Origin of the sequence: Pseudomonas sp. FSL R10-0399, assembly GCF_009600165.1 — a bacterium.
Taxonomy (GTDB): Bacteria; Pseudomonadota; Gammaproteobacteria; order Pseudomonadales; family Pseudomonadaceae; genus Aquipseudomonas; species Aquipseudomonas helleri.
On the sequence record NZ_WIWK01000026.1, the window covers coordinates 1 to 57,671 of the forward strand.

The 57,671-nt window shown below is 59.2% G+C and carries 49 protein-coding genes (1 of these 49 running past the window's edge); 22 read left to right on the forward strand and 27 right to left on the reverse strand.

The genetic code is table 11. From position 1 onward, the window contains the following. The 7 genes from GHO41_RS10040 to GHO41_RS10070 form a co-directional block, all read left to right on the forward strand. The coding region (locus GHO41_RS10040) for an urease accessory protein UreD (protein ID WP_153433470.1) at positions 1-609 on the forward strand (609 nt) is incomplete at its 5' end. 112 nt (positions 610-721) lie between these two features. Continuing rightward, a complete protein-coding gene (ureA, locus tag GHO41_RS10045) occupies positions 722-1,024 on the forward strand; it encodes an urease subunit gamma (protein WP_048366542.1) in 303 nt (100 codons plus the stop codon). Positions 1,025-1,033: 9 nt separating this feature from the next. Then, on the forward strand, positions 1,034-1,567 hold the full coding sequence (locus tag GHO41_RS10050) for a GNAT family N-acetyltransferase (RefSeq protein ID WP_153433471.1): 534 nt from the start codon (positions 1,034-1,036) through the stop codon (positions 1,565-1,567). Beyond that, positions 1,564-2,097 (forward strand): N-acetyltransferase, encoded by a 534-nt coding sequence (locus GHO41_RS10055; protein WP_153433472.1) that lies wholly within the window; start codon positions 1,564-1,566, stop codon positions 2,095-2,097. The genes GHO41_RS10050 and GHO41_RS10055 overlap by 4 nt, the downstream gene beginning before the upstream one ends. Beyond that, the gene (locus tag GHO41_RS10060; protein ID WP_048366545.1) at positions 2,094-2,402 is read left to right on the forward strand and encodes an urease subunit beta; all 309 of its coding nucleotides are present in this window, start codon (positions 2,094-2,096) and stop codon (positions 2,400-2,402) included. The genes GHO41_RS10055 and GHO41_RS10060 overlap by 4 nt, the downstream gene beginning before the upstream one ends. 112 nt (positions 2,403-2,514) lie before the next feature. Then, positions 2,515-4,215: an urease subunit alpha gene (ureC, locus tag GHO41_RS10065; RefSeq protein ID WP_153433473.1), complete on the forward strand. Its 1,701-nt coding sequence runs from the start codon at positions 2,515-2,517 to the stop codon at positions 4,213-4,215. Positions 4,216-4,393: 178 nt separating this feature from the next. Further along, the gene (locus GHO41_RS10070) at positions 4,394-5,524 is read left to right on the forward strand and encodes a sensor histidine kinase (protein WP_048366547.1); all 1,131 of its coding nucleotides are present in this window, start codon (positions 4,394-4,396) and stop codon (positions 5,522-5,524) included. Between the two features lie 19 nt (positions 5,525-5,543). Here GHO41_RS10070 and GHO41_RS10075 read toward each other — a convergent pair whose 3' ends face one another. The 4 genes from GHO41_RS10075 to cbpA form a co-directional block, all read right to left on the reverse strand. Continuing rightward, positions 5,544-10,844: a dermonecrotic toxin domain-containing protein gene (locus GHO41_RS10075; protein WP_153433474.1), complete on the reverse strand. Its 5,301-nt coding sequence runs from the start codon at positions 10,842-10,844 to the stop codon at positions 5,544-5,546. A gap of 143 nt (positions 10,845-10,987) precedes the next feature. Continuing rightward, positions 10,988-15,820 carry an NEL-type E3 ubiquitin ligase domain-containing protein gene (locus GHO41_RS10080; RefSeq protein ID WP_153433475.1) on the reverse strand — a complete coding sequence of 1,611 codons (4,833 nt, stop codon included), beginning with the start codon at positions 15,818-15,820 and terminating at the stop codon, positions 10,988-10,990. Positions 15,821-15,925: 105 nt separating this feature from the next. Beyond that, positions 15,926-16,231 (reverse strand): chaperone modulator CbpM, encoded by a 306-nt coding sequence (locus GHO41_RS10085; RefSeq protein ID WP_153328457.1) that lies wholly within the window; start codon positions 16,229-16,231, stop codon positions 15,926-15,928. A gap of 2 nt (positions 16,232-16,233) precedes the next feature. Further along, a complete protein-coding gene (gene cbpA / locus GHO41_RS10090; protein WP_153433476.1) occupies positions 16,234-17,145 on the reverse strand; it encodes a curved DNA-binding protein in 912 nt (303 codons plus the stop codon). Positions 17,146-17,424: 279 nt separating this feature from the next. Between cbpA and GHO41_RS10095 the strand changes: the two genes are divergently transcribed. Next, positions 17,425-18,690, forward strand: a complete 1,266-nt coding sequence (locus GHO41_RS10095) for an Hsp70 family protein (protein WP_153433477.1) — start codon at positions 17,425-17,427, stop codon at positions 18,688-18,690. Between the two features lie 88 nt (positions 18,691-18,778). Here GHO41_RS10095 and GHO41_RS10100 read toward each other — a convergent pair whose 3' ends face one another. The 3 genes from GHO41_RS10100 to GHO41_RS10110 form a co-directional block, all read right to left on the reverse strand. After that, entirely contained in the window at positions 18,779-19,789 is a 1,011-nt protein-coding gene (locus GHO41_RS10100) for an AI-2E family transporter (protein WP_048366553.1), read from the reverse strand. 195 nt (positions 19,790-19,984) lie between these two features. Beyond that, on the reverse strand, positions 19,985-20,272 hold the full coding sequence (locus tag GHO41_RS10105; protein WP_048366554.1) for a PsiF family protein: 288 nt from the start codon (positions 20,270-20,272) through the stop codon (positions 19,985-19,987). An 85-nt stretch (positions 20,273-20,357) separates the two neighbouring features. Continuing rightward, positions 20,358-21,143, reverse strand: a complete 786-nt coding sequence (locus tag GHO41_RS10110) for a helix-turn-helix domain-containing protein (RefSeq protein ID WP_048366555.1) — start codon at positions 21,141-21,143, stop codon at positions 20,358-20,360. Positions 21,144-21,240: 97 nt separating this feature from the next. Between GHO41_RS10110 and GHO41_RS10115 the strand changes: the two genes are divergently transcribed. Together GHO41_RS10115 and GHO41_RS10120 are read left to right on the forward strand one after the other, a co-directional pair. Beyond that, positions 21,241-22,134 (forward strand): DMT family transporter, encoded by an 894-nt coding sequence (locus GHO41_RS10115; protein ID WP_153433478.1) that lies wholly within the window; start codon positions 21,241-21,243, stop codon positions 22,132-22,134. A gap of 86 nt (positions 22,135-22,220) precedes the next feature. Continuing rightward, positions 22,221-22,751: a bacterioferritin gene (locus GHO41_RS10120; protein WP_048366557.1), complete on the forward strand. Its 531-nt coding sequence runs from the start codon at positions 22,221-22,223 to the stop codon at positions 22,749-22,751. A gap of 118 nt (positions 22,752-22,869) precedes the next feature. Here GHO41_RS10120 and GHO41_RS10125 read toward each other — a convergent pair whose 3' ends face one another. Further along, positions 22,870-24,936: an AsmA family protein gene (locus GHO41_RS10125; protein WP_048366558.1), complete on the reverse strand. Its 2,067-nt coding sequence runs from the start codon at positions 24,934-24,936 to the stop codon at positions 22,870-22,872. 293 nt (positions 24,937-25,229) lie between these two features. Here GHO41_RS10125 and GHO41_RS10130 point away from each other — a divergent pair, with 293 nt between their 5' ends. The 6 genes from GHO41_RS10130 (at position 25,230) to GHO41_RS10155 (ending at position 29,533) form a co-directional block, all read left to right on the forward strand. Then, the gene (locus tag GHO41_RS10130; protein WP_048385314.1) at positions 25,230-25,502 is read left to right on the forward strand and encodes a hypothetical protein; all 273 of its coding nucleotides are present in this window, start codon (positions 25,230-25,232) and stop codon (positions 25,500-25,502) included. 178 nt (positions 25,503-25,680) lie between these two features. Then, positions 25,681-26,313 carry a TetR family transcriptional regulator gene (locus GHO41_RS10135; protein WP_048366560.1) on the forward strand — a complete coding sequence of 211 codons (633 nt, stop codon included), beginning with the start codon at positions 25,681-25,683 and terminating at the stop codon, positions 26,311-26,313. Between the two features lie 159 nt (positions 26,314-26,472). Next, positions 26,473-26,973, forward strand: a complete 501-nt coding sequence (gene ureE / locus GHO41_RS10140; RefSeq protein WP_048366561.1) for an urease accessory protein UreE — start codon at positions 26,473-26,475, stop codon at positions 26,971-26,973. Further along, the gene (locus tag GHO41_RS10145; RefSeq protein ID WP_048366562.1) at positions 26,970-27,644 is read left to right on the forward strand and encodes an urease accessory protein UreF; all 675 of its coding nucleotides are present in this window, start codon (positions 26,970-26,972) and stop codon (positions 27,642-27,644) included. Before ureE ends, GHO41_RS10145 begins: the two co-directional genes overlap by 4 nt. Before the next feature lie 9 nt (positions 27,645-27,653). Continuing rightward, positions 27,654-28,265, forward strand: coding sequence for an urease accessory protein UreG (gene ureG / locus GHO41_RS10150; RefSeq protein ID WP_153328463.1), 612 nt, complete (start codon positions 27,654-27,656; stop codon positions 28,263-28,265). A 134-nt stretch (positions 28,266-28,399) separates the two neighbouring features. Beyond that, on the forward strand, positions 28,400-29,533 hold the full coding sequence (locus GHO41_RS10155; protein ID WP_153433479.1) for an AGE family epimerase/isomerase: 1,134 nt from the start codon (positions 28,400-28,402) through the stop codon (positions 29,531-29,533). A 119-nt stretch (positions 29,534-29,652) separates the two neighbouring features. On the opposite strand, the gene GHO41_RS10160 is transcribed toward GHO41_RS10155, so the two are convergent. The 9 genes from GHO41_RS10160 to GHO41_RS10200 all read right to left on the reverse strand — a co-directional run bounded on the left by GHO41_RS10160 (position 29,653) and on the right by GHO41_RS10200 (position 40,687). Next, positions 29,653-30,558 (reverse strand): cation diffusion facilitator family transporter, encoded by a 906-nt coding sequence (locus tag GHO41_RS10160; RefSeq protein WP_048366565.1) that lies wholly within the window; start codon positions 30,556-30,558, stop codon positions 29,653-29,655. 69 nt (positions 30,559-30,627) lie between these two features. Next, a complete protein-coding gene (locus GHO41_RS10165; protein WP_153331846.1) occupies positions 30,628-31,395 on the reverse strand; it encodes an SDR family oxidoreductase in 768 nt (255 codons plus the stop codon). A 756-nt stretch (positions 31,396-32,151) separates the two neighbouring features. Next, positions 32,152-32,868, reverse strand: a complete 717-nt coding sequence (locus tag GHO41_RS10170; RefSeq protein WP_048366567.1) for an ABC transporter ATP-binding protein — start codon at positions 32,866-32,868, stop codon at positions 32,152-32,154. Next, the gene (locus GHO41_RS10175; RefSeq protein WP_048385402.1) at positions 32,865-33,740 is read right to left on the reverse strand and encodes an ATP-binding cassette domain-containing protein; all 876 of its coding nucleotides are present in this window, start codon (positions 33,738-33,740) and stop codon (positions 32,865-32,867) included. Before GHO41_RS10175 ends, GHO41_RS10170 begins: the two co-directional genes overlap by 4 nt. 11 nt (positions 33,741-33,751) lie before the next feature. Beyond that, the gene (gene livM, locus GHO41_RS10180) at positions 33,752-35,035 is read right to left on the reverse strand and encodes a high-affinity branched-chain amino acid ABC transporter permease LivM (protein ID WP_153335000.1); all 1,284 of its coding nucleotides are present in this window, start codon (positions 35,033-35,035) and stop codon (positions 33,752-33,754) included. Between the two features lie 2 nt (positions 35,036-35,037). Then, positions 35,038-35,952: a branched-chain amino acid ABC transporter permease gene (locus tag GHO41_RS10185; RefSeq protein WP_048366569.1), complete on the reverse strand. Its 915-nt coding sequence runs from the start codon at positions 35,950-35,952 to the stop codon at positions 35,038-35,040. Positions 35,953-36,291: 339 nt separating this feature from the next. Further along, the gene (locus GHO41_RS10190; protein WP_048366570.1) at positions 36,292-37,428 is read right to left on the reverse strand and encodes a branched-chain amino acid ABC transporter substrate-binding protein; all 1,137 of its coding nucleotides are present in this window, start codon (positions 37,426-37,428) and stop codon (positions 36,292-36,294) included. A 362-nt stretch (positions 37,429-37,790) separates the two neighbouring features. Then, a complete protein-coding gene (locus tag GHO41_RS10195; RefSeq protein ID WP_153433480.1) occupies positions 37,791-39,074 on the reverse strand; it encodes an FAD-binding oxidoreductase in 1,284 nt (427 codons plus the stop codon). A gap of 122 nt (positions 39,075-39,196) precedes the next feature. Continuing rightward, entirely contained in the window at positions 39,197-40,687 is a 1,491-nt protein-coding gene (locus GHO41_RS10200; protein ID WP_048366572.1) for an aldehyde dehydrogenase family protein, read from the reverse strand. Between the two features lie 152 nt (positions 40,688-40,839). On the opposite strand from GHO41_RS10200, the gene GHO41_RS10205 reads away from it, so the two are divergent. From GHO41_RS10205 to GHO41_RS10220, 4 genes are all read left to right on the forward strand, one after another. Further along, positions 40,840-41,736, forward strand: coding sequence for a LysR family transcriptional regulator (locus GHO41_RS10205; protein WP_123751172.1), 897 nt, complete (start codon positions 40,840-40,842; stop codon positions 41,734-41,736). A gap of 177 nt (positions 41,737-41,913) precedes the next feature. Further along, the gene (pncB, locus tag GHO41_RS10210) at positions 41,914-43,128 is read left to right on the forward strand and encodes a nicotinate phosphoribosyltransferase (RefSeq protein ID WP_153328482.1); all 1,215 of its coding nucleotides are present in this window, start codon (positions 41,914-41,916) and stop codon (positions 43,126-43,128) included. A 3-nt stretch (positions 43,129-43,131) separates the two neighbouring features. Then, complete coding sequence (gene nadE / locus GHO41_RS10215; protein ID WP_048366575.1) at positions 43,132-43,959, forward strand: ammonia-dependent NAD(+) synthetase; 828 nt, start codon at positions 43,132-43,134, stop codon at positions 43,957-43,959. 141 nt (positions 43,960-44,100) lie between these two features. After that, the gene (locus GHO41_RS10220; protein ID WP_048366576.1) at positions 44,101-44,538 is read left to right on the forward strand and encodes a DUF4440 domain-containing protein; all 438 of its coding nucleotides are present in this window, start codon (positions 44,101-44,103) and stop codon (positions 44,536-44,538) included. Between the two features lie 13 nt (positions 44,539-44,551). On the opposite strand, the gene GHO41_RS10225 is transcribed toward GHO41_RS10220, so the two are convergent. Further along, positions 44,552-45,751 (reverse strand): N-acetylmuramoyl-L-alanine amidase, encoded by a 1,200-nt coding sequence (locus GHO41_RS10225; protein WP_153392558.1) that lies wholly within the window; start codon positions 45,749-45,751, stop codon positions 44,552-44,554. A gap of 223 nt (positions 45,752-45,974) precedes the next feature. Between GHO41_RS10225 and GHO41_RS10230 the strand changes: the two genes are divergently transcribed. Continuing rightward, positions 45,975-46,997 carry a DUF1338 domain-containing protein gene (locus GHO41_RS10230; protein WP_153433481.1) on the forward strand — a complete coding sequence of 341 codons (1,023 nt, stop codon included), beginning with the start codon at positions 45,975-45,977 and terminating at the stop codon, positions 46,995-46,997. A gap of 61 nt (positions 46,998-47,058) precedes the next feature. Here the strand turns inward: GHO41_RS10230 and azu are convergent, their stop codons facing one another. After that, positions 47,059-47,505 (reverse strand): azurin, encoded by a 447-nt coding sequence (gene azu / locus GHO41_RS10235; RefSeq protein ID WP_048366579.1) that lies wholly within the window; start codon positions 47,503-47,505, stop codon positions 47,059-47,061. A gap of 308 nt (positions 47,506-47,813) precedes the next feature. Here azu and GHO41_RS10240 point away from each other — a divergent pair, with 308 nt between their 5' ends. Further along, the gene (locus tag GHO41_RS10240) at positions 47,814-48,008 is read left to right on the forward strand and encodes a hypothetical protein (protein ID WP_048366580.1); all 195 of its coding nucleotides are present in this window, start codon (positions 47,814-47,816) and stop codon (positions 48,006-48,008) included. 139 nt (positions 48,009-48,147) lie between these two features. Here the strand turns inward: GHO41_RS10240 and GHO41_RS10245 are convergent, their stop codons facing one another. From GHO41_RS10245 to rnr, 8 genes are all read right to left on the reverse strand, one after another. Further along, entirely contained in the window at positions 48,148-50,454 is a 2,307-nt protein-coding gene (locus GHO41_RS10245; protein ID WP_153433482.1) for a YgiQ family radical SAM protein, read from the reverse strand. A 173-nt stretch (positions 50,455-50,627) separates the two neighbouring features. Continuing rightward, positions 50,628-52,022, reverse strand: coding sequence for a replicative DNA helicase (gene dnaB / locus GHO41_RS10250; RefSeq protein ID WP_048366583.1), 1,395 nt, complete (start codon positions 52,020-52,022; stop codon positions 50,628-50,630). Between the two features lie 122 nt (positions 52,023-52,144). Then, positions 52,145-52,591 carry a 50S ribosomal protein L9 gene (rplI, locus tag GHO41_RS10255; RefSeq protein ID WP_048366584.1) on the reverse strand — a complete coding sequence of 149 codons (447 nt, stop codon included), beginning with the start codon at positions 52,589-52,591 and terminating at the stop codon, positions 52,145-52,147. 19 nt (positions 52,592-52,610) lie between these two features. Continuing rightward, the gene (locus GHO41_RS10260; RefSeq protein WP_048366585.1) at positions 52,611-53,507 is read right to left on the reverse strand and encodes a hypothetical protein; all 897 of its coding nucleotides are present in this window, start codon (positions 53,505-53,507) and stop codon (positions 52,611-52,613) included. A gap of 36 nt (positions 53,508-53,543) precedes the next feature. Beyond that, positions 53,544-53,774 (reverse strand): 30S ribosomal protein S18, encoded by a 231-nt coding sequence (gene rpsR / locus GHO41_RS10265; RefSeq protein WP_003171373.1) that lies wholly within the window; start codon positions 53,772-53,774, stop codon positions 53,544-53,546. Between the two features lie 28 nt (positions 53,775-53,802). Continuing rightward, positions 53,803-54,228 (reverse strand): 30S ribosomal protein S6, encoded by a 426-nt coding sequence (rpsF, locus tag GHO41_RS10270; protein ID WP_003439045.1) that lies wholly within the window; start codon positions 54,226-54,228, stop codon positions 53,803-53,805. 278 nt (positions 54,229-54,506) lie between these two features. After that, positions 54,507-55,274, reverse strand: a complete 768-nt coding sequence (gene rlmB, locus GHO41_RS10275; protein ID WP_048366586.1) for a 23S rRNA (guanosine(2251)-2'-O)-methyltransferase RlmB — start codon at positions 55,272-55,274, stop codon at positions 54,507-54,509. Next, positions 55,271-57,671, reverse strand: partial view of a ribonuclease R gene (gene rnr / locus GHO41_RS10280; protein WP_048385283.1) — the 3' portion only. The gene runs 263 nt beyond the window's last position; the window shows 2,401 of its 2,664 coding nt (coding positions 264-2,664); its start codon lies beyond the right edge, outside the window — the gene reads right to left on this strand; its stop codon occupies positions 55,271-55,273. Before rnr ends, rlmB begins: the two co-directional genes overlap by 4 nt.

The window sequence follows — 57,671 nt, forward strand, 5'->3', positions numbered from 1 at the left end:
GGGCCCGATGCCTGGACGCAACTCACCAGCCCCGGCGCAGCCAAGTGGTACCGCGCGGCGGGCCCGGCCTTCCAGAGCGTCGAACTCAACGTGGCCGCAGGCGCGACCCTCGAATGGCTGCCACAAGAAACCATCGTGTTCAGCGCGGCCCAAGCCGAAATCAGCACACGCATTGAGCTTGAGGGCGATGCCCGGCTGTTTTACTGGGACATGGTGGCGTTGGGCCGCATGGCCAGTGGCGAACGGTTTGAGCGCGGGCATTTTCAATCGCACCTGGATATCCGTCGCGACGGCCAATTGCTCTGGCATGAGCGCCAGCGCATCGTCGGCGATGACGGGCTGCTGGACTCCCCCATCGGCCTGGACGGCAACCCGGTATTTGCCACGTTATTGGTGACGGGTGAAATCAGCGCTGAACTGCTGGAAACTTGTCGCAGCCTGCCGAACCCGGTACGTGGGGATTTGACCCAGTTACCGGGTTTGCTGGTGGCCCGCTGCCTGGCCACCGAAGCCTTGCAGGCGCGGGGCTGGCTAATTGAATTATGGCGCTTGCTGCGCCCGGCACTGCTGGGCCGCGAGGCGCTTGCACCACGAATTTGGAGCACTTGATGCACTCTCTGTAGGAGCGAGCTTGCCTCGCGATCTTTTGAGCGTTTAAAAGATCGCGAGGCAAGCTCGCTCCTACAGTCCCTATTTTTCTGTTTTAAACACGGACTCCACCATGGACCTGACCCCACGCGAAAAAGACAAGATGCTGATCTTCACCGCCGGCCTGTTGGCTGAGCGTCGACTGGCCCGGGGGGTGAAACTCAATTACCCGGAAACCATCGCCTATATCTCTGCCGCCCTGCTCGAAGGCGCCCGCGATGGCCGCACCGTGGCCGAACTGATGCACTACGGCACCACCCTGCTGTCGCGTGAGCAGGTGATGGAAGGCATCCCGGAAATGATCCCGGACATTCAGGTTGAAGCCACCTTCCCTGACGGCACCAAGCTGGTCACCGTCCACCAACCCATCGCCTGAGGCTGCGCCATGTCTTACGTTATTCGTGATGCCGTCCCGGCCGACCTGCCGGCGATTCGCGAGATTTACAACGATGCGGTGCTCAACACCCTGGCGATCTGGAACGAGCAAACCGTCGACCTCGACAACCGCCAGCAGTGGTTCGACGCCCGTCAGGCTCAGGGGTATCCGATTCTGGTGATCGTCGACGATGCCGATGTTGCCTTGGGCTATGCCTCGTTTGGTGACTGGCGGCCCTTTGAAGGCTTTCGCCACACCGTCGAGCATTCGGTGTACGTACACCCCGACCAGCGCGGCAAAAAACTGGGGCCCAAGCTGCTCGCCGCACTGATTGAACGCGCCAGAGGCTGCGGCAAGCACGTGATGGTGGCAGCCATCGAAGGCGGCAATGCGGCCTCGATTCATGTGCATAAACAACTGGGTTTCGTCACCAGCGGGCGCATGCCGCAGGTCGGGATCAAATTCGGCAACTGGCTCGACCTGACCTTTATGCAACTGATGCTCAACCCCGGCGCACTACCACCACAGGAGCGTGGGCAATGACCACCGAACAACCGATTCAAGTCACCGCGTCCACGTTCGCGCAGTACCGCGAAGGCTTGATCGAGCTGCTGGTCGACGCCGTAAAGCACGGGGCTTCGGTCGGCTTTATGGGCGACTTTGACCTGGTCCAGGCCAATCGCTACTTCGACGATGTGCACACGCAACTGGCACAGGGCAACCTGCTGCTATGGGTGCTGGTCGAGGATCTGCGCGTGCTGGCCAGCGTGCAATTGGCGCTGTGCCAACGGGCCAATGGCCTCAACCGCGCCGAAGTGCAAAAGCTGCTGGTGCTCAACGAAGCGCGCCGCCGTGGTCTGGGCCAAGTGCTGATCCATGCGCTGGAGCAAGGCGCACGCGGGCAAAAACGCGGCCTGCTGCACCTGGATACCGAGGCCGGTTCACCCGCCGAAAACTTCTACAGCGCGCTGGGCTACACCCGTGTGGGCGAGCTGCCCAACTATTGCCAAAACCCTAACGGCACCTACGCGCCGACAGCCATCTACTACAAAACCTTGAGTGAACCGCAATGATTCCAGGCGAATACCGGATTGAAGCGGGCGAGATCGAACTCAACGTCGGTCGCCGCACCCACACCCTCAGCGTGTCCAACCGTGGCGACCGGCCGATTCAGGTGGGCTCGCACTATCATTTTTTCGAGACCAACGACGCGCTGATGTTTGATCGCGGCGACAGCCGTGGCATGCGCCTCAATATTCCGGCGGGCACAGCGGTGCGCTTTGAGCCCGGGCAAACCCGCGAAGTGGAACTGGTGGAACTGGCCGGGCTGCGTCGCGTGTTCGGCTTTGCCGGGCGTGTGATGGGAAATCTGGATTAACCGCTCTTCCCCTGTGTAGGAGCGAGCTTGCCTCGCGATCTTTTGATCTTCCAAAAGATCGCGAGGCAAGCTCGCTCCTACAGGTTCGGTCTAACTGTCTTAGGAACGTGCAATGAAAATATCCCGCCAGGCTTATGCCGACATGTTCGGTCCTACTGTGGGTGACAAGGTTCGCTTGGCCGATACCGAGTTGTGGATCGAGGTCGAGCAGGATTTCACCACCTACGGTGAAGAAGTAAAGTTCGGCGGCGGCAAGGTGATTCGCGACGGCATGGGCCAGAGCCAGTTGCTCGCCGCCGAGGTAGTCGACACGCTGATCACCAACGCGCTGATCATCGATCACTGGGGCATCGTCAAAGCCGATGTGGGCCTTAAAGACGGCCGCATCCACAGCATCGGCAAAGCCGGTAACCCGGACATCCAGCCCAACGTGACCATCGCTATCGGCGCCAGCACCGAGGTCATTGCCGGTGAGGGCATGATCCTCACCGCAGGCGGCATCGACACGCACATCCACTTCATCTGCCCCCAGCAAATCGATGAAGCGCTCAACAGCGGCGTGACCACCATGATCGGCGGCGGCACCGGTCCCGCTACCGGTTCCAACGCCACCACCTGCACCTCCGGGCCGTGGCACATGGCGCGCATGCTGCAAGCCGCCGACGCGTTCCCGATCAATATGGGTTTTACCGGCAAGGGCAACGCCAGCCTGCCGCAGCCGTTGATCGAGCAGGTCGAGGCCGGCGCCATCGGCCTCAAGCTGCACGAAGACTGGGGCACCACGCCCGCCTCCATCGACAACTGCCTGAGCGTGGCCGACCTGTACGACGTGCAGGTGGCGATTCACAGCGACACGCTGAACGAGTCCGGTTTTGTTGAAACCACTCTGGCCGCGTTCAAGGGCCGCACCATTCACACCTATCACACCGAAGGTGCAGGCGGCGGGCATGCTCCCGACATCATCAAGGCCTGCGGTTTCACCAACGTGCTGCCCAGTTCGACCAACCCGACCCGGCCGTTTACCCGCAACACCATCGACGAACACCTCGACATGCTCATGGTCTGCCATCACCTGGACCCGAGCATTGCCGAAGACGTGGCCTTCGCTGAAAGCCGTATCCGCCGCGAAACCATTGCCGCCGAAGACATCCTCCACGACCTGGGCGCGTTTTCGATGATCAGCTCTGACAGCCAGGCCATGGGCCGGGTGGGCGAGGTGATTACGCGCACCTGGCAAACCGCCGACAAAATGAAGAAGCAACGCGGCCCATTGCCGGAAGACACGCCCGGCAACGACAACTTCCGCGCCAAACGCTACATCGCCAAATACACCATCAACCCGGCGATCACCCACGGCATCAGCCATGAGGTGGGCTCGATTGAAGTGGGCAAATGGGCCGATCTGGTGCTGTGGCGCCCTGCGTTTTTCGGGGTCAAACCGACCTTGATCCTCAAAGGCGGAGCCATTGCCTCAAGCCTGATGGGCGACGCCAATGCCTCGATTCCAACGCCTCAGCCGGTTCACTACCGCCCCATGTTCGCCAGCTACGGCGGCTCGCGACATGCCACCAGCCTGACCTTTATCAGTCAGGCGGCGGCCGACGCCGGGGTCCCGGAAAAGCTCGGGCTGAAAAAGCAGATTGGCGTGGTTAAAGGCTGTCGCGATGTGCAAAAAACCGACCTGATCCACAACGGCTACCTACCACACATCGACGTTGACCCGCAGACCTATCAGGTCAAGGCTGACGGCGTGTTGTTGTGGTGCGAGCCCGCCGACGTGCTACCGATGGCGCAGCGGTACTTTTTGTTCTGACAACCAGCTGCACTGAACAAAGCTGCCCGCGACGGGATCATCGCGGGCAGCTCTCAGTGATGCCGTCGGGGGCTTGATTTTTTGCCGCTCGGGACCAAGCTGGATGAAGGACGTTGTATGAAGGCGTACTATGCGTCACCTTTTTATGACTACCGCTCTTGCAGCAAGGTGTACGGCCATGCGCCTATCCCAGTTCATCGTGGAAAATGTTGATCGTATCGTCGATGAATGGGAGCAGTTCGCCGCCACCATCACCCCGGCCGCCGAAACGATGGACAGCGCAGCCCTGCGCGACCACGCCAAAGCCATTTTGCTGGCGGCCTCACGCGACATGGTCACGGCACAAACCGCCAGCGAACAACAGGCCAAGGCTGAGGGCGAAGGCCCGGAAAAAACCCCAAGCCTGGACCGCGCGTCTGCCAGCCACGGTGAATTGCGCCACGCCGTAGGGTTTGACCTGGTGCAGATGACCTCAGAGTTTCGCCACCTGCGTGCTTGTGTCATTCGTCTGTGGGTAAAAAACGTCGAAAGCCCGGATCAGAACCACCTTCACGACATGATTCGCTTTAACGAGGCGATTGATGAAGCGCTGGCTGAATCCACGGCGGCCTATGCAGAACAAGTCAATCGCTCGCGGGACATCTTCCTGGCCATTTTGGGCCACGATCTGCGCGCCCCCTTGCAGGCAGTCAGCTTTTCCGCCGAAATGCTCCAACGCAAAGCCAAACTTGATGACCAGGCGCTGACTTACGTGGCTGCGATCAAAAATGGTACCCACTACATGGGGGCGATGATCAGTGATTTGTTGCAGTTTGTGCGCAGCCGGCTGGGCAGCGGAATGCCCATTGAAAGGCGCTTGATGAATTTGGCTGACGCTTGCCAGAGAGCCCTAGAAGAAGCCTGCGCAGGGCAGCCCAATTGCACACCGACCCTGCACATAGAGGGCGACGTTGAAGGCTTGTGGGACCCGAGCCGCATCGGGCAGCTGTTACAAAATCTGATTGGTAACGCCCTGCAACATGGTGCCAGGCAGGGCGAAATCAACTTGAGTGTCGTGGGGAGCAGTGACGCCGTCAGGCTGTGCGTACACAACCTGGGCATTCCGATTGCTAAAGATGCACTGGTCTCTTTATTTGACCCGCTGGTGCGCAGCCCAAGCGAAGACGCCACATTGCCCGGCGCGACCACCAGCCTGGGGCTGGGTTTGTTTATCGTCAAAGAAGTGGTCGACGCGCACCACGGCGAAATTACCGTGACCTCGACGCTAGACCAGGGCACGACATTTACCGTGGTGCTGCCGAAGGCCTGAACTCCCCCGGCTGCAAGGCTCAGGTGGCTTTACGGCCTGCGACCTGATCGGTCAGTGACTTCATTAAGGCGTCTTTCTGGTCCAGAAATGACTGGGTCATGGCGTCGTATTCAAGGTCGGTCATGGCGCGACCATAGACAACATCCGCGGGTGCAATGCCCAAATGACGGGCCGCAGCATCGATGGATTTTCGCAACGCACGTTGTGCCAGCGCCGGCAATGGATCCGTGAGCCCCAGGGTCTTTTGATCACTCTGGTATTCAAATAGAGCCAAAGCCTTTTCATCCAGCGCCGCGAATCGAGCGCTGTTGGTACGCTCGATAAACTCGCGCCAGAACGGGATTTTAATTATCTGATTACGCAGCCCCTCCCCCTCTTCCAGCGCCAGCACTTGGCTGTACGCAGCGTCAAGCATGGCGGGGGTCACGTCGGGCTCGGCGAAGAACATTTCCAACTGCCAAGGCAGGTCCAGACGCTTGGCCAGCAAGGTGGTGTAGGCGAGATGGATCTCCACCTCGTCGATCGTTTTCAACCGATTGCCTTGAGCATCAAACTGGGGAATAACAAGGTCCTGCGCATCGTATTTTGGAAATGGGCGACCTTGCGCCACTAACTCACGCACTCGCGCCCGGGCAATCCGGCTCAGTTGATCCAGACGAGCCCGACCACGCGCCAGATTAAACAGTTCGAGCTTGCTCAGGGCCAGATCGATGGGTTCCAGGCGCAATGCCTCATACAGCAACACTTCGACCCCCATGGCGTTAAACACCTGCAGCCCGGCGTCCGTACAGGTAATAGGCGCATTGGCCATGGTGAACAGCTTTTCGCGCACGGCCACGCTTTCATCCATGACTTCGAGCATTTGCCAGACCCGGGTTTGCATGTTGAGCTTAAAGTCATCAGGCCTGTTGCGCAGGTCATCCCCTTGCCGGGCCAGCTCATTGAAAAACGGTTCCGAGCCGTGAGCCTGTTCTAAACGGTCCCAAAGCGCCTGCTTCTCAGCCTTGTCTTTGACACCCGGCCCGCGGGTCCATTGGCGTCGCCCCTGCACGCCTGAAGGTGGGTTGATGCGTTCGGGGTCTATGCCGACAGAGGTTTTGTAGGCGTTGTATTTCTCCAGTACGGCATCTGAAACTCGATGGCGGCTCAACCGGGTTCTGGCCAATGTTCTGGCCTGATCAGAACCCGGCTCAACATCGGGAATATCAGTCAGCTCGTTGGCGGTAAGGTTCAAGCTGAATGTCTCGGGCCGTGGCTGATCAAACAACCCGGTCGGCCAGTTGCGCTGCTCGCATTGAGAAAGCTCGAGAACCTCCAGGGCAGGCATGCGGCTGATGTCCGGAGCTAACCCTAACGGATTAAGCGAAAGCCCCAAACGTTCCAGCAGGGTCAATTCCTTCAAGGCGGCGATGCCGCTCTCTGTCAGGTGTACAGTGCCTTCAGTCAGGACCAGAAACGCCAGGTTACGCATGGAGCCCAACGCCTCAGGTAGACGCGTCAGTCGATTTTTATCAGCTTGCAACGAGCGTATGCGCTCAAAATTTGACAGAAAACCATCGATCGAATCGGTCACACCGGTCCCATTGAGATTGATATCCCGGACATGATCAAAGTTGGCCTCCAGCGGTGGCAGCGTGCCGAGTACCTCACCCAGTCCTGGCACGTCTTCAAAATTGATGCTGAACCCCAACTCGCGGCCCGCTTCACGTACCGCCAGATGACTGGCCTTCTGCCAGACAGCAGTGAGTGTCTTGTGGATGTGCTGACGGAGACGAATCACCTGACCCTGTTCCCGTGTCAACCGTGGTGGTAGTGGCTGATCGTTGATCGGCGAACGGATCCATTGATTCAGGCTGGCATCCATCTGCTGGAACTCCTGCTCAAGCAGGCTGAGTTTCTCTTCGACGGCCTCCCCATGCACACGCTGGAACTCCAGGAAGTCGGTGTAAATGTCAGGGCTGGCCGGGTCCCAGCGGTGCTGCACGGTCTTCTCCGGGTACAGCGCCCTGAAGCGCTCTTTAAGCGCCTGAAGCTTGAGGTGGGCCGCTGCCTCGCCAACACCCCGACCACTCAACGGGTAGCCTGAACGCTTGGGCGACAGACGAACCGGCGACTTGAAAAACGGTAATTCGTCGGGCGGTATTTTCAGCAATTGACGTAAGCGTGAACGTGCAATGGCATGCTCGCGTATCAATACTTTTAGTGCCTCGCCCTGACCGGTATGCGGCAAACCAATTGAGGTGCGGTGCGCATCCGGCAACGCGTACTGCAAGCTGGCAATAAAATCATCCTGCCCGTGCAAAGACTGCCCCTGTGAGTCGAATGTCTCGTAACGGCCATCGGCATCCCTGACCAACACTTTTCGCTGGCTGGCGTTTTCGGCGCCGTACTGGCTTCGCAACGTGCCGTCGCGGTTGCCATCACGCACCTCAAGGCGCAAGTCATCCTTCCAGCCGGGCAGTGCCTCCAAAGAGTTCATCACCAAAATCTCAGTATCGGCGCTGACCATCTCATCCAGGTAAAGCCCCAGATACGCCTGCTCAATGCGCATCGCGCGCTGAACATGCAAGGCATTGAGTCCGAGCTTCATCGGGATTTTGCCTTGCTGTAACACCGCTTTTTCAGCCGGTGACGCGTCAGCCAGCAAGCCGCGAATGCGCGTCGTGGTTAACCGCGGATAAGCCCGCTGAATCAACCCCAGCGCTGCGGCATCGGGGTCATTCTCAGGGATGACATCATTGAAGATGCTCTCAAACAAACGCCCGGCGTTATCTGAGGCGTGCGTGGCCAGTTTTTCCCTGAGCATCTGAACACGCTCCTGCTCCTCAAAAGGCACCGATTCGCCCAGCAACTGCTCAAGTTCGGAGCGCGAGAAGCGGTCGACCACGCGTTCGGGCAACTTTCCGCTCATCAGCTCAACGTCGCTGATTTTTATGACGTCTGCCCCGGTGGCCTGAGCATTGCCAAACCGTTTGGCGGTCGTGAGCGGGCTCGCGGCCTCATACACCTCAAACGCGACGTTCTGTGGCCAGCGTGGTAATTCGAGGGTAAAGGTCACGGCAAAGGTGCACGTCTCGCGCGGCATTCGCCCGGCCAGGATGTGCGGGCCGACACCGCGAGCCTTGGAGTTGGCGGCATAGCGTTTGAGCGTGTCTTTGAGCGCGGCGGGAATGGGCTCGTTGTCGACGTACATACGCCGCAGATCATCAAAGGACACATCGCTAATGCGCAGCGCCTGCCTGAATTCAGCGTCGCTGAACCCCTCTGTCACAGTGCCCAGGCGCTGCCTGAGGGTCTCGTCACTCCAGGTCAGGGGCTGCTCGGTTTCATGTACCCAGACACCCTCGCCGTTGTGCCGGAACACCGGTTGATACGCGTCGCTGCGCGTGGGGTGCTGAGTCCGGTACTCACCGGTGACGGGGTCCGCGTTGAGTTCATAGTGTTTGCCTTCGTGGGGCAGGACCTCTTGCTCCCCGACCACGTGCAGACCTGCTTCATTGGCCCGCGAACTCGACGGGACACCTTGTGAGCGCTCATAGGGTGCAAGCTCGGGTTTCCACAGGCGCGTCTTGCCGTTGAGCAACGTGATGGTTTTGAGTTTCTGAATGACCGGGCTCACCGTGAAATGGGCAACCACAGCTCCCGCAGCAGCAATAGCGAGATTTTCAATGACATCTGAGAAGTGCGCCCAGGCGGACCGTACATCCCCCGCAGACCAATCAACGATGCCCTCTATGGTTTCGTGCAACAGTTGAACGGCCATGGCCGACAGCATGACCAGCCCCAGCTCCGGCACGACGAATGACACCGTATTGAGCACCAGCGTAAACAAGTTGAAGTAGTGCGACGTGCGCCGAATCAGGTAGGCGGTATCCGCATCTTCAGTGGAAATCGCCAGGCATCGCCCATCCGCGAGGCTTTTCTTGATCATGACCTCCAATAAGTGTTGCCACAGATCCGGCTGGTACCACTCATCGCGAGGGTTCAGCGGTACCACGCCGACGTAAACCGGGGGCGCAGCCAACAGTACCCGTGCCGTGTAGTCAGGCAGGTCCACTGGCGACTTGTCCCTGATACTCGACCCCGTCCCCGCGCCGCCTGGCGGCATGTGCGACGTGTATGTATGCAGGTCCACTGGCGAGTTGGCCCAATGGGGCCAGCGACCGTCCTCCGTCACCCTGCCGCCAGGCAGCGCCAAGGGCTGCACGGGTGCGTGGGTCAACGGCCCGGTCAGGCGGTTGTAATACTCCGGATGCTTGTTCTGGTCGATGAACTGGCTCAGAAACCGCTGATAAGCCGTGAGTTCAGAGCTTCTGGGTACTGTCAGGCGTTCGGGCGTCAGTTTTTTCGTCAAGTCGGCCTGAAAGGCATCATGTGAGGAGTAGTACTTGAGCGGATGATACGGGTCACCAGGGATCCAGACGATGATCCACGACGCGGGAAAGAATTTGATCCGCGGCTCAAACACCACACAGCCCCTGAGGGTCATATCCCACAAACGGACAGATCGGTACCAGACCTGCTTCCCTTCGATCCTCGCCGGCTGAGGTCCCGATATGACCACCAACAGCATCTTGAAATGCTCAACGGTGATATCGCCCTTGAGCATGGCCACATAGGCATCTGCCATGAGCGCCGATTTATGGTGATCAATAAAGTGCGATTGCAGCAGGGACTGATAAATCTCGCTTTTTGAATCAAGAAAAGTCTTCAAGTAGGTCTGGTACAACGTGCCCAGATCCAGGGATCGGCACAGTTGGACAAACGCCTGAATCGAGAGGAGCGTGACATACGGTTTGAAATGCCCTTGCTCATCGGGTCGCGAGATGAAGCCGGAGTCATCGGTGAAATGCCCGTCGCCGGTTTCGATCTCTTCGAAGTTGTGCAGCGCGGCCTGCAGCAATGACAGCGTGCGAACGCTAAAGGCCTCGGAAACGCCAAAATCGTCATTCTCAACAGTGCTGTAAAGCCGTAGATACACCTCGTTAACGTCCATCGTATGACCGATGTCTTTCAACGCGGCCTCAAGCAGCGGCCTGGCAAAATCTGTGAGGGGCAGGATCTTGCCCATGGTTTTGTCGAGCTTGCCCTGCGCCTTGATCCGGGCCACGACCAGTTTTTGCAGCTCGACTCGCTGTTCGGCAGTCACCTTGGAGTACCACTGCACCGCCTCGGGATTGGCACCTTTGAGCGCCTTGCGTCGAGCGGGTGAGAGGGTAATCAGGTGGTCTGGAATAGATTTTTTGATGAATTCATCGTGCTTGCCTTTGACAGCGACAGGCGGATTACCAGAAGGCTGGGGTGTTGGAGAATCGGGCATCGGGATTACCTGGATGACTGGAATGAGTCATCAGGTTATCCAGTGGCAGCGGCGCTCAAGGGCTATCTATATATGGACTGGCGAGTAAAAAAACCAAAAGCGCGGGTCAGTGCGCGCCTTGGGTTCGAGACACGTGTTACGCGTTAAAACGGGTGGTCTGCCATTTCCTGGCGGGTCAGTTCTTTGAGCAACTCTCTTTGTGCCGCGTTATGGGCTGACCTGATCACTTCCTGGCTGCTTTGGAAGAGCTCATCGGAGAGTGCGCGCTCGCCAAATTCCAATTGATCGCACTGGCTGATGTACGTATTGCGCACTTGGGTAAACCGGTCGCGGTATTTGCTTTTCAAGAACGTCACCCAGAAGTCCCGACTGGCGATGAAGTCCAGTAATTCGCTACCCGAGGCTTCGTCGCGCAACACTGCCCGGCGTATGCTCTCCAGCCCCGATGCCGGGACAGAAGGCAAGCTCTCAAACGCCTCGGCACTGGGTTGCGCCGGTAATTGCAGGAGCTTGGCCAGCGCGATGCGCAATACCAGACGCAGGTCTTGCAATTGCACGACATCTTGGGCCCCCATGCCGTCCAAAAAGCGGTAAGCCAACCGTTCATTTTGCAAATGCTGGGCCCAGCCTTCCACCTGATCCAGGCGGAACACACTGCGCGCCAAGCGCAACAGCGCATGCTCATTGCCCGACTGACCGGCCGCAGCCTTCGCCTGCGCAACCGACGTCAATAGCTCAAAGTCACTGAAGGTCAATGCACTCGACTCCGCACTGGTTGACCCTATGCGGATACGCGCGATCAGCGTCTCTCGCAACTCGTTGCTCTCCCCCAGTGCTTGCAAGACAGCACAGGCGCGTTTGGCAAATGCCGCGCGCGTACGCTCATTGACGTATTCGGGACTGTCGCGCAGCTCGCCCAAAAACCCGCGCAAGTCTTCAGCGAACGGGTCCTGCTCAAGGTTCTTCCAGATCGCTGTACGCCTGGCAGCGCTGTCATCAACACCGCTTAATAACCAGGCATGACGGGGTTGGTCGGTCACGCTATGGGGGACGTGCGCCGAGGTGTCGCCCATGCTGATACCGGTGCGTCTGACATACAGATCCAGTCGCTCTTGCGATACGGGGACCAGCGGGTTGCCATGCAGGTAGGTCACCTCGCCCAGGTGTGACGGGCTGCTGAGCGCCGCATCGGGGATCACGCCGATGGCGTTATCGCGTAAATCCAGGCTCCTGAGGGTGAGCACTGTCTCAACCCCCACCGGCCACTCTGTCGCGTGTGTACGGCGCAGGTTGAGGTATCGCAACTGCTCCAGGCCGCTGACATCCAACGGCAAGCCCAACGGGTTGTCGGACAGGTCCAACTCCTTGATGCTCACCCGTTCAGCCAATGTCTTGACCCCCTCGGCGGTCAACTCGATGGCGTTATGGCTCAGGTCGAGCTTTTGCAGGCGTTTCATTTCAGTGAGCGCCAACGGCACGCTTTTAAGCTGGTTGTGTTGCATCGACAGCCAGCGCACCTGAGGGAAACTCTGCAAAAATTGCTCAGGCACGCGGGTCAAGGCCATGTCATCCATGACCAGCACCGAGATATGGCTGAAGTCACCGACAAGCTTGGGCAAGTCACCGGCAGGCATACCGCTCAGGTCAAGCATGTAGCCGCGCATGTCAGGTAAATCTGCAGGCGACAGTCGCCCGGCCTCAAGGTAGCCCGGCATGCCGCCCGAACCTTCCTGCACGTAGCTTTCCCGGCGCCAGGCACGTCGAATTGCATGGCTGACGGCGCGCTTGATGGTGCCCGGCAAGACATCCCGCCGCGCGGCAACAGAATGCTCGGGCAGCGGCACGCTGCACCATGTGCGCAAAACATCATCCAGGGCTTCCCGCTCCAGTTGAAGCCGCGCCAGTTCGGCCTCTGGCCACACCTTGCGGGTTTCCAGGGCGCTGACCAGTTCCAGACATTGCTCACGGGTGTAGGTCGGATAAAGGTCTTGTACGCGACGAACCAGTAGCCCCGTGCGCGCTGTGCCGCGCTCCCCGCTCAACGGATAACCCAGCCGCCCATTGGCAAGGCGCATGGGTGACTTGAACCAGGATTTGATCGGCTGTAAGCCCAGCGCAGTGCGCGTTTGCTCAGGGTGGTTGTGTACATACTGCGCGAAATCATTGCGCAAGCCCCGGTCCTCCTTCATCAAACCCAAGGCATGCTGTGCCTGCAACGCAGTCAACGTCGGGTCGGTTCGCCGCCGATACAGTACGGGGTCTTTGTCCAGATAGTGTCTGCCCCGCTCCGTCTGCGCAAAAAACGCCGTGATCAGCTTAAGACTGAGTGTCGGGTCTGCTACGTCCAGAAAACAGCCTTCCAGCGCCCGGGCGGTTTTCACCTCATGGGCATACAAACGCAGCTCTTCGGCCAGGCGCAGGGGCACTTTTCGCAGAGCCTCAAAGCTCTTGATTTCGCTAACGCTCGCCCGCTCAATCACTTCACTGACCACACGGGTGGGCAAGCTCGGGTATTGCTGGTGAATAGTGGCCATCAAGCCATCAGAAAAATGTTCGCTGCGCGCATAACGCAGGTTGAACAAGGCTTGTTTCTGCGTTTTCGCGAAGGATGCGACGCGCTCGGTCAACGCAGTGGTGCGCTGTTCGGGCGTGACCGCTGCGGCCCCGAGCAACGCCGTGGCATCGGCCTGGGGGATCAGGGAGGCGATGGTTTTGAACAGGCCGTCACGCGCAAGGTCTGCGCTGACGATGCGCAAGTCCTGGGCACTACGCCCGTTCAGCGATACATAGGACAGCACCTTGCCCTCGGCGTCCAGTAGTTGAACGCCGCGCCCTGCTGGCCAGCCGGGCAGTTTAAGCATCAGGTGCAGAATGTCCGGGCTGTCTTCCCAGCGCACTGTTTGCGGGGCTTGCAGCCGGGCGATCAATTGCTCGGTTTCCTCTGCCATCTTGAAGCGCTTGAGGGTATCGAGTACCAGACCTGGCGGGCGTTCTCGCTGGACGTGGCTCCAGCGAAGCGCACGCTCATGGGGACTAACGATGCGGCTGACCTGCTCGATTTTTGCTTCGCTTAGCGGGTATTTATAAGGCCATGCCCTGTGCAACGCCTGCGCAGTGTTCCACTCGGCCGGTCGCTCCAGCGCCAACTGCCAGGCTCCGTGTTCGTTATGTTCGAGGGTCGGGGTGTAAGTGTCGGCGCGAAAGGGGTGCTGCACCTGCCAGCGCTGCTTGCCAACGTCGAAACGAACTTCATACGCATGCCCCTGGATGTACACGTACTGACGCTCATCAACGCGGTAAATGCCTCGGGCATCAGGCTCCAGATGCGGGTCAATCATGACCTTGCTGCGGTAGGGCGTGAGGTCGACCTTGAACAGCTTTTTATCTCCGTTCGCCTCGAGAACTGGCGCCATCTTGTTCAACAGCGCGGGATGGTTCAGTGGCGGCTTGAGCGAAGCCCATGCCGAACTGGCACGTGCCCCAACGCCCATCACCAACAGGTTTTGCGCCACGGAACCAAAGTGCGCAATCGCCTCTTTGATCTCACCATGGCTCCAGTCCTCCACCCCGGTATAGAGCTCGGACAGTAATTGCACCGCCGTGGCCAGCATCAGCATTTCACCCAGCCCCGGCACAAAAAAAGCCGCCAGGTTGAACACGGGTTGACCGCTTTCAAACAAAGAGGCGACGCGCTGGGCAAAGGACTCTGCAGCTTCATGATCGGTGGGCACAACCAGAGCGCGGGCGTTGTTCAGGGTCAAGGTCGAATACTGGCGGTACAAGGCAAACCAGGGCGGCTCACCGGTATCGCGCAGGGCAATGTTCAATTGAGGCGCACGATGCCATTCATTAACCGGCACGCCGGATGTCGTGAGCCCTTTGAAACGCAACGCACGCTGCAACTGCGTCATCAATGCCGACTGATAACGCAACTCCACCGTCTTTTTTAGCGCCATGCGCGGGCCTGTTTCACGCAGGCGAAGGGCCAACTGCTTATTGAAGTGCTCCAGTGAAGGGTATTCAAACAGTGGCCGCTCTTTGTCGTGGGGCATGTACACCATGCAGGGCAGCGCGGTTTCGCCCGCCCTGGCCTTGCCGATAAACAGCAAGGCACCGTACAACGGGCACGGGCCGTAGCTGCCACTGTCGAGTTTGATCGACAACAGGCTGAGGCTGCACACCCGCACCTCCCTCGCGCCCCAACGCAATTGGGCCTCGCCCCCCAGCCACTGCTGCAACAAGGTGTGACCCGCCCGACTGATAGCGTTGCCCAGGAACGCCTTGTAGCTCAGCCATGCGAGGCGGCTTTTTTCATGAGCAATAAACTCGGTGGCAATACTGCCGGGGAGCAAATCAGCCCCCGTGGTTTCCACAGCAGGGAACACGGTTTTCAGATAACGCTGGTACTGCTCGCCCAGGTTCAGGGACCGGCACAGGTTGGCAAATTGCAACGGGTCCAATGGCGAGCGCGCCTGGCTGTCGCTGCGTTCCAGAATAAACGCCTCACCGCCCAGCTCAGCACTCAGTTCGGCGCTCGACACGTTCTGCAACGCCGCTTCAAGCAACGTCATGTGAGTTGTGTTGACGATCGGAATCAATGACCTGGGCAACAAGAACTGCACAGGGTCTTTAATCGCATCGCCCAAGGGGTTAAGCGACAGGCGCTTGATGCGCACCAGAACGTTGCGATCGACATCAAACCCGGTAAGCCGCACAGCTGTGAGTGCCTTGATCAGCAGAGGCCGGGCAAACACCACAGGGGACGTGATGGCCTTGATCCGCGTGGCCAGCGCTGCTTCATCGCGGTGATGATTGAGCAGGGCCTGAATGACCTTGGGCTTGAGCTCGTTGTCGGCTGACAACAACCAGCCCGGCATGCGCTCTTTGGCCAGCGCCGAAAACTCATCAACAGCCGTCAGCGCCTGATCGTGGTCGGGCAGCGTGCCGCCGGCAGGCGGCGTGGAGGGAACTATCATCGTGATGACCTGAAAGAGGGGGACAGGTCATCACGTTAACGAGCCGCTTACCGGTGCTAGCGGTACTTATGTATTCCCGGCGACAGAGCGTGGAACCCTGTGCGATCAATCCACCGCAAAACGCGCCAGCCGATGCTTGAGCCGCTGGTTCTCGACGCGCAACTGCTTGACCTCATCAATGAGTTCCAGCGCCAGCGCCACCCCTTCCCACTCAATCTCCAGGTCCTGGTGCAGCTTGGCCGCACGCCTTGCAATAGACAGCTCATAGTCGGCAAAACGCCACACGTCTGGCGTGTGGCCCTGAGGTTCGATAATTCCGTGTTCGACAATCTCTATCACGTAAGTGGCCGGGATATTGGCCTCTTCGCAGAACCTTTCCATGTCCAGCTGAACGATCAGGGTGCTGCTCATGATCAATTACTCCATTGGGCTCTCGGGTCGAATGCTGCTTTGTCGGCGAGTTCTTGCCACAGGGCTTTGGCCGCCTCATCACTTTCTTTAGGCATGACCACTTTCAATTGGGCGTACAAATCGCCGCGCTGGCCTTTTTTGTCTGCCAGGCCGTGGCCCTTGATGCGCAAACGTTGACCGCACTGGCTGTCCGGACGAACGGTCAGGTTCAGCTTGCTGGTCAAGGTCGGCACTTGCACCTTGGTGCCCAACGCGGCTTCCCACGGTGCCACCGGCACGGTGATGACCAGGTCGTGGCCTTCTACGTCGAACTTGGGGTGCGGCGCAAAACGAATGATCAGGTATAGATCACCATTGGCCCCGCCGCCCACACCCGGGCCGCCTTGGCCTTTAAGGCGAATGCGCTCGCCGTCGGTCACACCGGCCGGGATTTTGACGTTGAGGGTCTTGTTCACGCCGCCGATCTGGAAGCTGATGGGCTTCGATTCGCCGGACAGGGTTTCTTCAAGGAAAATCGGCAATTCCATTTCAACATCCTGCCCACGACGGCCCGCACTGCGGCCAGATTGCCCACCAAAGCCGCCGCCGCGCGATCCGAAGATCGAGCTGAAGAAGTCTGAAAAATCGCCTTGATCCTCGAAGCCACCGCCCGCGTGGCCTTGCCAGCCCGGTGGCCCCTGGAAGGGCTGACCATGCTGGCCGTATTTACGCATTTCATCGTATTCGGCGCGTTTATCGGCGCTTTTCAGCGCTTCATACGCCTCATTGACGTCCTTGAATTTCTCCTCGGCGTCTTTTTCCTTGCTCACATCCGGGTGATATTTGCGCGCCAGCTTGCGATAGGCGGTCTTGATCGCCTTGTCGTCAGCCGTGGGCTCGACACCCAGGATCTTGTAATAGTCTTTGAAGTCCATGTAAGGCTCACCATCCGTTATCAAAATCGCGCCGCACAATGCCCCAGAATGCTCTGGTCGACCGGTCTGTCTATTGACCGGTCTCAATCTTGTGACTGGACAGCGCAGCAAAAGTTTATCGGCAGCCCAATGGCTACCACGCCAATGTCTGAGAGTTTGGGGGTGAAGGATAGTCTTTCAAGTGGATTAAAACCTGCGAATTAACGATTCGTCGCGCTTCGATTCTTTGAGCGACTGGCATACACTGCGCGGCCGTTTTTTAACCGGAACTTGAAAGACATGAAAAGCGCCTCTCCAGCCCGTGCCTGCGGCATCGACTTCGGCACCTCCAACTCCACTGTCGGCTGGCTGCGCCCCGGCGTGGAAACCCTCATTGCGCTGGAGGACGACAAGATCACCCTGCCCTCAGTGGTGTTCTTCAATATTGAAGAACGCCGCCCGGTGTATGGCCGTCTGGCGCTGCATGAGTACCTGGAAGGCTACGAAGGCCGCCTGATGCGCTCGCTCAAAAGCCTGCTGGGTTCCAAGCTGATCAAGCACGACACCAGCGTGTTGGGCACGGCCATGCCGTTCAAGGACCTGCTGGGGCTGTTTATCGGCCAGCTTAAAAAACGCGCCGAAACTGCCGCCGGTCGGGAGTTTGAAGAGGTGGTGCTGGGCCGCCCGGTGTACTTCGTCGATGAAGACCCGCTGGCCGACCAGGAAGCCGAAAACACCTTGGCCGACGTCGCCCGCGCCATTGGTTTCAAGGAAGTCTCGTTCCAGTACGAACCGATTGCGGCCGCTTTCGACTACGAGTCGACCATCGAGCGCGAAGAGCTGGTGCTTATCGTCGACATCGGCGGCGGTACTTCTGACTTCTCGCTGGTGCGTTTGTCGCCCGAGCGTCGCGGCCTGGACAACCGCCAGGACGACATTCTGGCCACCGGCGGTGTGCACGTGGGCGGTACAGACTTTGATAAACAGCTGAGCCTGCAAGGCGTGATGCCGTTGTTCGGCTACGGCAGCCGCATGAAAAGCGGCGCCTACATGCCCACCAGTCACCACATGAACCTGGCGACCTGGCACACCATCAACTCGGTGTACTCGCAAAAATCCCAGCTGGCGCTGGGCAGCATGCGCTACGACATCGAAGACACCGGCGGCATCGACCGCCTGTTCAAGTTGATCGAACAACGCGCGGGCCACTGGTTAGCGATGGAAATCGAAGAAACCAAAATCGAACTGACCCACAGCGACAGCCGCCATGTGCCGCTGGACCGAGTTGAAGCCGGCCTGAGCGTAGACCTGAGCCGGGCGCTGTTCGAAGCCGCCATCGACAACCAGCTAGAACGCATCCGCAACAGCGTGACGCAATTGCTGAGCAATGCCGGTGTGAGTGTTGAGCAAGTCAACACCGTGTTCTTCACCGGCGGTTCGAGCGGCATTCCGGCCTTGCGCCAGAGCGTCTCGGCCATGCTGCCCAATGCACGCCATGTAGAAGGCAACATCTTCGGCAGCATCGGCAGCGGTTTGGCGATTGAGGCTAAAAAGCGTTACGGCTAATTGAGCCTTCAAAACTGTAGGAGCGAGCTTGCCTCGCGATCTGTTCTAAGATCAAAAGATCGCGAGACAAGCTCGCTCCTACACAGATTCAGACAAGCTCCATCTGCTTGAGCTCGCTCTTCAGATACGCGTAGTAGATCGGCCCGGCCACCACGCCGGGCAGGCCGAAGGCGGCTTCAAACACCAGCATCGCCAGCAACAGCTCCCACGATTTGGCACTGATCTGCCCGCCGACGATTTTGGCGTTCAAAAAGTATTCCAGCTTGTGGATAACAATCAGGTACGCCAACGCGCCCACCGCCACCCAGATCGACAGCGACAAGCCGACGATGGTGATCAGGGTGTTGGAGATCAGGTTGCCGATCACAGGCAACAACCCCAGCAAAAAGGTCAGCACGATCAGGGTTTTGGTCAGCGGCAGGTGAACGCCAAACATCGGCAATACCAGCGCCAGAAAAATCCCGGTAAACACCGTGTTGAGCAGGGCGATTTTGATCTGTGCAAAAACGATGTTGCGAAACGCTTGCACCAGCAGGTGCAGACGGTCGAACAGTGCGGCTGCCAGCGGCTTGCGGCGGCTGACGTCGGGGATGCGCTGCAAGGCCATGATCGCCCCCAGCACCATGCCGATCAGCAAGGTCACGAACATGTGCGCCGCGTCTTTGCCCACCAGTTGCAGTTCGCTCAGGTGTTTGTTCATCCAGTCGCCAATGGCGACCCGAAACTCAGCCGCGCTGGCAGGCAGATAACCGTCCAGAAACGGCGGCAATTGCCCGCGTGCCCGGTCGACCACCACCATGAACTTGTTCAGCGAGGCGCCGGGGTTTTCCGCTTCATGCAGCAAAAAGCTGATGGCACCGGCAAAGATCAACGCCAAAAAGCTGACCACCAGCGTGCCCAGCAAGGCCACCGCCAGCCAGCGCGCACGGCGCCCGGCAATCAGGCGTTGCAGTTGCGGGGTAAGCATGTTGACCAGTTCGAACACCAGCAAACCCGCGAGCAGGCTGGGCAACAGGCGCAACGGAAAGACCAGTAACAGACTGCCAGCGATGATGATGTAACTGGCGAACAAAATGTGACGCTGAGAAAACGATGGCATACAGCCTCAAAACAAGCAGCGCAAAAAGGATGGGCAGTCTGCCAGCCTTCAGCGGGGATCACTACAAAATGTGACTGACGGAAACTTGCTGTTGTTCCCTGTGGGAGCGGGCTTGCTCGCGATACAAACGCTACGTTCTTTCAGTAACACTGCGCCGTCCCAATCGCGAGCAAGCCCGCTCCCACAAGATGCCAATTATTTTTTCTTCAGGCAGTCACTCATAAAGGCTTTGCGCGCATCGCCCTTGAGGGCTTGGGTGGTGGCGGTGGCGTTGCAGTTTTTCATGCGCTCTTGCGGGGTCGTGGCCGCAGGGGTGGCCTTGAGGCAGTTGCTCATAAACGCTTTGCGCTCATCGCCCTTGAGGGCTTTGGCGCTGGCGTCAGCGTTGCAGGTGGTCATTTTGTTTTGTTGAGCGGTGTCAGCAAAACTGTGCGAACACAGCAGTAAACCCATCAGCAGCAGAGGAACACGCAGCATCTTCATGGAGTTTTCTCCTTATGGCCGCACCGGGTGGCAGCGACGTTCATCACAGTGTAGACAAACTCTGTTACAGCTACCGACGACGTGCTTAACGCGGTCGTAACTGCCGTCGATACTGCTCTGGCGAGCACCCGGCCTGGCGCTGAAACATCGCGATAAACGCCGAGGAGGTGCTGTAACCCAGGTCAAATCCGACGTCTTGCACGCTGCGGGTGGACTCCAGCGCCTCAATCGCGGCCAGAAAGCGCAGGCGCTGACGCCACTCCCCAAAGCTCATGGCCAGTTCACGCACAAACAAGCGCGCCAGGGTGCGTTCGCTGACATGCGCCTGCTCTGCCCATTCGCCCAGCGGCCGGTTATCGCCGGGCTGGGCCTGCAAGGCTTCGAGCACCCGTTGTAACCCCGGATGGCTGGCATAGGGCAAATAACACTGGTGCACCGGGGCTTGTTGCAGTTGGTCCACCAGCACTTGGGCCAGACGGATATCCGCTTCGGTCTGCGGGATGTGAATGTCGCGGCGGGCAAAGTCGCTGAGGATGCTTTTGAGAATATCGCTGATGGCCAGCGTCACCGGCTCGCGCGGCAATTGTTCGCACAGCACGGCATCCAGATACACCGAGCGGTAAACAATCGCATGGGAGTTGTAGGAACTATGCTCGGTATTGGGCGGCACCCACAGTGCGTACTGCGGCGGCGACATAAAGCGCCGCCCGCCGACCTCGTAGCGCATGACGCCGTTGGACACATAACCCAGCGACCCCCAACTGTGCAGGTGGGGCGTGGAATGGCTGTCGGCATCAAACTCGGCATACCGAAAGTACACCGGCGCAGGCAGTTGCTCGAACTCGGGAACACAAATCAATTTTTTGCGCATGCTGTCTGGATTCAAGCGGAGGTTGGCTGGATCGCAGTATAGGCGTGCAGACAGACAAGCGGATAATTGCCGCTTACTCACCCTGTGGTTGTTTCTGATGCAATACGCTTTCCCGCTGCTGGCCATTTTGATCTGGGCTGGCAATACCGTCGTCAACAAATTGGCCGTCGGGGCGATCTTCCCGTCCGAGATCGGCTTTTACCGCTGGTTGCTGGCCGGACTGCTGTTTACCCCGTTCATGCTCAAGCCAGTAATCGCCAACTGGTCGGTGATCCGCCCCAACCTGGGCAAGATTTTTATCCTCGGCGTGCTCGGCATGGCGGTTTACCAGAGCCTGGCGTACTTCGCCGCTGCGCTCACTTCGGCCACCAACATGGGCATCATCCTCTCGTTAATGCCGCTGATGGTGCTGACCATGTCGATCATCAGCCTGGGCCAGCGCCTGACCCGTGGCGCGCTGGTGGGCGCCGTCCTGTCGTTTGTCGGGGTGTTGGTGGTGGTGTCGAGCGGCAGTTTGAGCGTGCTGCTTGCCCACGGCCTGAACCTGGGCGACGCGATGATGCTGGTCGCCACTTTGGCGTATGCGATTTACAGCACCCTGCTGAAAAAATGGCAGTTGCGCCTGCCGCCGTTGCAGATGCTCTACCTGCAAGTGCTGGTGGCCATTGTGGTGTTGTTTCCGATGTACCTGCTGTCGCCCAAAATGGGCCCCAGCGTGCACAACATCGGCCTGGTGATGTACGCCTGCATCCTCGCCTCGATGCTCGCGCCGCTGGCCTGGATGAAGGCCGTGGCTACCCTCGGCCCGAGCCGCACGTCGCTGTTTTTCAACTTGCTGCCTCTGATTACGGCGCTGATTGCGGCGGTCGTGCTCAAGGAGCAACTGCATATCTTCCACCTGATCGGCGGCGCGTTGACCCTGGCCGGGGTGATTTTGTCTGAGCGCTGGACGACACCGCTGGGTAAATCCAGACCGGTTGAAAATAGATAAAACTTTCTCGGCGCGCTGAACTCACAACTAACGAACCGACCTCGCCAACAGAGCGAAGCGGCCACCGGATTAGTGAGGAGATAGAAATGACCGAGATCCATCTGACCGATAAAAACACCCTGCGCGACCGCGCTCGCAAAAATGTCGAAGACGGTGCCGTCACCGAGGGCTACCACGCCAACCGCGAAGAAATCCTGCGGCTGCTCAACGAATCCCTGGCCACTGAACTGGTGTGCGTGCTGCGTTACAAACGCCACTACTTCATGGCCAACGGGTTGAAGGCCAGCGTGGCTGCCGACGAGTTTCTGGAGCACGCCAACCAGGAAATGGAACACGCCGACAAACTGGCCGAGCGCATTGTGCAACTGGGCGGCGAGCCTGAGTTCAACCCGGACCTGCTGTCCAAAAACGCACATGCGCAGTACGTGGCGGGCAAGACCCTGAAAGAAATGGTCTACGAAGACTTGGTCGCTGAACGGATTGCGGTCGACAGCTACCGTGAAATCATCCAGTACATCGGCGACAAAGACCCGACCACACGCCGGATCTTTGAAGACATCCTGGCGCAAGAGGAAGAACACGCCGACGACATGGCGGATATTCTGCAAGACCTGTAAGCATCACCCAACTGGTGGGAGCGGGCTTGCTCGCGATGGCATCGACACGGTGATTAAGTGACACCGCATCGACCCCATCGCGAGCAAGCCCGCTCCCACAGTGCTGTCTGAGGGTCGCTTACTTCACCGTTTTCGGCACTTTGCCCTGCTGCATTTGTTGCAGCAGCGGCGCGCATTGGTTAGGTACGTCACCGCTCGGGGCGACCAGCGCCAGCAGCCCCGCCGCCGGGCCGGCAATCACGCCCAACGCCACCATCCCCGCACCGCGCAACAGCAAAGGCACCGCCTCGACCCCGGCATCCGGATGCGCAAAGGTGCCGCGCACGTACAACGGTGAGCGCAGCGAGAACACACGGAAGCCCTTGGATTCCGGGGTGATCTTGAGGTCCAGCCGTTCGGTGGCGAAGTTGGCCGTGCCGTCGATGTAGATGATTGCGTTCTGGGTGTCGAACACGAACAACCGGGACGTGGCCAGGCCATCCTTGATCCCGAAATCAGCCGCCGCGCAATTGATCTTCACGTCCTTGTCGCCAAAGATTTTGCCCACCACATAATTACCGACGTTCAATCCGGCGATTTCCATGAGGCTGCGACTGATGGCGCCGTCATTGATCAGCATTTTCAAATTGCCATTGGCCGTACCCAGCAAGCGAGCGACCGAGTTGCCGGTGCCGGAAATCGAGGCATCGCCGTTCAGTTCACCAAAACTGGTTTTCATCGGCTCAAAGGTCGGGAACAGCTGTTTGAGCTTGAAGTTGCGCGCCGTCAGCTTGGCCCGGCCTTGCAACGGGGTGTCGCGGCCGTTGAGGTTGATTTGCGCATCCAGCTTGCCGCCGGCCACGCCGAAACGCAGCGGCTCCAGCTTCAGCACACCGTCAGTGAGCACCACGTGGGTGTACAGGTCGGTGAACGGCAGGTCGGCACTCTGGACAATCCGCTTGCCGGTGAATTCGACATCGGCGTCCATGTCGCGCCAGCGCTCGGTGCGGAACTCTTCGACCGGCAGCACTTTGTCCGCAGGCTGCTTGCTCTCGCCGCCGCGGGCCTTTTGTTTGTCGTTGGAGTCCGCACCGATCAGCGGCGCCAGGTCGACCATCAGCAGTTGGTTTGAGACCAGTTTGCCGGTGAGTTTGGGCCGTGGCTTGCTCGCCACAAAGCTCAGGTCACCATGAATGTCGCTGCTGCCGATCTTGCCGTTGAAGTTGTCGTACGCGAACGTCGCGCCATTGGCCTCACGCAGCTTGGCGGTGAGATGGCCGTCGGTGGAGTACGGCGGCGAGTCGGGCAAGGTCACGCCGGTAAGCGGGTACAAGTTGCTCAGGCTGCTGCCTGCCAGCTTCAGGCGCAGGTCCAGCGCCCCCAGATCCAGCGGGTCGGTCAGGGTGCCGGCCAGCGCAACTTTGGTGTCGGCAATGCTCACTTGCGCTTGCAGCGGGAACGGCTGGTTGGTGTCACGCAACGCCAACAGGCCACCGATTTTGCCGGTGCCGTGGAGTTTCTGGCCGTGGTACTCGCCGTTGACCTTCAGGGCAAAGGCGTAGTCCTGGGGCACAGCGCCCTTGTCTTGGCTCTTTTTCGCTTCTTTTTCGCCGACGATCTCGCTAAACGGGATCGGTTTGCCCAGCGAGTCGATCAGCACGTCGAGCCGGGTTTTCAGGGTTTGGTCGTTCAGCGACACCTGGCCTTTATCAAAGCCGATTGCGCCAATGTCCACTTTCCAGTTGGAGGGCTCGGCGTCGGGGTCGGCGGCGTCGAACGTGAAGGTCCAGTTTGCCCGGCCATCGGCCAGGCGTTCGAGTTTGGCTTTGGGCTCCTTCAGGTCAATACGCGGGATGGCCACGGTCTGGCTCAACAGTGCCAGCGGTGACAGGCGCAGTTCAACCCGCTTGAGGCTGGCCATTTCGGGGGTTTTTGACCAGTCGGGGTTGCCCAGGGTCAGGTCTTCGGCAATCACATGCGGCCACGGCACCCAGGCACGCCAGCCGCCCTGGCCGTCTTCGCGCAGCCAGCGCACGGCCAGGTTGCCGTTAATGGCAAACGGGCGATGCAGCACCTCGGACACTTTGGCGTTAATGGTCGGCTTGAGGCGGTTCCAGTCGAAGGTAGAAATGATCACCACCAATACGACCACCAGCAGGACAACAATACCGCCTATCCAGGCAAGGGTTTTACGGGTGCGCGTCATGGTGCGGCTCCTTTATGACGACTCAACGTCCTGGTGACTATGAAGGTACGACTGGCAAAGACGGCCCAAGGTTTAATCCAAGGGGTATTTTCGCGGAAAAAAACCCCGACATCGCCTGCACAGGCAGTGTGAGCGTGCATCTGTGTGCCCTCAACTGCGCAGGCTAGAGGCCTTCTCGCGGGAATATCAATTGTGTCGATTATCACCATTGGCCGTATGAACTTTGATATCGAGCCTGCAAGCGTAGCATTGCCTCCATCAACCCTGAGTTGCACTGCTACGGAGCACACACCATGAAACGCCCTGTCTTGTTTAGCCTTTCTCTTTCACTGCTGGCCTTTAACGCGTTCGCCATGCCCGCTGACGAAGAGCCAACCCCAATGGCCCAACCGGCCTCCAGCAGCGTCAGCCAGCCGCTCAATCAGCTCGCTGAAGACGGCGCACAACGCACCCTGGACCAACACAAACGCGTGGCCGAAGATGGCTACGATCGCACCAAAGGCAGCACCTTTGTCGCTGAAGGCGGCGCGGACCGTCTGGCCGAGCGCAATCAGCGTGCAAGCTGAGCATGACCGTGTGGGAGCGGGCTTGCTCGCGATAGCTTCAACGTCGATGCCCCGATAAACCGCAACGCCGCCATCGCGAGCAAGCCCGCTCCCACTGGGTTTGTGCATGTCATCACTACTGCCTTCAAAGCCGATTTGCTAGAGTGCCCGGCTGTACTTGTCTGGAACATCCGCCCCAATGCTGCCTCGCGCCGAACAGAAGCAACAAACCCGCCTCGCGCTGATGGATGCTGCCCGCCACTTGATGGAATCGGGTCGCGGCTTTGGTAGCTTGAGCCTGCGCGAAGTCGCTAAAACCGCGGGCATCGTGCCTACCGGCTTTTATCGCCACTTCAGCGACATGGACCAACTGGGCCTGGCGCTGGTCAGTGAAGTGGGCCAGACCTTTCGCGAAACCATTCGCCTGGTGCGCCATAACGAGCTGTTTATGGGCGGCGTGATCAACGCTTCGGTGCGCATCTTTCTGGATGTCGTAGAGGCCAACCGCTCACAGTTTTTGTTTCTGGCCCGCGAGCAGTATGGCGGCTCACAGCCGGTTCGCCAGGCCATTGGCGCGCTGCGTGAAGACATCACGTCGGACCTGGCGACCGACCTCGGTTCCAAGCCCAAGCTGCAGCACTTGAACCACGCGGCGCTGACGGTGATTGCCGATCTGGTGGTGAAAAGCGTGTTCGCCGCCTTGCCAGACATCATCGACCCTCCGGCCGAGGCGCTGCCCGATTACTTGCAGCCGCAAGCCAAAATCAGCCAGCAACTGCGCTTTATCTTTATCGGGCTCAAGCATTGGCAAGGGCTGGGCAGCACCGAATAACCGCGCGCACTCAATTGGTGCGCACCGCCTGCTTATCCGCACTTTTTTAGAACATCTTCATCTTTCTGCACTGTGTTTGGGCCTACAGTTTGCCGCCTGCCCCAGGTTGGCAAGCACCTTGCTGTGCCTGTTCTATTGTTAATTGCAGGAAGCCTTCCAATGTTGGTGATTCATCGCAAAGTCGAAACCCACCCCGTGTGGAGCGCCGAGCTTCATTTGAATTTCGAAGCCCGCAGCAAAAGTCGCCTGCGCTGCTTTAGCCATGAAGGCGAAGACGTTGGCCTGTTCCTTGAGCGCGGCCAGCCGCCGCTGCGTGACGGTGATTTTCTGCAAGCGCAGGACGGGCGCATCGTGCGCGTGTGCGCCAGCCCCGAAAAACTGCTGCACGTCACCTGCCCCAACGCCTTTGAACTGACCCGCGCCGCTTATCACCTGGGCAACCGCCACGTGGCCTTGCAAGTCGGTGATGGCTGGCTGCGCCTGCTCGACGATTACGTCCTCAAGGCCATGCTCGATCAACTGGGCGCGACCACCGAATCTATTGAAGCACCGTTCCAGCCAGAACATGGCGCCTACGGCGGCGGGCATCACCATTCACGGGCGGGCGAAGAAGACTTCAACTACGCGCCGCGCCTGCATCAGTTTGGTGTGCGTTTGTGAATCCGGCATGGGCGCTATTGCGCCTGGCCAGCCCGCAGTTGCCGATTGGCGGCTACAGCTATTCCCAAGGGCTGGAAATGGCCGTGGACGATGGCCGCGTCAACGACCCGATCACGGCGGCACGGTGGATCCGCGACCAGTTGCTGCTCAACCTTGCGCGCTTTGAAGCCCCGCTGTTGCTGGCCCATTGTCAGGCCGCTGCCGACCAGGACTGGAGCGCCTTGCAGCGTTTTTGCGACGAGCACCGCGCCAGCCGTGAAACCCGCGAGCTGCACCAGGAAAGCCGGCAAATGGGCTACTCGTTGCAGCAATTGCTCAACGGCCTGCCCGAGCTGGACGACCCAGCCCGGCTGTTTCTCGCACAACAACACGAGCCGCATCTGGCCCTTGGCTGGGCATTGGCCGCACGCGCCTGGGGCATCAGCCCGCAAGACGCCCTCGCCGCCTGGCTGTGGAGCTGGCTGGAAAACCAATTGGCGGTGCTGATGAAAACCTTGCCGCTGGGCCAGCAAGCGGCTCAGCGCATGACCAGCGAGTTGTCGCCGACATTGCAGCAAGCCCAGCAGCACGCCAGCTCTCTCGATTTATCCCACTTGGGCAGCGCCGCTTTCGGCCTGTCTTTGGCAAGCATGGCCCACGAGCGCCAGTACAGCCGCCTGTTTCGTTCCTAGGAGAATGTAATGAACACACACCCTTTGCGTGTCGGCATCGGTGGCCCGGTGGGCTCCGGCAAAACGGCGCTGACCCTGGCCCTGTGCCTGGCGCTGCGCGACAAATACAACCTGGCAGTGGTCACCAACGACATTTACACCCGCGAAGACGCTGATTTTCTGGTGCGCAACGAGGCGTTGGCGCCTGAGCGCATCATTGGTGTCGAAACCGGCGGTTGCCCGCACACGGCCATCCGCGAAGACGCCTCGATCAACCTCGAAGCGGTAGACCAGTTGAACCGGCGCTTTCCGGGGCTGGATCTGATTCTGGTGGAATCGGGTGGGGATAACTTGTCCGCCACCTTCAGCCCGGAGCTGTCGGACCTGACCATCTACGTGATCGACGTGTCGGCCGGAGATAAGTTACCGCGCAAGGGCGGGCCGGGGATCTGCAAGTCTGACTTGCTGGTGATCAACAAAATTGACCTCGCGCCGTTGGTAGGTGCGTCGCTGGAGCTGATGAACAGCGACACTACGCGCATGCGCAACGGCAAGCCGTTTGTATTCAGCAACCAGAAGACCGGGCACGGCCTGGACACCATCGTGGCGTTTATCGAGAAACAGGGCCTGCTGGTGTCTTAAACCCTGTGTAGGAGCGAGCTTGCCTCGCGATCTTTTAAACGTTCAAAAGATCGCGAGGCAAGCTCGCTCCTACAGAGTTCAGGCTCACGGTGTATCATGTCGCGCAAACGCCCCAGCCGTGACGACGTCCGCCGATGCCTGATGTAGCCAACTCCGCCTTTTCGCCAGAACTGACCGCAACCTTTGCGGCCGTGCAAGCACATTTCCGTCAGGTCATCGTGCCGCTGTGGCAAGGCCCCGGCTGGAACGCCGAACTGGCACTGCCTTACGAGGCGCTCAGCCCCGCCCATCAACCGCTGCCGCCCCAGCGCTATCGCGCCATGGCCTGTGCACGCCAGTTGTATGTGTTTGCCAGCCTGATCGACGACCCGGCGTTCCCGGACGCCGCCGAGCGTGCTGCGGCGCTGTTCCGTTCGTTGCAGAGCCACTTTCACGATGCCGAACACGGCGGCTGGTTCTACAGCATCGACCCCCACGGCGCGCCGCTGGATCAACGCAAAGACCTGTACACCCACGCCTTCATCATCTTCGCCTGCGCCCATTACTGGGCCAAAGTGCGTGAGCCGCTGGTGGAGTCGGTGCTCAATGCCGCCCTGCAAGTGGTACTGGAGCAGTTCAGCACGGGCAACGGCTTGTACGAAGCCAGCCTTGAGCAAGACTGGTCGTCACTGGGCAGCGGGCCGTTGCAGAACCCGTTGATGCACCTGGCCGAAGCCTTTTTGGCGACGCTGTCGGTGCGCGAAGACCCAACGGTACTGAGCGCCCTGCTGGCACTGACCGACGGCATGCAACAGCACTTTATCGAGCCTGTGCATAACGTGATGCTGGAGAAGCCACGCGGTGCTGTGGATAACTGGTTTGAGCCGGGGCATCAGTTTGAATGGTTGTTCTTGCTGGCCTCGTCGCCGCTGCTGCGCGGCACCGCCCTGCATGGCTCGCTGGACCGCGCGTTTGGCTTTGCCGAGCAAGTCGGTGTAGACCCGCAGACCGGCGCGGTGTGCGGCATGCTGGCACCGGACGGAACCCTGCGTGATGGCACCCAGCGCATCTGGGCTCAGGCCGAGTACTTGCGCGCCCTGACCTTGCGCCCAGAAGGCGCCGAACGTGTGCAGCGCCAATTGCTGGCATTGCAGCAGCGCTTTTTATACACAGGCGGCTGGTACGAGTGCCGCGACGGCCAGGGCAACGTCAACCGCGAAGACATGCCGTCAACCACGCCGTATCACCTGGCCACCTGCTACAGTGGGTTGGCGCAGTACATAAGCTGACACTTCACCCTGTGGGAGCGGGCTTGCTCGCGATGCGGACGACGCGGTTTGTCAGACAGACCACGCTGATTTCATCGCGAGCAAGCCCGCTCCCACATTAAAAGATCATCAAACCCAGGTTACGCAATCCACTTGCGATCCCCGGTAAAGCTGATGGTCAGCCAGCGTGCACTGTCGGCCGTGCCCAGCATCCCCGAGATTTCTTCACGCAGTGCATCCAGGGTCTGCACACCGGCCAGTGGATAACCCGCCGGCAACACAATGTGGATCTCAATAAAACGCGCCCGCCCGTGCTTTTGCACATAGGTTTTGTAGCCTTCAAAACCATGCCGCGCCGAGACGGCTTCGAGCACATCACGTACTTTGTCATCCAGCGCGTCCGGGGCGATGCCCAGTACATCGCGCAAGGCGGGCCGGAGGATTTTAAACGCCGGTGCAAGCATGCTGAGCGCCAGCAAGATCAAGATCGCCGGGTCCACGTACGCCGCCCACTGTGCATAACCTTGCTGCTTGAGCACCAAAGCGGTGACGAAACTTATCAACAGCCCCGCCGACAACATGGCGTCGACCAGCCAACTGATGTTGTCGAACTGGATCAAGGTTGATTTGAGGGTGCGGTTTTTGTGGCGGATCCAGAAGTAGTAGCCGAATTCGACGACGGTAAATACCGCCGCGTAGACGATCACCAGCCCCAGCTCGATATCGCGCCCGCCATTGATGATGCCGAACACGCCGTTGAGAAAGGCGTAGATCGCGATCAACAGCAAAAAGCTGCCTTCGATCAACAGCACCATGGGTTCAAGGTGCCAGAAGCCGAACTGGAAACGCTGGTTACTTTCTTTGGCGATCAGCTGTGCGGTTATCAGCATCAGCACTTTGATGAAGGTCGCGATCAGCGAGAAAAAGCCATCGAACAAGATGGATTGCGACCCCGAAACGAAGCCGGTCACGATGCCGGCAATGGCCACAGCGAACATTAGAACGGTTGATTGTTTGAGCAGTTGCTGCTCACCACGGTTACTCACACAAACTCCTTTCAGCCCGGTTGAATGCGACCTCTTTGGGAGGTCGCGGGTAGGCTGGCAGGCGCCAGTTTACTCCTTGGCGCGGCGCTCGATGGCAAAACCGCTCCACGACTGGGTGACCGGCATCAGTTCCAGACGGTTGATATTGATGTGCGCCGGGGTGTTGAGCACCCAGAAAATCGTCTCGGCAATGTCTTGCGGCTGGATCGGCTCAGCCCCTTGGTAGGTCGCGTCGTAACGCGCCTGGTCACCGGCAAAACGCACCAGCGAGAACTCGCTTTCACACAGGCCTGGCTCAACGTTGCTGACGCGAACGCCGGTGCCCTGCAAATCGCAGCGCAGGTTCAGCGAGAACTGTTTCACGAACGCTTTGGTGCCGCCGTACACGTGGCTGCCCGGGTACGGGTAACTGCCCGCCACGGAACCCAGGTTGACGATACCGGCACCCCGGCCGTAGGCGATCAGGCGCGGCAGCAGCAGGCGGGTGGTGTAGATCAGGCCCTTGATGTTGGTGTCGACCATGGTTTCCCAATCGTCGAGGTCGCACTTGGGCGCCGGGTCTGTGCCCAGGGCCAGACCGGCGTTGTTGATAAGTCCGCGCAGCTTGCTGAACGAAGGCGGCAGGTTGGCAATGGCGTGCTCCATGGCGGCACGATCACGCACGTCCACCACCAGGCCATGCACTTCGGTGTGCTGGGACAGTTCTTCGCACAACGCGTTCAGGCGCTCTTCGCGGCGGCCAGTCAGGACCAGCTTCCAGCCGGCTTGGGCAAATTTGCGCGCACACGCCTCACCAAATCCGGAGGTAGCGCCGGTAATAAACAACGTGGAAGTCATCGTGTTCTCCTTGGCTGGCGGGCTTGGGCCGCCGTTGAAATAAGATCCACAGCAGAATGCCCGGCTCAAGAGTCAGCAGCAAGGCCGAGAATTTGTACAAAAAACAACCAAACCTTTGCAGGCCACGGTCTGTATGGGCTGGCGCTGTTTACACTCATCTTATCCACAGGCCCGCCCACAGTCTTTGGGGGCAACTCGAATGGCGCAAAAGCCTTTGTGCACAAGGCCTGTAGCGCCGCTTGAAGTGTTTTTAACTTGACCTGCACACACCCGGCATGCAAACGCCCCAAAAGAGTGCAGAACCGTTACAGCACAACGATAGCCACAAGCCAGTCATTACGCCGTCTGCCGCGTTCTTTCCAGAGTTTAATCACAGACTTATCCACAGGTTGGTGACAGCATTTTAAAACACCGCATATGCCAATAAACCTGTTGACAAATCACGCAGCACATCCAGCAAAAACCGCTGATCAAAAAACAACCACAGCGCTGAAAGCCTTGTATAACGTGGGCTTCAGCCAACTACTCCCACGTTACCCACAGCCGCCTCCACAGCAAACGGGGACAAGTCAAAATGATGACAAAACAGGGATTTATCGCGTCTATATGTCGCGCTTTAGTAGGGTTGCAATATTGTTTTCCACAATTTGCAGCAACCCCTCCGTAGGAGCTGCCGCAGGCTGCGATCTTTTGCTTTGAAAAAATCAAAAGATCGCAGCCTGCGGCAGCTCCTACGCATGGGGTTATGTGTCTACCTTAATGCCCGCCCAAGTAGGCGTTGCGCACTTCTTCGTTGCTCAGCAGGTCCTTGCCGGTGCCGGTCAGGCGAATTTCGCCGTTGACCATCACGTAGGCGCGGTCGGATAAACGCAGGGCGTGGTTGGCGTTTTGTTCCACCAGAAAGATGGTCATGCCGGTCTTGGCCAGTTCTCGCAAGGTGGCAAAGATCTGTTTCACCACAATCGGCGCCAGCCCCAGGCTCGGTTCATCCAGCAACAGCAACTTGGGTCGGCTCATCAACGCCCGGGCAATGGCGAGCATTTGCTGCTCGCCGCCCGACATGGTCATGGCCCGCTGGGTGCGCCGCTCCTTGAGCCGCGGAAACAGCTCGAACATGCGCTGCATGTCTTCGCTGGCGTGCTTGTCGCCAATGGGGATGGTGCCCATCAGCAGGTTTTCTTCCACGGTCATGTCCGGAAACACGCGCCGCCCTTCTGGCGATTGGGCAATGCCGTTGGAGGCGATGTAGTGCGAGGACTTCTGGGTGATGTCCACGCCCCGGTACAGAATCTGCCCGCCGCTGGCGCGGGGTTGACCAAAGATCGACATCAGCAGCGTCGACTTGCCCGCGCCGTTGGAGCCGATCAGGCTCACGGTTTCGCCCTCTTCGATGTGCAGCGAGACTTTTTTCAGGGCCTGAATCGGCCCGTAGTGCACATCCAGCTCCTTGAGTTCGAGGATCGTGCTCGTCATATCAGCTCCTCTTCATCAGCACCCAGATAGGCTGCAATCACTTTGGGGTCGTTGCGAATCGCTTCCGGCCCGCCCTCGGCGATCACGTTGCCGTGGTCGAGCACCACGATGTGATCAGAAATGCTCATGACCATGCCCATGTCGTGCTCAATCAGGACCACCGTCAGGTCGTGTTCATCGCGCAGCAGGCGAATCATCGCGCTCAAGGCTTCGGTTTCCTGGGGGTTGAGCCCGGCAGCGGGCTCGTCGAGGCAAATGATCTGCGGCCGCGTGCACATGGCCCGGGCGATTTCCAGGCGCCGCTGCTGACCGTACGACAATTCACCGGCCAGCCGGTTGGCGCAGTCGACCAGATCAACCACTTCCAGCCAGTAGAACGCATGGTCGAGGGCATCGCTTTCAGATTTACGATAACCCTTGGTGTTGAGGATGCCCGCCAGCAGGTTGCGGTTGACCCACATGTGCTGCGCCACCAGCAGGTTTTCCAGCACGGACATTTCCTTGAACAGGCGAATGTTCTGGAAGGTACGGGCCAGCCCTGCGCGGTTAACCAAATGGGTGCCACCGAACATTTTGTAGAACAGGCGGCTGGCAAAGGTTTTCGGTGAGACAAAGTCGCTGAGCTTGAACGGCTCGCCCAACAGCTTGATCACGTTAGTGTGGGCGCCACGGGCGGTGATTTCGATCTTGCCGCCGGTGGCTTTGTAAAACCCGGTCAAGCAGTTGAACACCGTGGTTTTGCCCGCGCCATTCGGGCCGATCAAGGCAAAGATCGAGTTACGTTTGACCTTGAGGCTGACGTCACTCAGGGCTTTGATCCCACCAAAGTGCATCATCAGTTTGTCGACCGAGAGCACCACGTCTTTGTCCATCAAAGGCTTGCTCATGGCGCCACTCCTTTACGCGGTGTTACCCCGACACGGCTGATACGGATCAGGCCACGCGGGCGCCAGATCATCATCAGCACCATCAACACGCCGAACAGCAACACGCGGTATTCGGCAAAGCTGCGCAACAGCTCCGGGGCTACGGTCAGGACGAACGCGGCAATCACCACGCCCACCGTCGAGCCCATGCCGCCGAGCACCACAATCGCGAGAATCAGCGCCGACTCAAAGAAGGTAAACGAGGACGGGTTGACGAAGCCTTGGTAACTGGCGAAAAACACCCCGGCCAGGCCTGCGGTCGATGCCCCCAGGGTGAACGCAGAGAGCTTGACCAGCACGTGGTTCAGGCCCATGGCGCGGCAGGCGATTTCGTCTTCGCGCAGTGCTTCCCACGCCCGGCCAATCGGCATGCGGGTCAAGCGGTGCTTGATGTAGAGCACCAGCAGCACCACCAAAAACAGCACGATGTAGATAAACAGGAATTTGACGTTGGGGTTGTAGTCCAACCCGAAGAACTGGTGAAACGGTATCCCGCCCTCTTTGGCCACCCGACCAAATTCCAGGCCCATAAAGGTCGGCGATGGCACCGGCATGCCGTTGGGCCCGCCGGTAAACGACAGCCAGTTGTTGAGCACCAGGCGGATGATTTCACCAAAGCCCAGGGTCACGATGGCCAGGTAGTCGCCGTGCATGCGCAGCACCGGAAACCCGAGAATGCACCCCGCCAGCGCCGCCGCAATCGCCGCCAGCGGCAGCACCGACCAAAAACCCAGCCCCAGGTATTGATAACCCAGCGCCAGACCGTAGGCACCAATGGCGTAGAACGCCACGTAACCGAGGTCGAGCAACCCCGCCAGGCCCACCACGATGTTCAGCCCAAGGCCCAGCAACACGTAGATCAGCCCCAGAATCACCACGGTCAGCACGTATTTATTGGCGAAGAACGGGAACACGATGGCAATCACGATCAGCAGCGGGATGATCCAGCGCAGCCGCGATTTGTAGTCTGGCGGCAACACGTGAACGCCTGAACCAGTGGATTCAAACCCGTGGAGAATCTTCAGGCCGCGGGAGGTTTGCAGGAACAGGCTCAGGGCAAAGCGCCCGACCATCACAATTGCCACCAGCCAGCCGACGCGCGCCGGTTGCAGGTTAAAGCTGTAGCCGTCGAGCACGACCCCCACGATCGGCCCGAACACAATCAGTGAGATCAACCCCGCGAGGATCGAATCGACGACGCTCTTTTTGATATCAATCGGTTTATTAATGGCTGCAGACATACTTACACCTTCGCCACGAGTGGACGACCCAGCAGGCCTTGGGGACGGAAAATCAGAATCACCACCAGCAGTGAGAAGCTGAACACGTCCTTGTAGTCCGAGTTAATCAACCCGGCAAAAAGTGACTCGGATACCCCCAGGATGATCCCGCCGAGCATGGCGCCGGGCAGTGATCCGATCCCGCCGAGTACCGCAGCGGTAAACGCTTTGATGCCAATGATGAAGCCGGCATAAAAGTCGAACGTGCCGTAGTTCATGGTGATCAGTACACCGGCCAGCGCGGCCATGGCGGCGCCGATGACGAACACGTAGGAAATGACCCGGTCGGTGTTGATCCCCAGAATCGAGGCCATTTTGCGGTCTTGTTGCGTGGCCCGGCACATGCGGCCCAGCTTGGTGTACTTGATGATGTAGGTCAGCAAGCCCATGCCGACAAACGCGGCGATCAGGATGAAGACTTTGGTGTAGGTGAGTTGCACAAAGCCGGTGCCGATATCGACGCGCCAGGCGCCGCTCAGCAGCGTCGGTACGCCCTGTTGGCGCGAGCCTTGGGCGATTTGCACGTAGTTTTGCAGGATCAGCGAAATGCCGATGGCGCTGATCAGCGGCGCCAGCCGGGTCGAGTTGCGCAGCGGTTTGTAGGCCACGCGTTCGATCACCCAGCCATACACGCCGGTGACCACCACGGTGAAGATCAGGGTGCCCAACATCAGTAATGGGAAGGATTCGATACCGAAGTACGCCAGCAGAGCCAGACTGATTGCCGCGAGGTAAGCGGAAATCATGTACACCTCGCCGTGGGCGAAGTTGATCATGCCGATGATGCCGTAGACCATTGTGTAGCCGATGGCGATCAGGCCGTAGACAGACCCGAGGGTCAGGCCGTTCAGCAGTTGCTGCAGGAAAATACCGTCCATAACGCAATCTCACGCAGTTGAGCGATTGCGCAAACTCGCGCCCGCCACACCGCCAAAAGCGGCCTGGATGGTTGATGCCGGCCCGTTAACGCGTATCACCTGTGGGAGCGGGCTTGCCCGCGATGGTATCGACGCGGTTCAACACAAAGACCGCATCGCCTGTATCGCTGGCAAGCCAGGCTCCCACAGGTTTTTTGCTGCATTTAAAACAGCGTTCGCTTAACTGACAGGTATTAACCTGGGTGGTGCGGTTTACGCAGCTCCTGGAAAAAAGGCAGGTTGTGCAGACTCATTCCCGCCTGAACGGACGCAAAGCGCCGTTCAAGCGAGCAGCTCATCTCACTTCTGCTGTTCCAACTGGTGGTACTTGCCGTCTTTGTCCCACTGGTAAACCACGTAGTCAGAGACTTTGAGGTCGCCTTTGGCGTCCCACTCTTTCTTGCCCATGACGGTGGCAACAGGGTTGGCCTTGAGCCACTTGGCGGCGTCTTCACCTTTGTTGGATTTGGCGCCATTGAAGGCATCCGCCAGGGCCTGGAGGGAAGCGTAGGCGTACAGGGTGTAGCCTTCTGGCTCTTTGCCAGCTTTACGGAACTCTTCGACCACGGCCTTGCTGTCCGGCAGCAGGCGCGGGTCGGCGCCGAAGGTCATGTACACGCCGTCAACGTACTGCTTGCCGCCTGCGGTGGAGACCAGTTCGTCGGTGACCACGCCATCGTCAGACATGAACTTCACGTCCTTGAGGCCCGCTTCACGCAGTTGACGCACCAGCGGGCCAGCTTCCGGGTGCAGACCGCCGAAATACACGACGTCGGCGCCGGACGCGCGGATTTTGGTGACCAGGGCGCTGAAGTCTTTCTCGCCACGGGTCAGGCCCTCTTCAAGCACCGGCTTGACGCCGCGCTTGGTCAACTGCGCGCTGGTGGCGTCAGCCAGGCCTTTGCCGTAGGTGTCCTTGTCGTTGATGACCGCGACTTTCTTGCCCTTGAGCACATCGACAATGTAGTCCCCGGCCACAATGCCTTGCTGGTCATCACGCCCGCACATGCGGAACACCGCGTCCAGGCCACGCTCAGTCACCTGCGGGTTAGTAGAACCCGGCGTGATCATGATCACGCCCGCGTCGGCGTACACCTCAGACGCCGGAATGGTGTTGGAGGAGCAGAAATGGCCGATCACCCCGGCGACCTTGTCCTGATCGACCAACCGGTTGGCCACCGCCACTGCCTGTTTGGGCTCGCAAGCATCGTCACCGGCCACCAGGACGATTTTCTCGCCGTTGATCCCGCCCTTGGCGTTTATAACCTCAGCCGCCGCTTTCGCCCCGGTCATGTATTGCTCGCCAAATGCCGCGTTGGCGCCGGTCATCGGCCCCGCTACACCGATTTTCACATCGGCCTGAACAAACGAAGAAACGCCCAACGCGGCCGCTACCGCGAGAGCCAGAAAACCTTTCTTGTAGAACGTCTGCGACATGAGGTGGTGCTCCTGAGTTTTTTTAGTTGGCACTGCGACTTCACATAAAGCGCTGAGCAAGGCGCGTGCCATTGGTTTTTTATTCTGGGAAAAGCCGTTGTTTTATTGTTATGTCGACTGTTTCGGGCCCTTTTTCATTGGGCGTGCAACCGTCTAAACCGAGGAAGGTAAAACCGTTTATGTGTTTAAAGCGCCACCAGGCTCAACACACGTTGCAACCGGGTTGCGCTAGCCTTGGCATTCTCCTTGTAACCCATCGCGTCACCGATCTGCACACTCGCGGTGCATCACTGCTACATGGCGCACCACTTGAGGCTAGTCGCTGTTCGCGCAAACGTCGTGCTGGCGATTAAATATCACGCTTAGATAACAATTCTCAGGCATTGGCCAGCGTGATAAAGCGAGAATCCCGCCTCATACAAACAGCTGCGCAAGCCCGCATGCGGCACCGATTGCATGGCCGAAAAAGGAATTGGCAGCGCGTTGGCATCGCCGTGACACAGGTAGTCTGCGAACGCTTTGCCCACCACAGTGCCGGTGGTCACGCCGCGACCGTTATAGCCTGTGACCGCCACTAAACCGGGCGCGGGCTCGAATAAACGCATCAAGTGATCAGGGGTGAAGGCGATGCAGCCGGTCCAGGTGCACTCCCACTCCACGCCTTTCAACGACGGGAAGTAATGCTGTTGCACGCGGTCAGCCCAGGCCTTCAAGAACCAGGCGGGTTTTTGATTGCCGTTGCCCAGGCTGCCGAGCAATAAACGGCCCTCGGCGTCGCGGCGAATGCTGCTGAGCACCTGGCGCGTGTCCCACGACCCTTGGCCGCCGGGCAAGATGCTTTTGGCGCTGTCATCGGTCAGGGGTTTAGAGGCCACCTGGTAGTAGTAACCGGGGAAAAAGTTACGCCGCAGGTCAGTCCATTCGCCTTCGGTGTACGCATTGGAAGCCAGCACCACCTGTTCAGCGCTGACCGCTCCGTGTGCCGTTTGCACCGACCAGTGCGCGCCCTGGCGTTCCAGCCCGGTGACCGGCGAATGATCAAACAGGCGCCCGCCCAGATCACTGCCGGCTTTCGCCAGCCCCGAGGTGTAGGCCATGGGGTTGAGCGTACCGGCGCGGCGGTCGAGCAAGGCGGCGGCAATTTTTTTAGTGCCGGTGGCGGCTTCACAGGCAGAGCCGGTGAGCAGCTCGACCGGCGCGCCACGGCGTTTCCATTGTTGCTCGCGGCTGCGCAAGTCTGCTTCGCCACGGGCGTTGTGGGCCATGTGCAGCGTGCCTTCGCGGCGTAACTGGCAGTCGATGCGGTACTTGTCGACAAGGCTGAACACCAGCGACGGTGCGGCGCCGAGCATGCGATTGAGCTGGCTGCCGACGGCCTCACCAAAACCGGCCTCGATGTCGTCCGGCGGGATCCACATCCCGGCGTTGACCAGCCCGACGTTGCGCCCGGACCCGCCGTGCCCTGTACGGTGGGCCTCAAGCACGCACACGCTTTTGCCTTGTTCGAGCAAATGGATGGCGGCGGACAAACCGGTGATCCCGGCGCCGATGACGCACACATCAACGCTCAATTCGCCCTTAAACGCGGGCGCTTGCGGACGTTGAGGCGTCAGGGTTTCCCATAAGCATTGTTCTTGTAGTGGCATGGGGGGCTCCAGCAATGAAACCGGGTGATGATCTGACCTCATTCGTAGGAGTTGCCGCAGGCTGCGATCTTTTGATCTTGAAAGATCGCAGCCTGCGGCAGCTCCTACGGTGTGCTCGTCAGTTAGTCAAACGTAATACCCTGCGCCAACGGCAGTTCCAGCGAGTAGTTCACGGTGTTGGTCTGGCGGCGCATGTAGCCGCGCCAGGCGTCGGAGCCGGATTCTCGGCCGCCGCCGGTTTCTTTTTCGCCACCAAAGGCGCCGCCGATCTCTGCACCGCTCGGGCCAATGTTGACGTTGGCGATACCGCAGTCGCTGCCAGTGGCCGACATGAATTGCTCGGCCTCGCGCACGTCGGTGGTGAACACGCACGATGACAAGCCTTGCGGCACGGCGTTGTTCAGGCGCAAGGCTTCGGCAAAGTCGCTGTAGCCGATCACGTACAGGATCGGTGCAAAGGTTTCGCTGCACACCACTTCGCTTTGTTCCGGCATTTCCACAATGGCCGGGGCCACGTAGTACGCATCCGGGTATTGGCTGGCCAGTTGGCGCTCGCCGCCAAACACCCGCCCGCCTTCGCTCAGGGCTTGTTCCAGGGCGTTTTGCATGTTTTCAAAGCTGTGTTGGTCGATCAGCGGGCCGACCAGATTGCCTTCCAGCGGGTGGCCGATGCGCACTTTGGAGTACGCCGCTTTGAGCCGGGTGACGATGTCTGCTTTGACCGATTCGTGTGCGATCAACCGGCGCAGGCTGGTGCAACGCTGCCCGGCGGTGCCGACGGCGCTGAACAGGATGGCGCGCACGGCCATGTCCAGATCGGCGCTGGGGCCGAGGATCATCGCGTTGTTGCCGCCCAGTTCAAGAATGCTGCGGGCAAAACGCGCGGCGATTTTAGGCGCCACTTCGCGGCCCATGCGGGTGCTGCCGGTGGCGCTGATCAGCGCGACACGCGGGTCATCGACCAAGGCCTCACCGGCGTCGCGACCACCGATCACCACTTGGCTCAGGTACTGGGGCGCGTCGCTGAAGTTGCTGAGAACGCGGTCGAATAGCGCCTGACAGGCCAGCGCAGTCAGCGGGGTTTTCTCGGACGGCTTCCAAATCACCGCGTTGCCGCACACCAGCGCCAGCGTGGTGTTCCACGCCCACACGGCGACCGGGAAGTTAAAGGCGCTGATCACCCCGACCACGCCCAGCGGGTGCCAGGTTTCACGCATGTGGTGGCCCGGACGTTCCGAGGCGATGGTCAGGCCGTAGAGCTGACGCGACAGGCCGACGGCGAAGTCGCAGATGTCGATCATCTCCTGCACTTCGCCCAGGCCTTCCTGAGTGATTTTACCCGCTTCCCACGACACCAGTTCGCCCAGGTCCGCCTTGTATTCACGCAACAGGTCACCGAACTGGCGCACCAGTTCACCCCGGCGCGGCGCCGGGACTTTGCGCCAGGCCTCAAATGCATGTTCAGCGCGGGTCACGTGCTGTTCAACCTCGGCCGCCCCTTCCCACTGCACGGTGCCAATCTGGCTGCCATCAATCGGCGTGTAAACCGGCTGCTTGCCGCGTTGATACAGCGCCGGGTTCACGCCAAGACGATCCAGTAATGCAGCAACCATGGGGCACTCCTTAGATTCAATAATCAGGTTCTTAGGCCTTTAGTTGTAGCTGGCTCATCCGGCGGTAACAAACGACCTTTAAGCGAGATATCATTCCGAAAATTCATGCTGCACGGGTAAAGTCGGCGAACAACCAGCACTGGGGGGTCTTTATGCTGAACAAGCGTTATCTGCCATCGATCACGGCGTTGCAGTGTTTTGAGGCGGTGACCCGGCACCTGAGCTTTACCCGCGCCGCCGAAGAGCTGAACCTGACCCAAAGTGCAGTCAGCAAGCAGGTCGCGCAGCTGGAAGAGCTGCTTCAGCACTTGTTGTTCCGCCGGGTGCGGCGCCGCCTGCAACTGACACCCGCTGGCGACTTGTACCTGGTAGAAGTCCGAAAAATCCTGACCCAAGTCGAGATGTCGACCCACACCCTGCGCTCATATGGCGGCGAAACCGAGGTGCTGCGCGTGTCGACGCCGTCGACCTTTGGCGCCCGCTGGCTGATGCCGCGCCTCAAGGGCTGGCGGCTGCGGCACCCACATATTCATCTGGACGTGTGCAACGAACAACCTGCCGATGACTTGCTGCAAGGGCGCAGTGATCTGGCGTTCTATTTTGGCCAGGGGTCGCGGCCCGGCACCGAGTCCGTGAGGTTGTTCGGTGAAGAACTGGTAGCCGTGTGCGCGCCGTCAAGCTTGCCCGAGCGCCCCTTCGACGACCCGACGCAACTCACCGACCTGGTGCTGCTGCAAAACGCCTCACGCCCGCAGGCCTGGCACGAATGGTTTGAAAGCCAGGGTTATCACACCGATCACAGCTATCACGGGCCACGTTTCGACACGTTTTATATGTGCATCCGCGCGGCGCAGGTGGGCTGCGGCGTGGCCCTGCTGCCGAGGTTTCTGGTGGAAGAGGAACTGAGCGAAGGCAAGCTGGTCATTGCCTGGCAGCACCCGATGCCGAGCCGCGATGCGTATTATCTGGCCTACCCCGAACATTCGGCGGGCGTGCCGAAGGTCAAGGCGTTTGTGAACTGGATGATGGAACATCTGGATGACCTGTAGGAGCGAGCTTGCCTCGCGATCTTTTAAACGATCAAAAGATCGCGAGACAAGCTCGCTCCTACAGATGAGAGAAAAAACCGCTGGCAATACGGTCTGCGAATATGCGCCACTATCGCCATTCATTGAAAAAGCTGAACGCCGTGGCTATCAGGCACGGGCAGCATGGAGATTGCCGCTATGAGCGAGAGTGTGTTTGCCGACCGCATCGTGCAGAACTTGCTCGACACCGACTTCTACAAATTGACCATGATGCAGGCGGTGCTGCACAACTACCCCAACGTTGAAGTCGAATGGGAGTTCCGCTGTCGTAACAGCGAGGACCTGCGCCCGTACTTGAGCGAGATTCGCCACCAGATCGAACGCCTCGCCGAACTGAGCATGACCCCGGACCAGCTCGGCTTTCTGGAACGCATCACGTTTATGAAGCCCGACTTCATCCGCTTTCTGGGCCTGTTCCGCTTCAACCTGCGCTACGTGCACACCGGCATCGAAAACGGCGAGCTGTTTATCCGCCTGCGCGGCCCGTGGCTGCATGTGATTCTGTTTGAAGTGCCGCTGCTGGCGATTGTCAGTGAAGTGCGCAACCGCTCACGCTATGCCGGCACGCTGCTGCGAGAGGCCCGCGAGCAGTTGTATCGCAAGTTTGACTGGCTGCAAGCCAACGCCAATGCCGACGAACTGGCTGAGTTGCAAGTCGCCGATTTCGGCACGCGTCGCCGGTTTTCTTACCGGGTGCAGGAAGAAGTCGTCACGGTGCTCAAGCATGACTTCCCCGGGCGCTTTGTCGGCACCAGCAACGTCAACCTGTCCCGCGAGCTGGACATGAAGCCGCTGGGCACCATGGCCCACGAATGGATCATGGCGCACCAACAACTGGGCCCGCGCCTGATCGACAGCCAAAGCGCCGCGCTCGATTGCTGGGTGCGTGAGTACCGGGGCCTGCTGGGCATCGCCCTGACCGACTGCATCACCACCGACGCCTTTTTGGCCGACTTTGATCTGTACTTCGCCAAACTGTTCGACGGTTTGCGCCACGACTCGGGTGACCCGGTGGTGTGGGCCGAAAAATGCATTGCGCATTACCATCACCTGGGCATCGACCCGATGAGCAAGACCCTGGTGTTTTCCGACAGCCTGACGTTACCCCGCGCACTGGAGATTTTCCGGGCGTTGCGTGGCCGTATCAACGTCAGCTTCGGCATCGGGACTAACCTGACCTGCGACATTCCGGGTGTTGAGCCGATGAGCATCGTGCTTAAAATGACCGCCTGTAATGGCTCACCCGTCGCCAAGATTTCGGATGAGCCGGGCAAGACCCATTGCTCTGATCCAAACTTCGCCGCCTATTTGCGCCACGTTTTCAATGTTCCTGAACAATCCTCCAAGGAGTGAATCATGCAGGCCGTACAGCGTCAGATTGCTGAAGATCTCAATGTCCAACCGCCGTTTAAAGACACTGCCGCGCTTGAGTCCGAGATTGCACGGCGCATCACCTTTATTCAGTGCTGCCTGCACAACGCCAGGCTCAAGACCCTGGTGCTGGGCATCAGCGGCGGCGTCGACTCGTTGACCGCAGGCTTGCTGGCTCAGAAGGCCGTGCAGCAGCTGCGCGAACAGACCGGCGATCAGGCATACCGCTTTATTGCCGTGCGCCTGCCCTACGGCGTGCAGCAAGACGAAGCCGATGCCACCGCGGCCGTCGACTTTATCAACCCCGATGAGCGCCAGACCGTGAACATCGGCCCGGCAGTCAAAGCCCTGGCCGCTGAGGTCAGCGCGTTTGAAGGCAAAAAGCCAGAAACCGTGGACTTTGTGCTGGGCAACACCAAGGCGCGGATGCGCATGGTGGCGCAATACACCATCGCTGGCGCCACGGGCGGGCTGGTGATCGGCACCGACCACGCCGCCGAAGCCGTGATGGGCTTTTTCACCAAGTTTGGCGATGGCTCGTGCGACCTTGCCCCGCTCAGCGGGCTGGTAAAGCACCAGGTCCGGGCCATTGCCCGTCACTTGGGTGCACCAGAGTTTCTGGTCGAGAAAGTCCCTACCGCTGACCTGGAAGACCTCGCGCCGGGCAAACCCGACGAAGTCTCCCATGGCGTGACCTATGCCGAGATTGACGCGTTCCTGCACGGCGAGCCGGTGCGCGAAGAGGCGTTCAATATCATCTGCAGCACCTATGAGAAGACCCACCACAAGCGCGAGATGCCGTTCGCGCCGTGAGGCCTGGCTGCGCAGGCGGCGATGCATTCATCGCCACCTGCGCGTCTCAGAAACAACTTGTAACTTGCACGTTATAAAGTAACAACAATGCTGTAGCATGGGGGCGTTTCCGCACTTTAGAACCCCCATAGGTCAGCCTTGATGAGCCAAGCCCCTTCCTCACCGCCAGCCAACGAACCGTTTGCCGATACCGAACTGGCATGCCTCGTAGGTGCCAAAGCCGCCCTCTTCCGCTGGGCTGCAACCATTGCCACCCGTGACGTCGAACAAATCCTCGCGCTGTATGCCCCCGACGCCATCCTGGTGCCGACTTTGTCCAATCAGGTGCGTGATTGCGACGACAGCCGCCGTAACTATTTCGAGAACTTTTTGGCCAATGAGGGGCTGGTGTGTGACATCCAGGTGTTCAAAAAGCGCGTCAGCCGCAAACTCGGCACCGTGGTCGTGGGCGGCCTTTACACCTTTGCCTACCGGGCAAACAACGAACAGCGCCTGGTACCGGCGCGGTTCCTGTTCACCTTCGAACGCATCAATGACGTGTGGCTGATTACGGGCCATCACTCCTCTATCGAAGCGTGACCCGTTTGCGGGCTCAGGCAGACTCGTTTCTGACCTTGGCCGCGATCAGGCTGTCAGCGGGCGGGCGCTGACGGAAGTACTGGTCTACCCCGGCAAAGATCGCCTCGGCAATTTTGCGTTGGTGGCGGGTGTCATGCAGCCGCTGGCAATCGTTGACGTTGGAAATGAACCCGGTCTCCACCAGAATCGACGGCACCGCCGCCGACTTGAGCACGGCAAACCCGGCCTGCTCAACCCTGGATTGATGCAGCCGTGCAACGCCGCCCAGTTGTGACAGCACCTGATGCCCCAGGTCCAGGCTGGTGGAGATGGTCGCGTTCATCGACATGTCCAGCAGCACGCCCGCCACCATCGGGTCGTCCTTGTGCAGCTTGACGTTTAAGCCGCCGCCCACCGAATCGGCGTCGTTTTCACGATCCGCCATCCAGCGCGCCATCGAAGACGTCGCCCCGTTTTGCGAGAGCGCAAAGACCGACGCACCTGACGCCGTCAACCTCGGCGCCGCATCCGCATGCACGGAGATAAACAGATCGGCATCGAGCTTCTGGGCCACTTCGGCACGCTTGCGCAGCGGAATAAAGATGTCATCGGTACGCACCAGCTTGGCCTTGTAGCCCTTTTGCGCGTCGATACGCTTGGCCAGCAGCTTGGCGATTTGCAGCGCAACGATCTTCTCTTGTTCACCCTTGGAACCCACCGCGCCGGGGTCTTTGCCACCGTGGCCAGCATCAATGACCACAAGCAGGTCCCTATTGCGCTTGGCTACCGGGCGTTCGGGGGCGCTTGGCGTGACAGCTGATGAGGCAACTGCTTTCGCCGGCTGGCCCGTCAGTTGTAGCTCCAGGCGGTGGCCATTGGCCGACAGGGGCCTGAGCGCAGCGCGCACACCGGCATCTGCCAGGTCCAGTACGATGCGCAGATCACCCGCCGGGGTTTTGCCGCTGCGGATGGCGGTGACAGGCGTGCCGTCCAGCACCAGCCCTTCCAAGGGTGCTGCCAACACCGCGCGTTTGAGGTCAATCACCACGCGGGGCGGCGACTCGAGGGTAAAGCTGTTGGCGATGACTGGCCCGCTGAGGTCAAACAGCAGCGTGGTCGAACCTTGCACCCGACTGACACTCACACGCCGCACTGCTTGTGAGGCATACGCTATAAGTGGCGTCGGCAATGCCAACCCGGCCAAGAGAAATTTCACCACGCTACGTCTGTCCATACACCTTCCACGCACTCGAATACTCCGGTCGCGTCATCTTACTCGTTACGTTATAACGGCTAGATGAAGATTTTGACGGGCAGGTTTTATCATCAAAAGGCCGCGCAGACCTGTCTGCGCCACAGCCAGAAAAAACGGAATGAACCCCGCATTTTTTTTCGCTTGTCCGCACGGGGCTCAGCGGCTTTGATAGACCTCTATTTGGTCGTCAGAGCCCTGCCCCATGTCTTCTTTCGATGGTTTGTTCTCTTTGGTTGAATCGGCACTCGATCAGCCAACCGCTCACTGGTTGCGCGAGCATGTCGAGGTGCCCCCTGCCTTGCAGCGCTTTAACTGGAGCGAACAGTCGCTGCACCGCGTATGGCTCGCGCAAGCGCTGAACCTGTGTTTGTTCCACACCTTGGTCAACGCCGTGCCAGATGGCCGACGGTATGTCGAAGAACAAGCCCGGCAAGGGCGCAAGGTGGTGTTTGATCACGGCGCCATTCGCACAGTGGACTGGCCCATTAACGGTCAATTGCCACGCGGCCGTCAGGCGTTTGCACGTTTGCTGGAGCCGCTGGGCTTTACCGATGTGCGCACCTACCCGCTGACCAAACTGAACATGACCGGCTGGGGCTATCGCCAAATGGACCTGCCTGAAGACATTGCCCAGTTTTTTGTCTCGGAGCTGCACCCCGGGCGCTTCAGCGAGGCCTTTCAGCACGCCGTCACTCGCGTGGTCGGCTCAAGCCTCGACCCGCTGCAGCCTGAACACCTGAACCTGCTCAACCGCCTGAGCCTGACCCGCCATTGCAGCCTGAGCGAGGCCCGCACGCTGTTGCCCGCCTTGCACCGCGCCTTTGGCCGCCAACACGGCGTGGTCCACGCAGCGGACTACCAGTGCTTGCTCAACGAAAGCGCAGAAATGGCCTGGATCGCCACCGAGGGCAACAGCTTCAACCATTTGACCGACCGCGTGCAGGACCTGAACGCCTGCGTCGCCCGGCAGCGCGAGTTGCAGCGGCCAATGAAAGACAGCATTGAGGTGTCAGCTTCGGGGCGAGTCATGCAGACGGCCTACCGCGCCTGCACCGTCACCCGCGAGCTGATCGATGCCCAAGGCCAGTGCCGCGAGCATCAAGTGCCGGGCTCGTTTGTCGAGTTTATTCAGCGCAAGGTCGACCCGGACAACGGCCGCATCGACCTGAATTTCGACAGCAGCAACGCCCAGGGCATTTTCAAGATGACCGACTCAAAAGCCTGAGCCTGAATGCAAACAGCCCCGACGGCGCAACGCACGTCAGGGCTGTTTGAGGGACCTGCGCTTATTTCAGCGTGACGGTGCCTTTCATCATCGAGATATGGCCCGGGAACGAGCAGAAGAACCCGTACTTCTCGTCCGCTTTGAGCTTGGAGACATCAAAGGTCACGGAGTCGGTTTCGCCAGCGCCAATCACCTTGGTGTGCGCGATGATGCGCGTGTCGCCATCCTTCAGATAGTCTTTGTCGATACCCGCGCTCAGACCATCAGTAGAGATAGGCTGCATATCGGCTTCTTTACTCAGTACCCAGTTATGGCCCATGACTGCTTTTGGCAAGCTACCGGAGTGTGTCAGCTCTACGGTGAAGGTTTTGCAGGACTTGTCGATCTCGATAGCTTTGGTGTTGAACGACATTTGGTCGGTCGAATCAACGGTGACCTTGCACTCAGCTGCTAACAATTGGCCGCTGGCCAAGGTCAAAAGAGATACCGCAACAACTTTTGCAAACATGGTTTTTCTCCAAGGTAGGGTACAAAAAATCCATAATTTGTATACAGGATGCACGAAAACGGGCGTTGTTCCAATGACCCACGTCACGTCCTGACGTTTTTTGTCATGACCTTCTATCAGGCAAACGAACGTAAGACCAGCATCCTTAAGCCATTTTGGGCTTTTTCGGGGTTTAATCGGCATCTGGGTGTAGAGTCGTGTTTTGCGCGCAAACAGCCTGATGGCAAAAACCCAGCTAACGGCAAGGCACTAATACAGGGCAGAATACGCGCCGCTCAACCTCACCTTCGACCCCAAGAGGATCGCTCATGGCCAAACCCAACTATAACTTCGCCAAACGTCAACGAGACCTGGCTAAAGAGCAGAAGAAAGAGGAAAAGCTCGCGCGCAAAAAAGCCGCAGCAGAAGGCACTCCTGTAGAGAACGATCAAGACGTTGATGCAGAACACGACGTCGCGCAAGAAGACGCAGACGCCACACAAACCCCAGCCCCCCACGCATAACCCCACACCCCAGAATGCACAACGCCAGCCCGAAGGCTGGCGTTGGTGTAGGCCGTGCACTTATCTGTAGGAGCGAGCTTGCCTCGCGATCTTTTAAAGCTCAAAAGATCGCGAGACAAGCTCGGGCCTACGCAGGCTTTTAGCGCGGGACTACGGGCTTGCGCACAGGCTTCTTGCCTTTCCCGCCCTTGGCGGCTTCCTGACGCTCTTTGGCCGCTTGTTTATTACGGGCAAACGCCGCAGCCTTGGCCTCTTCACGCTTGTCCCACGGATTGCCACCATCGCTGGCACGCGGCGGCAAGCCGGTGTGTTGCGTCAAGATCTTGGTGGTCTTGCCACCGGCAACCTTGTGACTGCCAGCCGGCGTCGAGTTTTTACGGCGTGCGCTCTGGTAGCTGTCGGTCGCTGGCTGATGCAGCGGGATCAGTTGATCCTTGCCCGAGCCGATCAAGTCAGCACGGCCCATGCGGGTCAGCGCCTCACGCAGCATCGGCCAGCCTTTAGGGTCGTGATAACGCAAGAACGCCTTGTGCAGACGACGCTGCTCTTCGCTCTTGACGATGGTCACGCCGTCACTCTTGCAAGTGACCTTGCGCAGCGGGTTCTTGCCCGAGTGGTACATCGCCGTGGCCGTGGCCATGGGCGACGGGTAGAACGCCTGCACTTGGTCAGCCCGGAAGCCGTTGCCCTTGAGCCACAGCGCCAGGTTCATCATGTCTTCGTCAGTGGTGCCAGGGTGCGCCGCAATGAAGTACGGGATCAGGTACTGCTCTTTGCCTGCTTCCTTGGTGTACTTCTCGAACATGCGCTTGAAGCGGTCATAAGTGCCAATGCCCGGCTTCATCATCTGGTTGAGCGGACCTTCCTCGGTGTGTTCCGGGGCGATCTTCAGGTAACCGCCCACGTGGTGGGTCACCAGCTCTTTAACGTACTCCGGCGACTCGACCGCGAGGTCATAACGCAGGCCGGAAGCGATCAGGATCTTCTTCACGCCCGGCAGGGCACGGGCGCTGCGGTACAGCTGGATCAGCGACGAGTGGTCGGTGTTCAGGTTCGGGCAGATGCCCGGGAACACGCACGACGGCTTGCGGCACGCGGATTCGATTTCCGGGCTCTTGCAGGCGATGCGGTACATGTTCGCGGTCGGGCCGCCGAGGTCGGAAATGACGCCGGTGAAACCCGGCACCTTGTCGCGGATCTCTTCGATTTCGCGAATGATCGACTCTTCGGAACGGTTCTGGATGATCCGGCCTTCGTGCTCGGTAATCGAGCAGAAGGTGCAGCCACCAAAGCAGCCACGCATGATGTTCACCGAGAAACGGATCATGTCGTAGGCCGGGATTTTTTCCTTGCCGTAGGCCGGGTGCGGAATACGCGCGTAAGGCATGCCAAACACGTAGTCCATCTCTTCGGTGGTCATCGGAATCGGAGGCGGGTTGAACCACACGTCCACTTCGCCATGCTTCTGCACCAGCGCACGGGCGTTGCCCGGGTTGGTTTCGAGGTGAAGCACGCGGTTGGCGTGAGCGTACAGCACCGCGTCAGCACGTACCTTTTCAACGGACGGCAAGCGAATCACCGTCTTGTCGCGGGTCATGCGCGGGCTGGCCAGGATCTGCACCACCTTGGCTTCGTTCGGGTCTTCAACCGGGCCTTTTTCTTGCTCGATGGCGCAGGCCTGAGTGTCCTGGGTGTTCACGTACGGGTTGATGATCTTGTCGATCTTGCCCGGACGGTCGATACGCGTGGAGTCCACTTCGTACCAGTCTTTAGGCGTGTCACGGCGAATGAACGCGGTACCGCGCACATCGGTGATGTCTTCGATCTTGTGGCCATAGGACAGGCGCTGGGCGACTTCGACAATGGCCCGCTCGGCGTTGCCGTACAGCAGGATGTCGGCGCAGGCGTCGATCAGGATCGAGTTGCGTACGCGGTCTTGCCAGTAGTCGTAATGGGCAATGCGGCGCAGGGAGGCCTCGATGCCACCAAGCACAATCGGTACATTTTTGTAGGCTTCTTTACAGCGCTGGCTGTACACCAGGCTCGCGCGGTCCGGACGTTTGCCAGCCATGCCACCGGGGGTGTAGGCGTCATCGGAACGGACTTTTTTGTCGGCGGTGTAGCGGTTGATCATCGAGTCCATGTTGCCGGCCGCGACGCCGAAAAACAGGTTCGGCTCGCCCAGCTTCATGAAGTCGTCTTTGGACTGCCAGTTCGGCTGGGCAATGATGCCCACACGGAAACCCTGGGACTCCAGCAAGCGGCCGATGATGGCCATGCCAAACGACGGGTGATCGACATACGCATCACCGGTCACGATGATGATGTCGCATGAATCCCAGCCAAGCTGATCCATCTCCTCCCTGCTCATGGGCAGGAATGGCGCTGGCCCGAAACATTCGGCCCAGTACTTCGGATAGTCAAAAATTGGCTTCGCTGCTTGCATGTCGATGACCGGTGTTGAGTGCAAAAAAAGGGCGCGACATTTACTGAGAAATTCGCGGGCGCGGAATATAGCACAAAAAATGACCAATTCCGACGGCGGCGGTCGGAATTGGCAAGTGTAAGGCCAGCTGTAGCAGGAGCCAATGGCGGGCGTTGCTGACAGCGGGCTACTGGTTACTCGTCGTCGAAGTTGTAACTGCCCGGCGCGAGGTTTTCGAAGCGCGTGTATTTGCCGATAAACGCCAAACGCGCCGTGCCGATCGGGCCGTTACGCTGCTTGCCAATGATGATTTCAGCAACGCCCTTGTGCTCGGTTTCGGGGTGATACACCTCGTCCCGATACACGAACATGATGACGTCGGCGTCCTGCTCGATGGCTCCGGATTCACGCAAGTCGGAGTTGATCGGGCGCTTGTTGGGCCGTTGTTCCAGGGAACGGTTGAGCTGCGACAGGGCAATGACCGGGCAGTTGAATTCCTTGGCCAGCGCTTTCAGGGACCGCGAAATTTCAGAAATCTCGTTGGTCCGGTTATCGCCGCCCGAACCCGGGATCTGCATCAACTGCAGGTAGTCGATCATGATCATGCCAATCTCGCCGTGCTCACGCACCAGGCGCCGGGTACGCGCACGCATCTCGGACGGGCTGATACCGGCCGTGTCGTCGATGAACAGCTTGCGATCGTTGAGCAGGTTGACCGCCGAGGTCAGGCGTGGCCAGTCGTCATCTTCGAGGCGACCCGCACGCACCTTGCTCTGATCGATACGCCCAAGCGACGAGAGCATACGCATGATCAGCGATTCACCTGGCATCTCAAGCGAGTAAACCAGTACCGCCTTGTCGCTGCGCAACACGGCGTTCTCAACCAGGTTCATGGCGAAGGTGGTTTTACCCATCGAGGGACGGCCCGCGACGATGATCAAGTCGGCTGGCTGCAAGCCGCTGGTCATGTTGTCGAGGTCGGTGTAGCCGGTGGACAAGCCGGTAATGGCTTCGTCGGTATTAAACAGGGTGTCGATACGGTCGATGGCTTTGGTCAACAGGTCGTTGACGCTCACCGGGCCGCCGGTTTTCGGCCGGGCCTCGGCAATCGCAAAGATCTGCCGTTCAGCTTCGTCGAGGATCTCTTCTGCGGTGCGGCCTTCCGGGTTGAAGGCGCTGTCGGCAATTTCAGTGCTGATGCCGATCAGTTGGCGCAACGTCGCACGCTGACGAACGATCTGGGCGTAGGCCTTGATGTTCGCCACCGACGGGGTGTTCTTCGCCAGTTCGCCCAGGTAACCCAGACCACCGACTTGCGAGGTCTGACCTTCCTTGTCCAATTGCTCGGCAAGGGTCACGACGTCAATGGGTGAGTTCTGGTCGGCCAGTTTGGCGATGGCACGGAAAATCAGGCGATGGTCATGCCGATAAAAATCGCCGTCCGAGACCTGATCCAACACGCGTTCCCAGGCGTTGTTGTCCAGCATCAGACCACCGAGCACAGCCTGTTCGGCCTCGATGGAGTGCGGCGGCACCTTCAGGGCTGCGGTTTGCAGGTCGTATTGCTCAGGAGCGGAAATATCGTTCATGGCCACGTGTCAGTTTGGGGTGAAAATCAGGATCAGCAGAAAGACAAAGGGCACGACCTGTAAACAGGATCGTGCCCGATGTTAACCGTCCAGCACACACGGTGCCAGTCAGTTAAGACTGCTTAAGCAGCTACCACAACAACGCGTACGGTTGCTTCAACTTCGGCGTGCAGGTGCACAGCCACGTCGAATTCGCCAACGTTGCGGATAGTGCCGTTCGGCAGACGAACTTCGCTTTTTGCAACTTCAACGCCAGAGGCGGTCAGTGCATCAGCGATGTCGTGAGTACCGATCGAACCGAACAGCTTGCCTTCGTCACCGGCGGTGGCAGTGATAGTCACTTCCAGCTCGCCCAGTTGAGCAGCACGAGTTTCGGCCGAAGCTTTCTTGTCAGCTGCTGCTTTTTCCAGCTCAGCGCGACGCTCTTCAAACGCAGCCAGGTTGGCAGCGGTTGCAGCGGTAGCTTTGCCGTACGGCAGCAGGTAGTTACGACCGTAGCCGGCCTTAACATTTACTTTGTCGCCCAGGTTGCCCAGGTTTGCGACTTTTTCCAGAAGGATCAGTTGCATGTGAAAATCCTCTTAACTTTTAACCTTCACCGTCCGCAGAGCCTTTATCAGCGTCTTTCGGCGCCAGACGTCCGCGAAAATCAATCAGGCTGTCGACAATGGCCAAGACCACGAGCAACGGATAGATCAGCTGCATGAACAGCAGCAGCGTGACGTACAACCCCACCAGCCAAAACTTGGCCAGTCGCTTTTTCGCTACCAGCCCGTGTATCAGGGCCAGGCCGGCGAAGAACAACGCTACGCTGCACAACGGCGTTAGCATGGCCATTTGCGGACCGAAGTTCGGCCCTACAAGCATGCACGCCAGCAACAATAGCGCTGGTCCCAGCGGTAGGCGGATGCTGCGAAATTCGCTGGCAAAACCGCCCGGGTTGTACAACAGCGCTTGCCAGTAACGCCCAAGAATCAGGCTCAGCACGCTGACGACCTGCATCAAAGCTGCAATCAAACCGGTGAGGACGGGTGCAATCAGTGCTCCGAGGCGCGCTCGCTCTACGTCAGATAACTTGTCGTAGAGACCACTGAGGATCTGCGGCAGAAGTTTTTCCAACTCCTGCGCCATCGCACCAATGGGTTCGCGGAAAACCGTGCCCAGAACCACGCCATACACCACACCCAACGCTACGCTGACCAGCAGCACGCGGTACCAGGGCTGACCGGCGCGCAAGAGCATCGCCAATCCCAGGGTTCCCAACAGCACCATCAAGGTGCGGGGTTCGCCCATAAACCACCAGGCCAAGGCCGGCAGTAAAGCCCATGAGAGGATGCTCAAGGCATCTCTCGGACCGCGCCGCAGGAGCACAAGGCAACCTGCAGCAGCACTCAACCAGAACAAAAACGGCAATGCCGCACATCCGGCCACGATTAACGTGGCCTGCACACGGCCTCGCATGATGAACTCAGCTAGGGCACGCATGCATTCAATCCTTTACTACCTGTCGACTGCCCGGTCTCAGCGGCCGTGGCTGTCGGTGTAGGCCAGCAGGGCCAGGAAGCGGGCGCGCTTGATAGCGGTGGCCAGCTGACGCTGATAACGAGCTTTAGTACCGGTGATGCGGCTTGGAACAATTTTGCCGGTCTCGGATACGTAAGCTTTCAGAGTGTTGAGATCTTTGTAATCGATCTCTTTCACTTCTTCTGCGGTGAAGCGGCAGAATTTACGACGACGGAAGAAACGTGCCATGTAATTGGCTCCTCAAAAGGTCCGTGGATTACTCGTCAGCGTTATCGCTGGCGTCGCTGTTATCGCTGTCATCGCCATCGGCGCTGTCAGAATGCTCAGGACGGTCACGACGCTCACGGCGCTCACTGCGGTTCTCTTCAGCCTTGAGCATCTCGGACTGGCCAGTTACGGCTTCGTCGCGACGGATGACCAGGTTACGGATCACAGCATCGTTGTAACGGAAGTTGTCTTCCAGCTCAGCCAGGGCTTTGCCAGTGCACTCAACGTTCAGCATCACGTAGTGAGCCTTGTGAACATTGTTGATTGCGTAGGCCAGTTGACGACGGCCCCAATCTTCCAGACGGTGGATTTTGCCGCCGTCTTCTTCGATCAGCTTGGTGTAACGCTCTACCATGCCGCCGACTTGTTCGCTTTGATCCGGGTGGACCAAAAAGATGATTTCGTAATGACGCATGAATGCTCCTTACGGGTTGTAGCCTGCCGCTAACTTAAAGCGGTCAGACAAGGAGTGAATGACACTTGTGTGTCTTGCCTAGAGAGGCACATATGCGCCCGCCATGATGGCAAGGGGCGCAATTGTAGAGAAGGGACAAGAGCGACGCAAGGTGATTGGTGATTATTTGAACAATTCAAACGCCCCCCATAACCGTAGGAGCGAGCTTGCCTCGCGATCTTTTGATCTTTACAAGATCGCGAGGCAAGCTCGCTCCTACCGTTGAGGGCGGGTGTGGGTTATTTCTTTTTGGCAGGAGCCTTGGCTTTGACGCTGCGCTGACGCAGGGCTTCGAACAGGCAAACGCCGGTCGCTACCGAGACGTTCAGGCTGCTGACGCTGCCCGCCATCGGCAGGCGCACCAGGTAGTCACAATGCTCGCGGGTCAGGCGGCGCATGCCTTTGCCTTCAGCACCCATGATCATGATGGTCGGGCCGGTCAGGTCTTGCTCGTACAGTTCCTGCTCGGCTTCGCCCGCCGTACCGACGATCCACAAGCCACGCTGTTGCAGCTTTTTAAGCGTCGCGGCCAGGTTGGTCACAGCCACCAAAGGAATCACTTCCGCCGCACCGCAGGCTACTTTTCGTACCGTTGGGGTCAGCGTTGCCGACTTGTCTTTAGGCACGATAACCGCCAGTGCACCGGCCGCATCGGCGGTACGCAGGCAAGCACCCAGGTTGTGCGGGTCTGTCACGCCATCCAGCACCAGAATCAGCGGAGCACCTTCGGTGCGATCCAACAATTCGTTGAGCATGGCCTCGCCCCACACCTGGCTCGGGCTCACATCCGCCACAACGCCCTGGTGCACGCCTTCAACCCAGGCGTCCATTTCACGGCGCTCGGCCTGACCGACGTCGATCCGGTTTTCAGCAGCCAGCGCGACCAGGGTCTGGACGCGAGGATCGTTGCGGCTTTCAGCCAACCAGATGTGCTTGACGCGTTTTGGGTGGTGACGAAGCAACGCTTCTACGGCGTGAATGCCGTAGATTTTTTCCAACTGACTCATGACTTGGCCTTAGGTTTGCGCGACCCGCCGCTTTTGCTGGCAGGCGCAGCGCCCGATTTTGGCGGGCCTTTACGATGTTTGCTGGGTTTGGAAGGCTTGCCCGCGTCTTTAGCGGGTGCTGCCCTCCCCGACTTTCCCGACTCCGATGCTCGACCGCCGCTTTTCGCATCGGCCAACAGCGCCTTTTTCACTTCGCGGCTTTTACGCACTTCGGCGTTATTGGCCGCCGCGTCGCTGGAGCGATAAGCGCCGTCAGACGCTTTCACGGTTTTGGCTGGCGCGCTGCGGCGAGCGGGTTTAGCCGCTTCAACCGGTGGCGGCTCAGTCGGCTTGGTCCCGGACTTACCCGCGTTTTTGCGCACAGGCTTTTCGTCGGTGCGGTTTTTACGACCAATCGGCGCGCTGAGGGTTTTCTCAGCCATTTCGAAGTCGATTTTGCGCTCGTCCAGATCAACCCGCATGACGCGCACTTCAACCGTGTCACCCAAGCGGAAGCTGCGACCGGTGCGCTCGCCCGCCAGGCGGTGATGCACAGGATCAAAGTGGTAGTAGTCGCCCGGCAAGGCGGTCACGTGGACCAGACCTTCAACATAAATGTCGGTCAGTTCAACGAACAGGCCAAAACCGGTAACTGCCGTCACCACACCCGGGAACGTCTCGCCTACGCGGTCCTTCATGAACTCGCACTTGAGCCAGTTGGTCACGTCACGCGTGGCTTCATCGGCACGGCGCTCGCTCATCGAGCATTGCTCGCCGAGCTGCTCCAGAATCGCTTCGTCGTACGGGTAAATGCGCGCTTTCGGGATGGTCATCGCGCCAGCACGCAGAACGTGCGGGGTATCCTGCTTGGAGTGGATAACGCTGCGAATCGCCCGATGCGTGAGCAAGTCCGGGTAACGACGGATCGGCGAAGTGAAGTGGGTATAGGCCTCGTAGTTCAGGCCGAAGTGGCCCTGGTTATCAGCGCTGTACACCGCCTGGCTCAACGAGCGCAGCATCACGGTCTGGATCAGGTGGTAATCGGGGCGATCCTTGATGTGCTCAAGCAAGGCCTGATAGTCCTTCGGCGAAGGGCCATCCTTACCTTTGTGCAGGCTCAGACCCAACTCACCGAGGAACGCGCGGAGTTTTTCCAGACGCTCAGGCGGCGGGCCGTCGTGCACACGGTACAGGGCCGGGATTTCGTGCTTCTTGAGGAACTCAGCGGTGGCCACGTTGGCCGCCAGCATGCACTCTTCGATCAGCTTGTGCGCGTCATTACGCGTGGTTGGGCGAATTTCAGCGATTTTGCGCTCGGAACCGAAGATGATCCGGGTTTCCTGGGTTTCAAAATCAATCGCGCCACGGGTATGACGAGCGCCCAGCAGCACTTTGTACAGTGCGTACAGTTGCTTGAGGTGCGGCACCACATCAGCGTATTCGCTGCGCAGTTGCTTGGCGTCGTTGGTTTTCGGGTGCTCAAGGATGGTGCTGACCTTGTTGTAGGTCAGACGCGCCTGTGAGTGAATCACCGCCTCGTAGAACTGATAGTCGGTCATTTCGCCGGTTTTGGAGATGGTCATCTCGCACACCATGGCCAAACGGTCGACTTTAGGGTTCAGGGAGCACAGGCCGTTGGACAACTCCTCGGGCAGCATGGGAATCACGCGCTCCGGGAAGTACACCGAGTTGCCACGCACTTGGGCTTCAGCGTCCAGCGCCGAACCAATTTTCACGTAGCTGGATACGTCGGCAATGGCCACGTAGAGCTTCCAGCCGCCACCGAACAAGCGCAGCTTGCCGGACTTGGCTTCGCAATACACGGCGTCATCGAAGTCGCGGGCATCTTCGCCGTCAATGGTGACGAACGGCAGATGACGCAGGTCGATGCGCTTCTCTTTGTCTTTCTCTTCAACTTCTGGCTTGAGCTTGGCGGCTTCTTTAAGCACAGCCTCCGGCCAGACATGAGGAATGTCGTAGGTGCGCAGCGCGATGTCGATTTCCATGCCGGGCGCCATGTAGTTGCCCACCACTTCAAGCACATCACCCTGCGGCTGGAAGCGCGGGGTCGGCCAGTGAGTGATCTTCACTTCAACGAACTGCCCGATCTTCGCGCCCGCATTGCGGCCCGGAGTCACCAGCACTTCCTGCTGGATTTTCGGGTTATCGGCCACTACAAAGCCGATGCCGCCTTCTTCGAAGTAACGACCCACGATGGTTTCGTGAGCACGCGACACCACTTCAACGATCACGCCTTCACGACGGCCACGGCGGTCCAGACCCGAAACACGGGCCAGCGCACGGTCGCCATCGAACACCAGACGCATTTGCGCCGGGCTCAGGAACAGGTCATCGCTGCCATCGTCCGGCACCAAAAAGCCGAAGCCATCACGGTGACCGCTGATGCGGCCCAGGATC

Bases quoted from the DNA above. Each gene is read 5' to 3' on its own strand.
- nadE (WP_048366575.1), top strand. From the start codon at position 43,132: ATGCAGGCCGTACAGCGTCAGATTGCTGAAGATCTCAATGTCCAACCG.
- GHO41_RS10185 (WP_048366569.1), bottom strand. From the start codon at position 35,952: ATGGACGGTATTTTCCTGCAGCAACTGCTGAACGGCCTGACCCTCGGG.
- GHO41_RS10075 (WP_153433474.1), bottom strand. From the start codon at position 10,844: ATGCCCGATTCTCCAACACCCCAGCCTTCTGGTAATCCGCCTGTCGCT.
- GHO41_RS10240 (WP_048366580.1), top strand. From the start codon at position 47,814: ATGGCCAAACCCAACTATAACTTCGCCAAACGTCAACGAGACCTGGCT.
- GHO41_RS10110 (WP_048366555.1), bottom strand. From the start codon at position 21,143: ATGCGCAAAAAATTGATTTGTGTTCCCGAGTTCGAGCAACTGCCTGCG.
- GHO41_RS10175 (WP_048385402.1), bottom strand. From the start codon at position 33,740: ATGGACAAAGACGTGGTGCTCTCGGTCGACAAACTGATGATGCACTTT.
- GHO41_RS10095 (WP_153433477.1), top strand. From the start codon at position 17,425: ATGAAAAGCGCCTCTCCAGCCCGTGCCTGCGGCATCGACTTCGGCACC.
- azu (WP_048366579.1), bottom strand. From the start codon at position 47,505: ATGTTTGCAAAAGTTGTTGCGGTATCTCTTTTGACCTTGGCCAGCGGC.
- rpsF (WP_003439045.1), bottom strand. From the start codon at position 54,228: ATGCGTCATTACGAAATCATCTTTTTGGTCCACCCGGATCAAAGCGAA.
- GHO41_RS10220 (WP_048366576.1), top strand. From the start codon at position 44,101: ATGAGCCAAGCCCCTTCCTCACCGCCAGCCAACGAACCGTTTGCCGAT.
- GHO41_RS10170 (WP_048366567.1), bottom strand. From the start codon at position 32,868: ATGACGAGCACGATCCTCGAACTCAAGGAGCTGGATGTGCACTACGGG.
- GHO41_RS10120 (WP_048366557.1), top strand. From the start codon at position 22,221: ATGACCGAGATCCATCTGACCGATAAAAACACCCTGCGCGACCGCGCT.
- rplI (WP_048366584.1), bottom strand. From the start codon at position 52,591: ATGCAACTGATCCTTCTGGAAAAAGTCGCAAACCTGGGCAACCTGGGC.
- GHO41_RS10115 (WP_153433478.1), top strand. From the start codon at position 21,241: ATGCAATACGCTTTCCCGCTGCTGGCCATTTTGATCTGGGCTGGCAAT.
- GHO41_RS10230 (WP_153433481.1), top strand. From the start codon at position 45,975: ATGTCTTCTTTCGATGGTTTGTTCTCTTTGGTTGAATCGGCACTCGAT.
- dnaB (WP_048366583.1), bottom strand. From the start codon at position 52,022: ATGAACGATATTTCCGCTCCTGAGCAATACGACCTGCAAACCGCAGCC.
- GHO41_RS10085 (WP_153328457.1), bottom strand. From the start codon at position 16,231: ATGAGCAGCACCCTGATCGTTCAGCTGGACATGGAAAGGTTCTGCGAA.
- GHO41_RS10080 (WP_153433475.1), bottom strand. From the start codon at position 15,820: ATGATAGTTCCCTCCACGCCGCCTGCCGGCGGCACGCTGCCCGACCAC.
- ureA (WP_048366542.1), top strand. From the start codon at position 722: ATGGACCTGACCCCACGCGAAAAAGACAAGATGCTGATCTTCACCGCC.
- GHO41_RS10155 (WP_153433479.1), top strand. From the start codon at position 28,400: ATGCCTGATGTAGCCAACTCCGCCTTTTCGCCAGAACTGACCGCAACC.
- livM (WP_153335000.1), bottom strand. From the start codon at position 35,035: ATGTCTGCAGCCATTAATAAACCGATTGATATCAAAAAGAGCGTCGTC.
- GHO41_RS10105 (WP_048366554.1), bottom strand. From the start codon at position 20,272: ATGAAGATGCTGCGTGTTCCTCTGCTGCTGATGGGTTTACTGCTGTGT.
- GHO41_RS10130 (WP_048385314.1), top strand. From the start codon at position 25,230: ATGAAACGCCCTGTCTTGTTTAGCCTTTCTCTTTCACTGCTGGCCTTT.
- GHO41_RS10060 (WP_048366545.1), top strand. From the start codon at position 2,094: ATGATTCCAGGCGAATACCGGATTGAAGCGGGCGAGATCGAACTCAAC.
- GHO41_RS10260 (WP_048366585.1), bottom strand. From the start codon at position 53,507: ATGCGTGCCCTAGCTGAGTTCATCATGCGAGGCCGTGTGCAGGCCACG.
- GHO41_RS10125 (WP_048366558.1), bottom strand. From the start codon at position 24,936: ATGACGCGCACCCGTAAAACCCTTGCCTGGATAGGCGGTATTGTTGTC.
- GHO41_RS10135 (WP_048366560.1), top strand. From the start codon at position 25,681: ATGCTGCCTCGCGCCGAACAGAAGCAACAAACCCGCCTCGCGCTGATG.
- GHO41_RS10245 (WP_153433482.1), bottom strand. From the start codon at position 50,454: ATGCAAGCAGCGAAGCCAATTTTTGACTATCCGAAGTACTGGGCCGAA.
- ureE (WP_048366561.1), top strand. From the start codon at position 26,473: ATGTTGGTGATTCATCGCAAAGTCGAAACCCACCCCGTGTGGAGCGCC.
- GHO41_RS10205 (WP_123751172.1), top strand. From the start codon at position 40,840: ATGCTGAACAAGCGTTATCTGCCATCGATCACGGCGTTGCAGTGTTTT.
- GHO41_RS10195 (WP_153433480.1), bottom strand. From the start codon at position 39,074: ATGCCACTACAAGAACAATGCTTATGGGAAACCCTGACGCCTCAACGT.
- GHO41_RS10100 (WP_048366553.1), bottom strand. From the start codon at position 19,789: ATGCCATCGTTTTCTCAGCGTCACATTTTGTTCGCCAGTTACATCATC.
- GHO41_RS10225 (WP_153392558.1), bottom strand. From the start codon at position 45,751: ATGGACAGACGTAGCGTGGTGAAATTTCTCTTGGCCGGGTTGGCATTG.
- GHO41_RS10055 (WP_153433472.1), top strand. From the start codon at position 1,564: ATGACCACCGAACAACCGATTCAAGTCACCGCGTCCACGTTCGCGCAG.
- rpsR (WP_003171373.1), bottom strand. From the start codon at position 53,774: ATGGCACGTTTCTTCCGTCGTCGTAAATTCTGCCGCTTCACCGCAGAA.
- ureC (WP_153433473.1), top strand. From the start codon at position 2,515: ATGAAAATATCCCGCCAGGCTTATGCCGACATGTTCGGTCCTACTGTG.
- rlmB (WP_048366586.1), bottom strand. From the start codon at position 55,274: ATGAGTCAGTTGGAAAAAATCTACGGCATTCACGCCGTAGAAGCGTTG.
- GHO41_RS10070 (WP_048366547.1), top strand. From the start codon at position 4,394: ATGCGCCTATCCCAGTTCATCGTGGAAAATGTTGATCGTATCGTCGAT.
- ureG (WP_153328463.1), top strand. From the start codon at position 27,654: ATGAACACACACCCTTTGCGTGTCGGCATCGGTGGCCCGGTGGGCTCC.
- GHO41_RS10165 (WP_153331846.1), bottom strand. From the start codon at position 31,395: ATGACTTCCACGTTGTTTATTACCGGCGCTACCTCCGGATTTGGTGAG.
- GHO41_RS10190 (WP_048366570.1), bottom strand. From the start codon at position 37,428: ATGTCGCAGACGTTCTACAAGAAAGGTTTTCTGGCTCTCGCGGTAGCG.
- pncB (WP_153328482.1), top strand. From the start codon at position 41,914: ATGAGCGAGAGTGTGTTTGCCGACCGCATCGTGCAGAACTTGCTCGAC.
- GHO41_RS10200 (WP_048366572.1), bottom strand. From the start codon at position 40,687: ATGGTTGCTGCATTACTGGATCGTCTTGGCGTGAACCCGGCGCTGTAT.
- cbpA (WP_153433476.1), bottom strand. From the start codon at position 17,145: ATGGACTTCAAAGACTATTACAAGATCCTGGGTGTCGAGCCCACGGCT.
- GHO41_RS10050 (WP_153433471.1), top strand. From the start codon at position 1,034: ATGTCTTACGTTATTCGTGATGCCGTCCCGGCCGACCTGCCGGCGATT.